Annotated in this window: 56 protein-coding genes, 2 tRNA genes and 1 pseudogene (2 of these 59 only partly in view); 51 read left to right on the forward strand and 8 right to left on the reverse strand. The window is 48.1% G+C overall.

Features of this window, described 5'->3' with window-relative positions; genetic code table 11:
* From BEA93_RS06135 to cdtC, 44 genes and pseudogenes are all read left to right on the forward strand, one after another.
* Window positions 1–634 carry the 3' portion of an ATP-binding protein gene (locus tag BEA93_RS06135; RefSeq protein WP_000788766.1) on the forward strand. The gene continues 113 nt to the left of window position 1, outside the view, so only the last 634 of its 747 coding nucleotides appear in the window; its start codon lies off the left edge, out of view; it ends in the stop codon at window positions 632–634.
* 22 nt (window positions 635–656) lie between these two features.
* The gene (locus BEA93_RS06140) at window positions 657–1,418 is read left to right on the forward strand and encodes a DUF1627 domain-containing protein (RefSeq protein WP_000450696.1); all 762 of its coding nucleotides are present in this window, start codon (window positions 657–659) and stop codon (window positions 1,416–1,418) included.
* Between the two features lie 15 nt (window positions 1,419–1,433).
* Complete coding sequence (locus BEA93_RS06145) at window positions 1,434–1,850, forward strand: DUF977 family protein (protein WP_001151236.1); 417 nt, start codon at window positions 1,434–1,436, stop codon at window positions 1,848–1,850.
* Window positions 1,851–2,034: 184 nt separating this feature from the next.
* The gene (locus BEA93_RS06150) at window positions 2,035–2,700 is read left to right on the forward strand and encodes an epoxyqueuosine reductase QueH (protein WP_021554705.1); all 666 of its coding nucleotides are present in this window, start codon (window positions 2,035–2,037) and stop codon (window positions 2,698–2,700) included.
* Between the two features lie 237 nt (window positions 2,701–2,937).
* On the forward strand, window positions 2,938–3,093 hold the full coding sequence (gene hokD / locus BEA93_RS06155) for a type I toxin-antitoxin system toxin HokD (protein ID WP_000813254.1): 156 nt from the start codon (window positions 2,938–2,940) through the stop codon (window positions 3,091–3,093).
* Window positions 3,094–3,559: 466 nt separating this feature from the next.
* Complete coding sequence (locus BEA93_RS06165) at window positions 3,560–4,159, forward strand: DUF1367 family protein (protein ID WP_000940322.1); 600 nt, start codon at window positions 3,560–3,562, stop codon at window positions 4,157–4,159.
* The gene (locus BEA93_RS06170) at window positions 4,159–4,449 is read left to right on the forward strand and encodes a DUF1364 domain-containing protein (protein WP_000228021.1); all 291 of its coding nucleotides are present in this window, start codon (window positions 4,159–4,161) and stop codon (window positions 4,447–4,449) included. The genes BEA93_RS06165 and BEA93_RS06170 overlap by 1 nt, the downstream gene beginning before the upstream one ends.
* Window positions 4,446–4,982, forward strand: coding sequence for a DUF1133 family protein (locus tag BEA93_RS06175; RefSeq protein ID WP_000640127.1), 537 nt, complete (start codon window positions 4,446–4,448; stop codon window positions 4,980–4,982). Before BEA93_RS06170 ends, BEA93_RS06175 begins: the two co-directional genes overlap by 4 nt.
* 362 nt (window positions 4,983–5,344) lie before the next feature.
* A tRNA-Thr gene (locus BEA93_RS06180) sits at window positions 5,345–5,420 on the forward strand.
* A gap of 3 nt (window positions 5,421–5,423) precedes the next feature.
* A tRNA-Gly gene (locus tag BEA93_RS06185) sits at window positions 5,424–5,498 on the forward strand.
* A 776-nt stretch (window positions 5,499–6,274) separates the two neighbouring features.
* Entirely contained in the window at window positions 6,275–6,490 is a 216-nt protein-coding gene (essD, locus tag BEA93_RS06190; protein WP_000839596.1) for a phage lysis protein EssD, read from the forward strand.
* The gene (gene rrrD / locus BEA93_RS06195; RefSeq protein WP_001135280.1) at window positions 6,490–6,987 is read left to right on the forward strand and encodes a lysozyme RrrD; all 498 of its coding nucleotides are present in this window, start codon (window positions 6,490–6,492) and stop codon (window positions 6,985–6,987) included. The genes essD and rrrD overlap by 1 nt, the downstream gene beginning before the upstream one ends.
* The gene (locus BEA93_RS26320) at window positions 6,984–7,448 is read left to right on the forward strand and encodes a lysis protein (RefSeq protein WP_001516461.1); all 465 of its coding nucleotides are present in this window, start codon (window positions 6,984–6,986) and stop codon (window positions 7,446–7,448) included. Before rrrD ends, BEA93_RS26320 begins: the two co-directional genes overlap by 4 nt.
* A 137-nt stretch (window positions 7,449–7,585) precedes the next feature.
* The gene (gene trkG, locus BEA93_RS06210; RefSeq protein ID WP_001097899.1) at window positions 7,586–9,043 is read left to right on the forward strand and encodes a Trk system potassium transporter TrkG; all 1,458 of its coding nucleotides are present in this window, start codon (window positions 7,586–7,588) and stop codon (window positions 9,041–9,043) included.
* A gap of 137 nt (window positions 9,044–9,180) precedes the next feature.
* Window positions 9,181–9,438 (forward strand): annotated as a pseudogene (locus BEA93_RS26325) (ParB/Srx family N-terminal domain-containing protein); the annotation flags it as partial.
* 526 nt (window positions 9,439–9,964) lie between these two features.
* Window positions 9,965–10,897, forward strand: a complete 933-nt coding sequence (locus tag BEA93_RS06225) for a hypothetical protein (RefSeq protein WP_001204030.1) — start codon at window positions 9,965–9,967, stop codon at window positions 10,895–10,897.
* Complete coding sequence (locus BEA93_RS06230) at window positions 10,875–11,084, forward strand: hypothetical protein (protein WP_000126788.1); 210 nt, start codon at window positions 10,875–10,877, stop codon at window positions 11,082–11,084. The genes BEA93_RS06225 and BEA93_RS06230 overlap by 23 nt, the downstream gene beginning before the upstream one ends.
* 3 nt (window positions 11,085–11,087) lie before the next feature.
* A complete protein-coding gene (locus BEA93_RS06235) occupies window positions 11,088–12,182 on the forward strand; it encodes a terminase small subunit (protein ID WP_000089437.1) in 1,095 nt (364 codons plus the stop codon).
* Window positions 12,163–13,464, forward strand: coding sequence for a terminase large subunit domain-containing protein (locus BEA93_RS06240; protein WP_000625349.1), 1,302 nt, complete (start codon window positions 12,163–12,165; stop codon window positions 13,462–13,464). Before BEA93_RS06235 ends, BEA93_RS06240 begins: the two co-directional genes overlap by 20 nt.
* 2 nt (window positions 13,465–13,466) lie before the next feature.
* Window positions 13,467–14,873, forward strand: a complete 1,407-nt coding sequence (locus tag BEA93_RS06245) for a DUF4055 domain-containing protein (protein ID WP_000763705.1) — start codon at window positions 13,467–13,469, stop codon at window positions 14,871–14,873.
* Window positions 14,857–15,969, forward strand: a complete 1,113-nt coding sequence (locus BEA93_RS06250; protein WP_024165603.1) for a phage minor head protein — start codon at window positions 14,857–14,859, stop codon at window positions 15,967–15,969. The genes BEA93_RS06245 and BEA93_RS06250 overlap by 17 nt, the downstream gene beginning before the upstream one ends.
* 104 nt (window positions 15,970–16,073) lie before the next feature.
* Window positions 16,074–16,838, forward strand: a complete 765-nt coding sequence (locus BEA93_RS06255; RefSeq protein ID WP_000770040.1) for a DUF6651 domain-containing protein — start codon at window positions 16,074–16,076, stop codon at window positions 16,836–16,838.
* A gap of 98 nt (window positions 16,839–16,936) precedes the next feature.
* Window positions 16,937–18,076 carry a P22 phage major capsid protein family protein gene (locus BEA93_RS06260; RefSeq protein WP_000918489.1) on the forward strand — a complete coding sequence of 380 codons (1,140 nt, stop codon included), beginning with the start codon at window positions 16,937–16,939 and terminating at the stop codon, window positions 18,074–18,076.
* Window positions 18,077–18,118: 42 nt separating this feature from the next.
* Window positions 18,119–18,343, forward strand: coding sequence for a hypothetical protein (locus BEA93_RS06265; protein ID WP_000908083.1), 225 nt, complete (start codon window positions 18,119–18,121; stop codon window positions 18,341–18,343).
* 3 nt (window positions 18,344–18,346) lie between these two features.
* Complete coding sequence (locus BEA93_RS06270; RefSeq protein WP_000634207.1) at window positions 18,347–18,742, forward strand: hypothetical protein; 396 nt, start codon at window positions 18,347–18,349, stop codon at window positions 18,740–18,742.
* Window positions 18,742–19,125 carry a hypothetical protein gene (locus BEA93_RS06275; protein ID WP_000524258.1) on the forward strand — a complete coding sequence of 128 codons (384 nt, stop codon included), beginning with the start codon at window positions 18,742–18,744 and terminating at the stop codon, window positions 19,123–19,125. Before BEA93_RS06270 ends, BEA93_RS06275 begins: the two co-directional genes overlap by 1 nt.
* Entirely contained in the window at window positions 19,126–19,506 is a 381-nt protein-coding gene (locus BEA93_RS06280; protein WP_001029818.1) for a hypothetical protein, read from the forward strand.
* Complete coding sequence (locus BEA93_RS06285) at window positions 19,503–19,895, forward strand: phage tail terminator-like protein (protein WP_000144682.1); 393 nt, start codon at window positions 19,503–19,505, stop codon at window positions 19,893–19,895. The genes BEA93_RS06280 and BEA93_RS06285 overlap by 4 nt, the downstream gene beginning before the upstream one ends.
* 26 nt (window positions 19,896–19,921) lie before the next feature.
* A complete protein-coding gene (locus BEA93_RS06290) occupies window positions 19,922–20,884 on the forward strand; it encodes a phage tail tube protein (RefSeq protein ID WP_000094291.1) in 963 nt (320 codons plus the stop codon).
* 150 nt (window positions 20,885–21,034) lie between these two features.
* Complete coding sequence (ydaY, locus tag BEA93_RS06295; protein ID WP_122984268.1) at window positions 21,035–21,394, forward strand: protein YdaY; 360 nt, start codon at window positions 21,035–21,037, stop codon at window positions 21,392–21,394.
* A 471-nt stretch (window positions 21,395–21,865) separates the two neighbouring features.
* Window positions 21,866–25,099, forward strand: coding sequence for a phage tail tape measure protein (locus tag BEA93_RS06305; RefSeq protein WP_105224580.1), 3,234 nt, complete (start codon window positions 21,866–21,868; stop codon window positions 25,097–25,099).
* Window positions 25,092–25,430: a phage tail protein gene (locus tag BEA93_RS06310; RefSeq protein WP_000024053.1), complete on the forward strand. Its 339-nt coding sequence runs from the start codon at window positions 25,092–25,094 to the stop codon at window positions 25,428–25,430. The genes BEA93_RS06305 and BEA93_RS06310 overlap by 8 nt, the downstream gene beginning before the upstream one ends.
* Complete coding sequence (locus BEA93_RS06315; RefSeq protein ID WP_001152480.1) at window positions 25,430–26,128, forward strand: phage minor tail protein L; 699 nt, start codon at window positions 25,430–25,432, stop codon at window positions 26,126–26,128. Before BEA93_RS06310 ends, BEA93_RS06315 begins: the two co-directional genes overlap by 1 nt.
* Before the next feature lie 4 nt (window positions 26,129–26,132).
* A complete protein-coding gene (locus BEA93_RS06320) occupies window positions 26,133–26,876 on the forward strand; it encodes a C40 family peptidase (protein ID WP_000194743.1) in 744 nt (247 codons plus the stop codon).
* Window positions 26,774–27,421: a tail assembly protein gene (locus BEA93_RS06325; RefSeq protein ID WP_011703559.1), complete on the forward strand. Its 648-nt coding sequence runs from the start codon at window positions 26,774–26,776 to the stop codon at window positions 27,419–27,421. The genes BEA93_RS06320 and BEA93_RS06325 overlap by 103 nt, the downstream gene beginning before the upstream one ends.
* Before the next feature lie 60 nt (window positions 27,422–27,481).
* Window positions 27,482–30,880 carry a phage attachment tail tip protein J gene (gene gpJ, locus BEA93_RS06330; protein WP_105224579.1) on the forward strand — a complete coding sequence of 1,133 codons (3,399 nt, stop codon included), beginning with the start codon at window positions 27,482–27,484 and terminating at the stop codon, window positions 30,878–30,880.
* Window positions 30,881–30,947: 67 nt separating this feature from the next.
* The gene (locus BEA93_RS06335; protein ID WP_105224578.1) at window positions 30,948–31,547 is read left to right on the forward strand and encodes an Ail/Lom family outer membrane beta-barrel protein; all 600 of its coding nucleotides are present in this window, start codon (window positions 30,948–30,950) and stop codon (window positions 31,545–31,547) included.
* Between the two features lie 64 nt (window positions 31,548–31,611).
* Window positions 31,612–33,987 carry a prophage tail fiber N-terminal domain-containing protein gene (locus tag BEA93_RS06340; RefSeq protein ID WP_105224577.1) on the forward strand — a complete coding sequence of 792 codons (2,376 nt, stop codon included), beginning with the start codon at window positions 31,612–31,614 and terminating at the stop codon, window positions 33,985–33,987.
* Window positions 33,987–34,268, forward strand: a complete 282-nt coding sequence (locus BEA93_RS06345; RefSeq protein WP_000654144.1) for a hypothetical protein — start codon at window positions 33,987–33,989, stop codon at window positions 34,266–34,268. Before BEA93_RS06340 ends, BEA93_RS06345 begins: the two co-directional genes overlap by 1 nt.
* Before the next feature lie 9 nt (window positions 34,269–34,277).
* Complete coding sequence (locus BEA93_RS06350) at window positions 34,278–34,982, forward strand: tail fiber domain-containing protein (RefSeq protein ID WP_000235972.1); 705 nt, start codon at window positions 34,278–34,280, stop codon at window positions 34,980–34,982.
* A gap of 10 nt (window positions 34,983–34,992) precedes the next feature.
* Complete coding sequence (locus BEA93_RS06355; protein WP_000355611.1) at window positions 34,993–35,283, forward strand: hypothetical protein; 291 nt, start codon at window positions 34,993–34,995, stop codon at window positions 35,281–35,283.
* A 512-nt stretch (window positions 35,284–35,795) separates the two neighbouring features.
* Window positions 35,796–36,509, forward strand: a complete 714-nt coding sequence (cdtA, locus tag BEA93_RS06360) for a cytolethal distending toxin type IV subunit CdtA (RefSeq protein ID WP_000358617.1) — start codon at window positions 35,796–35,798, stop codon at window positions 36,507–36,509.
* Window positions 36,506–37,327: a cytolethal distending toxin type IV nuclease subunit CdtB gene (gene cdtB / locus BEA93_RS06365; protein WP_000734594.1), complete on the forward strand. Its 822-nt coding sequence runs from the start codon at window positions 36,506–36,508 to the stop codon at window positions 37,325–37,327. The genes cdtA and cdtB overlap by 4 nt, the downstream gene beginning before the upstream one ends.
* Window positions 37,324–37,896, forward strand: coding sequence for a cytolethal distending toxin type IV subunit CdtC (cdtC, locus tag BEA93_RS06370; protein WP_001220161.1), 573 nt, complete (start codon window positions 37,324–37,326; stop codon window positions 37,894–37,896). Before cdtB ends, cdtC begins: the two co-directional genes overlap by 4 nt.
* A 69-nt stretch (window positions 37,897–37,965) precedes the next feature.
* Here the strand turns inward: cdtC and BEA93_RS06375 are convergent, their stop codons facing one another.
* Complete coding sequence (locus BEA93_RS06375; protein WP_001226090.1) at window positions 37,966–39,450, reverse strand: alpha/beta hydrolase; 1,485 nt, start codon at window positions 39,448–39,450, stop codon at window positions 37,966–37,968.
* 184 nt (window positions 39,451–39,634) lie between these two features.
* Window positions 39,635–40,585 (reverse strand): omptin family outer membrane protease, encoded by a 951-nt coding sequence (locus BEA93_RS06380; RefSeq protein ID WP_001201817.1) that lies wholly within the window; start codon window positions 40,583–40,585, stop codon window positions 39,635–39,637.
* Between the two features lie 547 nt (window positions 40,586–41,132).
* Between BEA93_RS06380 and BEA93_RS24995 the strand changes: the two genes are divergently transcribed.
* Window positions 41,133–41,315 (forward strand): hypothetical protein, encoded by a 183-nt coding sequence (locus tag BEA93_RS24995; protein ID WP_123057413.1) that lies wholly within the window; start codon window positions 41,133–41,135, stop codon window positions 41,313–41,315.
* Window positions 41,316–41,599: 284 nt separating this feature from the next.
* Here the strand turns inward: BEA93_RS24995 and uspF are convergent, their stop codons facing one another.
* From uspF to nifJ, 3 genes are all read right to left on the reverse strand, one after another.
* On the reverse strand, window positions 41,600–42,034 hold the full coding sequence (uspF, locus tag BEA93_RS06385; protein ID WP_010376343.1) for a universal stress protein UspF: 435 nt from the start codon (window positions 42,032–42,034) through the stop codon (window positions 41,600–41,602).
* 140 nt (window positions 42,035–42,174) lie between these two features.
* Window positions 42,175–43,308, reverse strand: a complete 1,134-nt coding sequence (gene ompN / locus BEA93_RS06390) for a porin OmpN (protein ID WP_000837952.1) — start codon at window positions 43,306–43,308, stop codon at window positions 42,175–42,177.
* A gap of 365 nt (window positions 43,309–43,673) precedes the next feature.
* A complete protein-coding gene (gene nifJ / locus BEA93_RS06395; protein ID WP_105224576.1) occupies window positions 43,674–47,198 on the reverse strand; it encodes a pyruvate:ferredoxin (flavodoxin) oxidoreductase in 3,525 nt (1,174 codons plus the stop codon).
* A gap of 272 nt (window positions 47,199–47,470) precedes the next feature.
* On the opposite strand from nifJ, the gene BEA93_RS06400 reads away from it, so the two are divergent.
* Window positions 47,471–47,737, forward strand: a complete 267-nt coding sequence (locus BEA93_RS06400; protein WP_001200698.1) for a putative hemolysin — start codon at window positions 47,471–47,473, stop codon at window positions 47,735–47,737.
* Here BEA93_RS06400 and hslJ read toward each other — a convergent pair.
* A complete protein-coding gene (gene hslJ / locus BEA93_RS06405; protein ID WP_001516437.1) occupies window positions 47,734–48,156 on the reverse strand; it encodes a heat shock protein HslJ in 423 nt (140 codons plus the stop codon). The genes BEA93_RS06400 and hslJ overlap by 4 nt on opposite strands.
* Window positions 48,157–48,313: 157 nt before the next feature.
* On the reverse strand, window positions 48,314–49,303 hold the full coding sequence (gene ldhA / locus BEA93_RS06410) for a D-lactate dehydrogenase (RefSeq protein WP_000762228.1): 990 nt from the start codon (window positions 49,301–49,303) through the stop codon (window positions 48,314–48,316).
* Window positions 49,304–49,510: 207 nt separating this feature from the next.
* On the opposite strand from ldhA, the gene BEA93_RS06415 reads away from it, so the two are divergent.
* The 4 genes from BEA93_RS06415 to BEA93_RS06435 all read left to right on the forward strand — a co-directional run bounded on the left by BEA93_RS06415 (window position 49,511) and on the right by BEA93_RS06435 (window position 53,750).
* Window positions 49,511–52,147: a YdbH family protein gene (locus BEA93_RS06415; protein ID WP_105224575.1), complete on the forward strand. Its 2,637-nt coding sequence runs from the start codon at window positions 49,511–49,513 to the stop codon at window positions 52,145–52,147.
* On the forward strand, window positions 52,147–52,332 hold the full coding sequence (locus tag BEA93_RS06420) for a YnbE family lipoprotein (RefSeq protein ID WP_000699961.1): 186 nt from the start codon (window positions 52,147–52,149) through the stop codon (window positions 52,330–52,332). The genes BEA93_RS06415 and BEA93_RS06420 overlap by 1 nt, the downstream gene beginning before the upstream one ends.
* 7 nt (window positions 52,333–52,339) lie before the next feature.
* Window positions 52,340–52,663 carry a YdbL family protein gene (locus tag BEA93_RS06425; RefSeq protein ID WP_001516435.1) on the forward strand — a complete coding sequence of 108 codons (324 nt, stop codon included), beginning with the start codon at window positions 52,340–52,342 and terminating at the stop codon, window positions 52,661–52,663.
* Between the two features lie 220 nt (window positions 52,664–52,883).
* Entirely contained in the window at window positions 52,884–53,750 is an 867-nt protein-coding gene (locus BEA93_RS06435; protein WP_105224574.1) for an aldo/keto reductase family oxidoreductase, read from the forward strand.
* Between the two features lie 40 nt (window positions 53,751–53,790).
* On the opposite strand, the gene azoR is transcribed toward BEA93_RS06435, so the two are convergent.
* Window positions 53,791–54,396, reverse strand: a complete 606-nt coding sequence (gene azoR, locus BEA93_RS06440) for an FMN-dependent NADH-azoreductase (protein ID WP_105224573.1) — start codon at window positions 54,394–54,396, stop codon at window positions 53,791–53,793.
* 200 nt (window positions 54,397–54,596) lie between these two features.
* On the opposite strand from azoR, the gene hrpA reads away from it, so the two are divergent.
* A protein-coding gene (gene hrpA, locus BEA93_RS06445; protein ID WP_105224572.1) for an ATP-dependent RNA helicase HrpA crosses the window boundary here: on the forward strand, window positions 54,597–57,671 show its 5' portion. The gene runs 828 nt beyond the window's last position; 3,075 of the gene's 3,903 nt are visible here — the first part of the coding sequence; its start codon is at window positions 54,597–54,599; its stop codon lies beyond the right edge, outside the window.

The raw sequence follows: 57,671 nt of genomic DNA on the forward strand, positions 1-57,671 counted from the left end.
AGGCCAGAAACGTTGTGAGGAGATCAACCGTCAGAATCGTCAGTTGCGGGTGGAAAAAATTCTGAATCGCTCTGGCATCCAGCCATTGCACCGCAAATGCTCGTTTGCGAATTACCAGGTGCAGAACGACGGTCAGCGATACGCGTTGAACCAGGCGAAATCTATCGCTGATGAACTGATGACCGGGTGTACAAATTTTGCGTTCAGCGGAAAACCTGGTACCGGAAAAAACCATCTGGCGGCGGCTATCGGGAATCGCCTGCTGAAAGATGGCCAGACAGTGATTGTGGTTACCGTGGCTGATGTCATGAGTGCTCTACACGCCAGCTATGACGACGGGCAATCAGGCGAAAAATTTTTGCGGGAACTGTGCCAAGTGGATCTGCTGGTTCTTGATGAAATTGGCATTCAGCGCGAGACAAAAAACGAGCAGGTGGTGCTGCACCAGATTGTTGATCGCCGGACAGCGTCGATGCGCAGCGTGGGGATGCTGACAAACCTGAACTATGAGGCCATGAAAACATTGCTCGGCGAGCGGATTATGGATCGCATGACCATGAACGGCGGGCGATGGGTGAATTTTAACTGGGAGAGCTGGCGTCCGAATGTCGTCCAGCCAGGAATTGCGAAGTGATTTTTACCGGGAGGAAATTTTAATGGAAACCGTTTTTGATGCACTGAAAGCAATGGGAAAAGCCACGTCGGTAGAACTGGCTGCGCGACTTGATATCAGTCGTGAAGAAGTGCTGAACGAGCTGTGGGAACTTAAAAAGGCTGGCTTCGTTGATAAAAGCGTATACACCTGGCGTGTGGCTGATAACAACGTTCAGCAGGAACAGCCAGAGCAGGCAGAACTGCCGGAAGAAACCACCACGGCAACAGTAGCGAAAATCTCAGAGTGCGATTTAACCGCGACGATTGAACAACGTGGCCCACAAACGGCGGATGAACTGGCTACGTTTTTCGGCACCACATCACGCAAAGTGGCTTCAACGCTGGCAATGGCAATCAGCAAAGGCCGTCTGATTCGCGTTAATCAGAACGGTAAATTTCGTTACTGCATGCCGGGCGATGATTTACCAGCAGAGCCGAAAGCTGCATCGGTAACGGAAACTGATGGTAAAGCCTTTCCTCAACCAGCAGGTGTTGCGTTACCGGGACAGGAAGCTGCAACACAGGAAGATATTAAAACAGAAACTGTGGCGGACATTGTGCAGTCGTTGCCATCGTTTACCGAAACGCGAGCGGATGACCTCGTTCTGCCATCGCTGCATATGGCAAACCGCGAACTGCGTCGGGCGAAAAATCATGTCCAGAAGTGGGAACGTGTCTGCGCCGCGCTGCGGGAGCTGAACAAGCACCGGGATATTGTTCGACAGATTACTGATTCTTCTCGCTGTGTTGCATCGGAAAAGTGATTGCCGGAGGCGCTTATGGCAAAAGTATTTACACAAGAAGAGCGGGAAAAAATCAAGGGACAGGTTGTTGAGCTAGTACGCCGGAGTGGGCGCGAGACGTTACGGCAACTGGAAGCCAAGACAGGTGCGACAAGATATCTGATGAGCGTTCTCGCCAGAGAGCTGGTTGCCAGTGGCGATGTATACAACTCTGGCTACGGGTTATTCCCGTCTGAACAGGCTCGTAAGGACTGGCAAAATGCCCGCAAAAAACTATCTAGGGCAAAGGTGAAGAAACCATCTGTGGTTGATCCGGACCTTATCTGGTCATTACCTGACGGAGAAATACGTCGTTATGACAGGCACCAAAACATAATTTGCTGTGAGTGCCGGAAGAGCGAAGTTATGCAGCGCATACTGGCATTTTATCAGAGAAATTTTCGTTATTTATAGACGTTACTCGATTAAAGAGCATTAGTTCAGATGTGAATTGACATTTTCACGGCACAGGATTGAGCTAGCGTGGTTGTCTGCTTTGTGTCAAAAGCAGATATTACCAGATTTAGACATCTATTCCCGATAGCCCTGCTCTGATGCTACACTCTGTGCTATTTTCATGACCCCAATAAAAATATTTATGACTATTGCTGATTTCAAACGGCCTAAATTGGAGCTCCCAAACGGGGCAAACAAACTACTACTGCACTCTTGCTGTGCTCCATGTTCCGGTGAAGTGATGGAGGCGCTTCAGGCCTCGGGAATCGACTATACCATCTTTTTCTACAACCCGAACATTCATCCTCAGAAAGAGTATTTAATTCGTAAGGATGAGAATATTCGCTTTGCTGAACAACACGGCGTGCCATTTATTGATGCTGATTACGACACAGACAACTGGTTTGAACGTGCCAAAGGAATGGAATGGGAGCCCGAGAGGGGGATCCGTTGTACCATGTGTTTTGACATGCGTTTTGAGCGGACAGCGCTGTACGCTGCTGAAAATGGTTTCAGTGTGATCAGCAGTTCACTGGGCATTTCACGCTGGAAAAATATGCAGCAGGTTAACGACTGTGGGCGGCGAGCCGTCGCGCATTATCCGGGCATGGTGTACTGGGATTATAACTGGCGCAAGCAGGGCGGCTCGTCCCGCATGATTGAAATCAGCAAGCGCGAAAAATTCTATCAGCAGGAATATTGTGGCTGTGTGTATTCTCTGCGCGATACCAATCTACACCGCAAATCTCAGGGACGCCCTCTTATCAAAATTGGTCAACTCCACTACGGTAAAGAAGAGAAGGAGTGATTTTATGGAGCACCTTTCTTATTGATTTCATATTGGCGAGGTAGCGGGAGTTAAGTAAAATTGCTGCGGGTGCTTGAGGCTATCTGCCTCAGGCATGAACACCAAAAGGCAGATAGAGAAAAGCCCCAGTTAACATTACGCGTCCTGCAAGACGCTTAACATTAATCTGAGGCTCAATCTATGCTGAACACATGTAGGTTAGCCTCTTACGTGCCGAAAGGCAAGGAGAAGCAGGCTATGAAGCAGCAAAAGGCGATGTTAATCGCCCTGATCGTCATCTGTTTAACCGTCATAGTGACGGCACTGGTAACGAGGAAAGACCTCTGCGAGGTACGAATCCGAACCGGGCAGACGGAGGTCGCTGTCTTCACAGCTTACGAACCTGAGGAGTAAGAGACCGGGCGAGGGAGAAATCCCTCGCCACCTCTGATGTATTATGCATCCTCAACGCACCCACACTTAACCAGTTTTGGCGAGTTTATTTTATCTGTAAATATTTTTATAAAAATAATGCCCACGCACAGCATAAAACAAAAAGTATTACAGATAAAAAAGGAGCGTAATGTGCAGATTTGTTGTTTTCCATATTTACTCACCTTAATATGATTGATCTTGATAGGATTGTTATTTCAGTGGTTTTCAAATGAGATATTATGGTGATCTGGTAGATTTGCATAACATTAAAATTTAATTTGTTTAACCGCTTTTAATAATAAGCGTTGTTTTTATCCCGGCAATCTGTTGTTTGGTTTTTATTCCATTAAGGTGGGGACTTTACACTGGAGCCAGTTTATTTATACTTCATACGTCAGCCTGAACAACTGGCATCTGCTGCACTGCGCCATCGAGAGATTGAGAAATGGCGCATATACAACTGGTCAAACAAACTTCTTCTGGTTTACTTCTCCCGGCGACGCCGGAGAGTTGCGATTTTCTGCATCAAATCAAAATAGGTGAGTGGATACACGCAGACTTTAAGCGTGTGCGTAACTACGCATTCCACAAGCGTTTTTTCAAACTCCTGCAACTGGGATTCGATTACTGGACTCCGGTCGGTGGGGCGATCACACCTCGCGAACGAGAAATGGTGTTCGGCTTCGTTGATTACCTGTGTGAATCAGTAGGCAGGGAACATACGCCAGCTCTGAGTGATGCCGCGGAACAATATCTGAATACCGTTGCGACACGCAGAACCCGGGATATGGCATTGCTCAAATCATTTGACGCTTTCCGCGAGTGGGTAACCATTCAGGCCGGATTTTACACCGAGCATTTTTATCCTGATGGTAGTCGTGGGCGTCGGGCGAAATCCATCGCGTTTGCGAATATGGACGAAACCGAGTTTCAGCAGGTTTATAAATCTGTACTGAATGTGCTGTGGAACTGGATTCTGTTCCGTAAATTTTCCTCTCCGGAACAAGTCGAAAATGTGGCCGCGCAGCTACTGGAGTTTGCGTAATGGTGGATTTACGTAAAGCGGCGCGGGGCCAGATGTGCCAGGTCAGAATCCCTGGCTACTGCAATCACAATCCCGAAACTTCTGTGCTGGCGCATTACAGGTTGGCAGGGACGTGCGGAACAGCGACAAAACCACACGATATGCAGGCAGCGATTGCCTGTAACTCATGCCACGATTTAATCGACGGGCGGGTAAAAACCAGCGATTACACCAAAGAAGAATTACGCCTGATGCATGCAGAAGGTGTTTTTCGCACGCAAGAAATCTGGAGAAAGGAAGGTTATTTATGATTTACCCAACAAATACAGGCAAAAGCGGGGAACACCTTCGTCTCACCACGCTGGAAAGTGTCTGGATTCAGGGAAAACTGCGCATGTGGGGGCGCTGGTCGTATATTGGCGGCGGTAAGACGGGGAATATGTTTAACCAGTTGCTGGCGTCAAAAAAATTGACGAAAACAGCCATCAATGAAGCCCTGCGCAGAATGAAAAAAGCGGGAATAGAGAAAGCTGAGCTGGAAGCGTTTTTGCGAGAGATGATCAACGGCAAGCAAAAGAGCTGGCTGGCGCATTGTACTGATGCAGAGGCACTAAAAATTGATAGTGTTATAGGTGAAGTTCTGGCGGATCATCCAGGACTACTAAATGTCCTGAGTCAGCGTTATGTGGGGCGAGGGATGAGTAAGAGAAGGATGGCCGAGTTATTAAACGAACAGTACCCAGAGTGGGCGTTGATTACATGCCGACGTCGTGTTGATCAGTGGTTGCGTGTTGCTGAGTTCATTTTGTATTCACCTATGAGAGAAGCGTTCGATTATGCTTAAAAAATCATTGCAAAATGAGCCACAAACTGCTTCAATTTCGGTACGCTTCGCATAGCTGTATCGCGAGGCAAATTAAGCGCATGAACTTTAATACAACCCGCCATTGAGCGGGTTTTGTTGTTTCTGTGGCGTGATATCAGAAACGACATTTAATAATCGCCTTCAAAATAAATTTGTTTATACATTGTCATGTATATTTTAAGTGAAAGTGAATTATTCACATAAAATAAAAACACATAAATAAATTTACATAACTTGACGCAAAGTGTTGTTGCGATTGGAATATTAAATCGTATCATCGAAAACGGTTCTGAGGGGGAACTCTTCTTTGCTCGGTGATATCGCTCCCCTGAAGAACCAATGCCGACTTAGCTCAGTAGGTAGAGCAACTGACTTGTAATCAGTAGGTCACCAGTTCGATTCCGGTAGTCGGCACCATATGCGGGTATCGTATAATGGCTATTACCTCAGCCTTCCAAGCTGATGATGCGGGTTCGATTCCCGCTACCCGCTCCAGCATTTGAAACAAGCCTTATTGTATTGCGGCACTGGCGTATTTTTTTATTACGTGGGAGCAGGTTGTTTTGAAAAAGCATTCTGTTCTCTGGCTATGATTTGAGGCCGGGTGTAGCCTCAGTGCTGATTTTTTACGGCAGCAGAATGGTGCATTATCGGTGGAGATTTTGTATTTCCTGGCAGGGTCGGTGATGCATCATTCTGGTGTTGTAAAAGCACCGCAGAGGCGTTCCTCAGGGCGAGGGTGGTTTAAAGAGTCGGTTTAGCGGGAAACCACAGTATCCATACGGCACGGAATACTTCGGGAGGCACCCGACGCCTCGGTTTTATAACAATTAAATAATTCATCCCTTAATTGACCAACCGCCGTATCAGGCGGTTTTTTTTATTCCTTTCTCAGGACAAAAAAATACACGAGCATCCAGGAATACTCGTGGGACAACGTCCTTTGGATAGCAATTTGCGAGAGGGTGAAAAGTAGCGCGGTCGTCGGATTAAGACCGCGGGACAAAGTCCATGAAGAAGAATAAGTATCGGTCTCCTTCCGGAGACGAGTTGATATTACTAAGCTTTAAAAATGGTTTAAATCCTCAGATCAACCTTAATTTCAGATAAGGTTTATTTCATTTTCTCCGCGTCACATCCGACGCACATCACATCAGATAACACCACACAAAAGGCATCTGCGGGTGTCTTTGACGGGGTGTTTTTTACGGGCCGCTGGTGGCCATTTTTTGTTTCCATTACACAGCGCCCGCATCTGCGAGGTGGGGGTTATGAAATCCATGGATAAGTTAACAACGGGTGTCGCCTATGGCACCTCCGCAGGCAGTGCTGGCTACTGGTTTTTACAGCTGCTCGATAAAGTCACGCCCTCACAGTGGGCAGCAATAGGTGTGCTGGGTAGCTTGGTATTTGGCCTGCTGACGTACCTGACAAACCTTTATTTCAAGATTAAAGAAGATAAGCGCAAGGCTGCGAGAGGTGAATAATGCCTCCATCATTACGAAAAGCCGTTGCTGCTGCTATTGGTGGCGGAGCAATTGCTATAGCATCAGTGTTAATCACTGGCCCAAGTGGTAACGATGGTCTGGAAGGTGTCAGCTACATACCATACAAAGATATTGTTGGTGTATGGACTGTATGTCACGGGCATACAGGAAAAGACATCATGCTCGGTAAAACGTATACCAAAGCAGAATGCAAAGCCCTCCTGAATAAAGACCTTGCCACGGTCGCCAGACAAATTAACCCGTACATAAAAGTTGATATACCGGAAACAACGCGCGGCGCTCTTTACTCGTTCGTTTACAACGTGGGCGCTGGCAATTTCAGAACATCGACGCTTCTTCGCAAAATAAACCAGGGCGATATCAAAGGCGCATGTGATCAGCTACGTCGCTGGACATATGCTGGCGGTAAGCAATGGAAAGGTCTCATGACTCGTCGTGAGATTGAGCGTGAAATCTGTTTGTGGGGTCAGCAATGAACAGAGTAACCGCGATTATCTCCGCTCTGGTTATCTGCATCATCGTCTGCCTGTCATGGGCTGTTAATCATTACCGTGATAATGCCATTACCTACAAAGCGCAACGCGATAATGTGAAGGAAAAACTCAACCAGGCGACCGCAATCATTACTGACATGCAGATACGCCAGCGTGATGTTGCTGCACTCGATGCAAAATACCTGAAGGAGTTAGCTGATGCGAAAGCTGAAAATGATGCTCTGCGTGATGATGTTGCCGCTGGTCGTCGTCGGTTGCACATCAAAGCAGTCTGTCCGTCCGTGCGTGAAGCCACCATCGCCTCCAGCGTGGATAATGCAGTCTCCCCCAGACTGGCAGACACCGCTGAACGGGATTATTTCACCCTCCGGGAACGACTGGTAATGATGCAGGCCCAACTTGAAGGTGCTCAGCAATACATAACCGAACAGTGTTTAAAGTAAAATCTTAACTACAATATGATTCATTTTGATGATTGTTTCATAAGGAACAGTGAAGTAAGATCTAAGATGAGTTAAATTTTATACAGTATAATCATAATGTTGCAGCAAGGTGGTTATAATTGAAAGAATATTTAGATATGAATACATCTCATGTAAGAGTTGTTACTCATATGTGTGGGTTCCTGGTTTGGCTCTATAGTCTTTCAATGTTGCCACCAATGGTTGTAGCATTGTTTTATAAAGAAAAAAGCCTGTTCGTTTTCTTTATAACTTTCGTTATATTTTTTTGCATTGGTGGCGGAGCGTGGTATACAACTAAGAAATCTGGTATTCAATTACGTACCCGTGATGGGTTTATTATAATTGTAATGTTTTGGATTTTGTTTTCTGTTATTAGTGCATTCCCTTTATGGATTGACTCAGAACTTAATTTAACGTTTATTGATGCTCTATTTGAAGGGGTTTCTGGAATAACAACAACAGGAGCAACTGTAATTGATGATGTTAGTTCATTACCTCGGGCATATTTGTACTATCGGTCACAGTTAAATTTTATAGGTGGCTTAGGAGTTATTGTTCTGGCGGTTGCTGTATTGCCATTATTGGGTATTGGTGGTGCAAAGCTTTATCAGTCAGAAATGCCAGGGCCATTTAAGGATGACAAACTTACTCCCCGCCTGGCCGATACGTCACGGACACTTTGGATAACTTATTCTTTATTAGGTATTGCTTGTATTGTCTGTTATAGACTTGCAGGAATGCCTTTGTTTGATGCTATTTGTCACGGGATATCCACAGTTTCGCTTGGTGGTTTCTCAACTCATAGCGAGAGTATCGGATATTTTAATAACTATTTGGTTGAGCTGGTGGCTGGTTCTTTTTCCCTGCTATCGGCTTTCAACTTCACCCTTTGGTATATTGTTATTAGCAGGAAAACGTTAAAACCTTTAATCAGAGATATTGAACTTCGTTTCTTTCTGTTAATAGCCTTAGGGGTGATCATTGTTACCTCTTTCCAGGTCTGGCATATAGGTATGTATGACTTGCCTGGAAGTTTTATTCATTCGTTTTTTCTTGCCAGCTCCATGCTCACTGATAATGGTTTAGCTACGCAGGATTATGCAAACTGGCCCACGCACACGATAGTGTTTTTGCTGTTGTCAAGTTTCTTTGGGGGATGTATAGGTTCAACTTGTGGTGGAATTAAGTCACTTCGATTTCTTATACTTTTCAAACAAAGCAAACACGAGATAAACCAGCTTTCTCATCCCAGAGCGTTGTTGAGTGTAAATGTAGGAGGGAAGATAGTTACAGATCGTGTAATGAGGTCTGTATGGAGTTTCTTTTTTCTTTATACTCTCTTCACGGTGTTTTTTATACTGGTGTTAAATGGTATGGGATATGATTTTCTTACATCATTTGCAACAGTGGCTGCATGTATTAATAATATGGGATTAGGTTTTGGGGCTACTGCATCGTCATTCGGAGTGCTTAATGACATTGCAAAATATTTAATGTGCATAGCTATGATTCTTGGTCGCCTTGAAATTTATCCTGTTATTATATTGTTTTCAGGTTTTTTTTGGCGCTCCTAATATATGGCTGATTTATAATTGTGAGTTTAATATTATATTGACTCACTCATTGATCCAATACCTAACTTTACCAGCAACACCTCCGCCCCCAGTAGCACTGGCTGCTGGGGTGCGTTTTATTCATAAAGCAAGGCTGTATGAGCGAGAAATTGAAGATCGTCTATCGCCCTTTACAAGAACTGTCTCCGTATGCACACAACGCCAGGACACACAGCCCTGAGCAGGTGGCACAACTGGTAGAAAGCATTAAGCAATTCGGCTGGACTAATCCGGTGCTGATTGATGAAAAGGGCGAAATTATTGCTGGTCACGGTCGCGTTATGGCGGCTGAAGTGCTCAAAATGGATTCCATTCCGGTCATCGTTCTGTCTGGTTTGATGGATGATCAGAAAAAGGCGTACCGCCTGGCAGATAATCGCCTGCCGCTGAACGCTGGCTGGGATGAAGAACTGTTGCGGATGGAGCTGTCGGAGCTAATCAATGCTGATTTTGATATCTCCCTGACAGGATTCAGCCCGACAGAAATTGATGAACTGTTGACGGATGTTTTGCCAGGTACAGGAAATGAGGAGGAGCCGTACACGACGAAAATTGATACGCCTGTTTATGAGCCGTCGGGCGATAAACCGGACATCAGTGAGCTGTACGACGATACGAAAACTCAGGAGCTGATCAGCCGGATACGTTCGGCGTCCCTTGAGCCCGATATCGAAAAATTCCTCCTGTGCGCGGCAGAACGCCACACGGTGTTTAATTTCAGCAGAATTGCGGACTATTACGCTCACGCCCCCGCTGAAATTCAGTGTTTTTTCGAGGAGTCGGCGCTGGTGATCATTGATTATCAGCAGGCTATTGAAAATGGATTTGTCCGGATGACGCAGCGCATGGTGGAGATCATGCATGGTGGTGAGGAGGAGGAATATGCGTGATGATTTTTGCGCCTTTATTCTGACTCACGGGCGACCGGACAAAGTTCTGACTTACCGGACGTTGCGTCGTGCTGGCTATACCGGGAAAATTTTTATCGTTGTTGATGATGAAGATAAGACACGGCATCAGTACATGGCTGAATTTGGTGAACAGGTGCTGGTGTTTTCCAAAGCCGATATCGCCAGTCGTTTTGACGAAGCCGATAATTTCGGTGACCGCCGCTCAATTTTTTACGCCCGTAATGCCTGTTTCGACCTGGCAAAACTGGTCGGGTGTAAATACTTCATTCAGCTCGATGATGATTATCACGAGTTCCAGTTTCGGGTGGATCGCAACTATGACCAGGCCTATTTTCCGATAAGGAAACTGGATGCGATCCTTTCTGAAATGCTGGCGTACTACGAATCAATACCTGCTCTTTCCATCGCTATGTCGCAGGGCGGGGATTTTCTTGGTGACAATGGCGGCCATGCTTCGTGGGTGAAACGCAAGGCAATGAACAGCTTTATCTGTTCGGTTGATCGACCGTTCTCATTCATGGGGCGCATTAACGAGGATGTGAATACGTACACGAATCTCGGTCGCTGTGGTGAATTGTTTATGACGATCGGTGCTGTCCAGTTAGGGCAGAAACAGACGCAGAAAAACAGCGGCGGAATGACCGAGCTGTATCTGGATTCCGGAACCTACGTTAAAAGTTTTTACTCCGTCATGTATGCGCCGTCGTGCGTAAAAATCTCACTGATGGGTGCCAGCCATAAACGCATTCACCATCAGGTCACCTGGAACAACGCTGCAGTAAAAATCCTTCACGAAAAATACAGGAAGAAGACACCCTGCATATCAATAGGGGTGACAAATGATTCCATATTCGAAAGTCGAGTCTCTGGCAGCGTGCCGGATGACTGCACAACAAATCGCTGACGTTCTGGATGTTGATCTGAACCGACTGAAAGAAAATCGGGAAGCAATGACAGATTTTTATGCGGCCATCCGTAAGGGCAGAGCGAAAGGTGAAGCCGAGTTACGAGCGGCATTGTTTAAGCTTGCCAGAAAAGGGGATGCCTTTGCTCTGCGCGAACTACTCAGGGTGGATAAAAATCAGGACTAACTGATGAGCAGACCGGACTGGGGGGCGTTGCAGCAGGAGTATATTGCTGAATACACCCGCTCCGGTATATCTCCGGTGGCATGGTGTGAAGCAAGGGGACTGAATTACGCAACAGCCCGTCGTTACATCAAAAAACCTCCGAAAAATGCGCAGACAGAAATGCGCAAAACTGCGCAAAAAAGTGCGCAGAAAAAATCTGCGCAGACTGCACAAAAGCGGAACGAAAAATCTCAGGAAAAAAAGCCAGTATTCGATGCGGGCCTGAATGAGGGCGACGCGGAGGAATTTTCGTTCTGTCCCGATGAATTCGGCATTTCTGACCAGCAGGCTAAGTTTGCGATGCTTGTTGCTCAGGGGAAAAAGCCGACAGAGGCGTACCGACTAGCCGGTTATGAGGGGCAAGGTGCGACAGCTAACAGCAACGCCAGTCGTATGCTTAGAAATGCCAGGGTTTTTCGCGCTATCAGCTACTTCCGCAATCAGTACCAGAAACGCTATACCGCAGACCTGGATTTACTGGTGAGTCAGTTGATGGCCATTGTCCTGGCCGACCCCAATCAGCTTGCACAATTTCGCCGTGTTAACTGCCGTTATTGCTGGGGCGAGAATCATCTCTACCAGTGGCGCGATATAGCAGAATTCGACAAGGCAGCGGCGCAGGCTTCCAGAGATGGCAAACCCGAACCGGAATATGGAGGCCTCGGCTTTGTTGATAACGCCATACCCAATCCGGACTGCCCGAAGTGCTGCGGTGAGGGAACGGGACAGCTTTATATGGCTGATACCACTCTGCTTGATGGGGATGCGCGGCAATTATATGCAGGGGCAAAACTCGGAAAATTCGGCGTTGAGATCCTGCTGGAGGATAAGGCTGCCGCCCGGCGTGAATTGTTGCGTTTGCTTTCTGCTGGCGGGGCTTTATGTGCAGATAAGCGGCTACAGGAACTGGAAATTGAACGACGCAGAATGGAAAACCAGAAGCTGCGCAAAGAGATCGAAACGGTGGAAGATAATGAACATCCCCAGCCTGTGGCGATCAATATTAATGTGGTTGATGCCAGAGTAAGGAGTGATGAAGATGATCTCTCCGACGCTTAATGTGCCTCAGGCGCGATTTCTTTCAATGCCCCATAAATTTAAAGCCTATATTGCTGGTTTTGGCTCGGGCAAAACATGGGTTGGGTGTGGCGGCATATGCAAGGGGATTTGGGAGCATCCAGGTATAAATCAGGGATATTTTGCGCCAACGTATCCCCAAATTCGCGATATTTTTTACCCTACAGTGGAAGAAGTTGCTGCTGACTGGGGATTGAACGTAAAAATTAATGAGGGAAATAAAGAGGTTCACTTTTATTACGGACGCCAGTATCGGGGAACCACTATCTGCAGATCGATGGAGAAGCCACAAACGATCGTCGGTTTCAAAATTGGTAATGCGCTGGTGGATGAACTGGACATTTTGCCGAAGGAAAAAGCCAGAACGGCGTGGCGCAAGATAATTGCGCGTATGCGTTATAAGATTGATGGACTTCGCAACGGTATTGACGTTACAACCACGCCGGAAGGATTCAAATTTGTCTACGAGCAGTTTGTTAAAGCCGTGCGTGAAAAAACAGAGCTGGCCTCACTGTATGGTCTGGTGCAGGCATCTACTTTCGATAATGAAAAGAACCTGCCAGCAGATTACATTCCTTCGCTTCTTGAATCATACCCTCCAGAGCTGATTAAAGCCTATCTTCGAGGACAGTTTACTAACCTGACAAGTGGTACTGTTTACCATCAGTTTGACCGGAAACTGAATAATTGCGAAGAAGTGGAGCAGCCAGGGGAGCCGATTTATATTGGGATGGATTTTAACGTTGGAAAGATGGCGGGGATCGTCCATGTGCTGCGTTTGGGGCTTCCATGTGCGGTAACTGAAATCATCAATGCCTACGATACGCCGGATATGATCCGCATCATTAAAGAACGCTTCTGGCTGTATGACGGGAATGATTACCGGAAAGTGAGGGAGATTTATATTTATCCAGATGCTTCCGGAGATTCCAGAAAATCAAGTAACGCAAGTACGACGGATATAGCCCAGCTTAAGCAGGCTGGTTTTAACGTTGTGGTGAACAGCTCGAACCCGCCAGTAAAAGATCGCGTTAACTCAATGAATGCAATGTTCTGCAATGCCAATGGTGAGCGTCGCTATAAAGTTAATGTGAAGCGTTGTCCGGTATATGCCGAATCTCTGGAGCAACAGGTCTGGGATGATAAGGGGGAGCCTGATAAAAAATCTGGCAATGATCACCCGAATGATGCCGGAGGTTATTTCATCGTTAAGCAATTCCCTATTGTCAAACCGACCGGAAGAGTCACATCACTTCGGATTTAATTATGGCTGATATATCAACACCCAACCTCGACTATAACGATATGCTGGAGGCGTGGGATATTAACGACGCATTGATGGGCGGTACGCTTGAAATGCGCAGGCAGGGGGAAAATTATCTCCCCAAATGGCCTAATGAAGATGAAGACGCTTATAAAAAACGCCTGTCTGTGGCTACGCTACTTCCTGTGTATGAAGAAAGCATCAAACAAAATATTGGGCGCATATTTGCAGAGCCGACAGTATTGAGTGAGGAAACGCCGGAAAAAATCAGGGAATATGCAGAAAATATCGACATGGAGGGGAGCCGACTGGATGTGTGGGCGCAGCAATTTTTCAGTCTCGCATTTCAGTATGGTGTGGCACATGCGCTGGTGGACTATCCACGAACGGATATGAAAGAGATTCGGACAAAAGCCGATGAAAACGCGGCCGGTGGTCGCCCGTACGTTACGATGCTGAATCCACGCCAGGTTATTGGATGGAAATCGAAAGTTGAAAAAGGGAAAGTTGTTCTCACTGATTTGCGTATAAAAGAGGTCATCATTATTGATGGTGATGATTTCGGGCAGAAGAAGGTGGAGCAGATCCGCCATATTATGCCCCGTCGAGTTGAAATTTATCGACGCAGCGAAGGTACTAATGGCGAATCTGTCTGGACGCTTCATGAGTCATGGAATACCAGCCGTGATGATATTCCTCTGGTAACACTGTATACGAAGAAAACAGGGTTTATGCGTGGTACACCGCCATTGCTTAATCTTGGCTTGCTGAATATCAAGCACTGGCAAAGCCAGAGCGAGCAGGACAATATTCTTCATGTTGCCCGCGTTCCATTGCTGGTGGCCTACGGGCTGGACAGGAATGAAGAACTGACGGTTGGTGCATCCACCGCTACGATTTTTGAGGACAGAACAAAAAATGGCCTCGAATATGTTGAACATAGTGGCGCAGCGATAGAATCTGGCGAAACATCACTTGAGAAGCTGGAAAATCAGATGCGTCATGCCGGCGCTAAACTTCTGCGGGCTGAAAATACATCCACCAAATCTGTTGATCAGACTAATGAAGAGCGGATGCAGGAACACTCGCCGCTTTATACAATGGCGAACTCCCTCGAAGATGCCCTCGATAATATTCTCCAGATAATGGCGGAATGGAGCGGAGAGAGTTGCGGTGGCAATGTGGATGTGCGCACTGAACTGGATGTATCTGCCCAGGTGTTTGACTCATCCTCCGCGCTGGCTGTTCAGTCATTGCGTCAGGGCGGTGATATACGTCAGATTGATGCGGTTCGGGTGTTGCAGGCGTTGAAATTTATCGATCAGGATTCCCGTCCAGAGGAAGTGATCGATGAATTAAAAAATCAGAGTGTAATGCTGATGGAAATCAATGATGCAAACCGTGAATGAACGGCTGCGTGATGAATCAATTGCTCATGCAGTCTGGATATCCCGCTATAGCACTGGTGTGGCTGCCAGAATAGTGAAAATACTGAATGACAGCGATGCGGAGCTTACAGCTCGCCTGCTGGTAGCACTGGACAGCCTCGATCCTAGTAGTTTTACCGTTACGCGCCTGGAGTCACTTCTGGCGAGTGTCAGAGAGGTTAACCGCACTGCTATTAACAGCATGTTTACCAGTCTCTCCGGAGAGCTGAACGAGCTGGCAATTTATGAGGTTGGTTATCAGTTAAGTCTGTTTGATTCTCTGCTACCTGATTTTGTTGCTGATGTTCACCCTCTGGTTGGTATCTCTTCTGATGCACTTTACGCCGCTGCAATGGCGCGACCATTCCAGGGACGACTGCTCAGTGAGTGGGCCTCAGATCTTGAGGCGGATCGGCTCAGACGCATAACAAATACGGTGCGTCAGGGTTTTTTGCTGGGGGATACCAATGAGCAGATCGCAAGAAAAATTCGGGGACATGTCAGTAAGGGATTTCAGGATGGTGCATTGCAGATGAGCCGGGCTAATGCGGCCAGCATTGCAAAAACAGCGGTTGGACATCTTGCTGCTACTGCTCGTGAGAGTTTTGCACGCGCGAATAATGATTTGATTAAGGGTAAGCAATGGTTATCAACGCTTGATAATCGTACTACGCCACAATGTCGAATCAGGGATCGCCTCAAATATACGCTGGATAATAAACCTGTAGGTCACAGCGTGCCTTATTTGCAGGGGCCGGGAAAAATTCATTTCTGCTGCCGCTCAACGGAAACGTTCATTCTGAAATCAGCGAAGGAACTGGGTATTGATGTTCGTGATATTTCCCCGGCTGAGCGGGCCAGCATGGATGGCGTGGTGGCCGGAGATACAACCTACAGGGAATGGTTTTTGCGTCAGCCTTACACCAGACAAAAACAGATTGTGGGGGAAACCCGGGCAAAGCTGATTCGGGATGGTGGTATGTCGCCAGATGAATTTTACACCGATAAAGGCGAATGGCTGACGCTGAAGCAACTCCGTGAGCGTGATGCACAGGTATTCAGAAAAGCAGGGATTTAAATAAATCATTTATTACAACAGGCTACCTTCGGGTGGCCTTTTTTATTGCTGCGATCCGGATGGTGAGCAGCGTAACTGTCGGAAGACTTAAACCAGGTACTAATATGAAACTGAAAACGGTCGAGATTAACGGAAAACAATACGCAGAAATTGATACTGCTGGCCTGCCAGTTTATGTGCACGACGATGGTAAAGAAATCGGCTTCGATGCACCGCTGGCGACAAAAAAAATTACAGAACTTAATGGCGAGGCAAAAAATCATCGCCTGGCTAAAGAAGCTGCAGAGGAAAAACTGGCTAAGTTTGCCGCTATCGAAGACCCGAAGAAGGCGATCGAGGCACTGGAAATGCTGTCAAAAATCGACCAGAAAAAGCTGATCGATGCGGGACAGGTTGACCAGGTTAAGGCTGAAATTACGAAAAATTTTCAGCAGCAATTAGATGAAGAAAAGCAACGCTCTCAGATGCTGGAGAAGCAGCTTTACGATTCTATGATTGGCGGTAGTTTTGCGGGTTCAAAATATATTGCCGATAAAATTGCGATCCCGGCAGATTTATTACAAGCCCGCTTCGGACAGGCATTCAAAGTGGAAGAAGGGAAGATCGTTGCTTATGACGCTTCCGGCAACAAAATTTATTCCCGCGCGAAGCCAGGAGAACTGGCGCAGTTTGATGAGGCGCTGGAGTTCCTCGTCGAAAATTACCCTCAGAAAGACTACATCCTGAAAGCCAGTGGCAACAATGGCGGCGGTTCCCGTCCGACACAGCATGATATTGGTCAGAAAACGATGAAACGCTCTGCTTTTGATGCACTGGATGTTGCAGGTAAGCAAAACGCACTGAAAGACGGTATCACAATCGTTGATTAATACATTTGCCAGCTTCCGGATGGGAGTTGGTGTCAGGGCTGGATAGCTCACTACTCAATCCATTCACAATTACGCAAATTTTTAAGGAATATTTAATTATGGCTGGAAATACCCTGACCGGGTTGATCCCGACTATTTACACCGCCCTGGATGTTGTATCCCGTGAGCAGGTAGGTTTTATCCCTGCGGTAGCAAAAAACGCAAAAGCTGACGCCGCAGCAAAAGATCAGACGGTAACCGCGCCAGTTGCGCCTGAGGCGAAAACCGAAGATATCGTACCGGGGCCGTCAGCTCCGAATACCGGTGATCAAAATATTGGCACTGTTGATGTAAAAATTACTAAATCCAAAATGGCGCCGGTTAAATGGAATGGTGAAGAACAACTGGCTCTTGGCCCTTCAGGGACTTACAACACCATTCTGGCTGATCAGTTCAAGCAGGCTTTTCGCGCCCTTGCAAACGAGGTTGAGGCTGATCTTGGTGTGTTGTATTTCGGTGCTTCCCGCGCCGTGGGAACCGCAGGGACAACGCCGTTTGGTGTTAAAGATGATCTTTCTGATGCTGCTCTGGCTCGTCAGGTTCTGGAGGATAACGGCGCACCGACAACAGATCTGCAGATGGTGCTTGGTTCCACTGCCATTGCTAATTTGCGCGGAAAACAGTCTGTATTGTTTAAAGTGAATGAATCCGGCACTGAACAGCTACTGCGTGAGGGCGTGTTGGGGCGTCTGGAGGGATTCAATATTCACAGTTCGGCAGGTGTAAAACGAGCGCCAAAGGTTGCTGCAACTGGTTATCTCGTGAATGGCGAGAAAAAAGAAGGCGATGTTCTTATTTCCATTGATACTGGTTCGGGGAGTATTTCTGCAGGTCAGATTGTTACGTTCGCTGGCGATCCTAATCAGTATGTTGTGGCAGCAGCGACCAGCAATCTGATTACTCTTGCAGCACCGGGACTGCGTCAGGATCTGGCCGATGATACTGCAATCACAGTTGTTGGCTCCTTTACTGCAAATATGGCGTTTGATCGCAACGCGTTTCTGCTGGCATCCCGTACTCCGGCAATGCCGGAAGGTGGCGATAATGCTGATGATGTAATGAATGTTACGGACCCGATTTCAGGGATTACGTTCCAGATTGCACTGTATCGTCAGTATCGCCAGGTGCGCTATGAAGTTGGACTGGCATGGGGTGTTTCGTCAGTGAAACCGGCACATGGTTGTCTGATTCTTGGTTAAACATCCAAACGGGGCTTCGGCCCCATTTTTAATGGAGGGTATATGGCCGGATTAACTAAAGAGCAAAGAGCACAGCGTGAAGCCGCGCAAAAAAATGCAGTGGTGGAGCAAAATGTGGAGCAAATTCAGGAGCCACAAAAAACGCAAATTGAGTTAGTGGTTATGGTGACCGATTATCAGATGTTTCCCGGCGCACCAACTATCGCTAATGTTCATCCTGATGAAGTTGACAACTGGAAGGCTCTGGGCTGGAAAACTCAGGAGTAACACATGATCACTTACGTGACCTGTGATGACGTTGATAATGCGTTTGGGAACGCCTGGACGAGTGAGAACGCTAAAAATAAAGCTGTTTTAATGGCTAATGCCTGGCTTAATGGCTTCGGCCTGAAAATTAACCCATCCCGTATTCCGGAAGAGGTAAAACTTGCGGGAGCATATGCAGCCAGAATTGCCTCTGTCGGTAAGTTGTTTCAGCAGAAAAATGATTCTGGCGTTGTTATCAGTAAAGCCGTGTCGGCTGACGGGGTCAGTGTATCGAAATCATTTGCTGAATTGCCAGCAAACAGCACTGCATTGCTTGAACCCGATTTACAGCTTGCGATAGCACTGCTGAAACCGTACGGACTTAGTCGCTCACAAGTCAGGGTTGTGAGGGGGGGATGATGGGGCTTCGTGAAGAGATTCAGTCAGAGGTTGCCGCTGCTTTTGATGAGGATTTAGCAGACGCCGTGAGTGATTTTTCTGGTTCTTACGTTGCGCACCGGAACTGGAATCCAGTGACGGAAACTGGCGGCGAATCCACAGCAACCTATACCGGGCGAGGCGTGTTGACGCGTTATAAGCTGGGCAGAATTGATGGGATTAATATTTTGCATGGTGACCTTAAATTAACAGCTCTGGTATGCGAGGTTACGGATAAAACCGCTGTCGGCCATATTATTGAGATTTATGATCCTGTATCAAGGCAGTTGCAACGATACGAGGTAATTACAGCGAGTGTAGATCCTTCCGCATCAGTTTACTCAATCCAGTTAAGGAGAGCGTAAATGGCAAAGGCATGGGATATCGAACCGTCAATATTTGCCGGGATGATTGAGGAAGATGTGGGGCTGAAAATTCGCTACATCGCTATTCAGATTCTTACTGCTATCGATATTGCTGCTCCGGTTGATACCGGGCGTTTCAGAAATAACAACATGGTGTCGTTACAGCATCCCGATTTTGGTATATCTGATAACGTGGATCCGAACGGTACGATTGCGGTTCAGCGTGGGATCGGGGTTATTTCGAAAGCTGCAAATTACGGAATTATTTATATCCAGAATAACCTTCCTTATGCAGAGGCTCTTGAAAACGGTCATTCACAACAAGCGCCAACTGGCGTGTATGCCAACGCTTTTCATGGTGTTTTACAGGCTTACAAATGACGTTTACTGAAATCAGAAATACGGTCATTTCCAGAATGACGGCACAGACGGTTATTAATGGAAAAGACGTATTGTATCCGAACGGGCCAACGTTCGATCCTTCCGGTAAGTTAATCTGGGCGCGGTTAAGTAATATTCCCGGGCAGGCTGGAGTTAATGAAATTGGTGCGGGGCCGGTTGTTTATCGCACGGGGATAATCATTATTCAGTTATTTGTCCCCGCAGGTTCTGGTTCAAAACTCATTACTGAGACAGCCGATAAATTGCGGGAACTGTTTGAGTTTCAGGATGACGACCGTCTCAGTTACCAGGCTGTTTCCTCAATAACCGTTGGCGAAAAGAATGGCTGGTTCCAGCTTAATCTTCAAATTCCATATCGCGCGCTCTAGCGCAATTAATGACATAGGAGGCTCCTGTGAGTTCAGGTGCAAAGGTTATCTCGGCATTTATCCGGGAGACAGTTGCAGGCACCACACCAGCAAGTGGTGACTGGAGTTTATTAAAACGCACAAGCTGGGGAGTAAAACCCACCCAGAATAAAGGCGAAAATAATGAGATTGGTGGCTCCCGGATGGCTCAGGGGGCGACGCCTGGCACTGTGGATGTTGGCGGTGATGTTGGTACCAAATTTCGCTGGGGTCAACATGATGATTTTCTTGCATCCTGTTTCGGCGCGGAATGGTCAGGTGATTCTCTGACAATGGGGAATGAGCGAATAACATTTTCTCTGGCGACCTATGCGTCCGATGTCGGAATTGCCTCTGTTGTCAGAGGAGCGCAGGTTGGCTCATGGAAAATGCAGATCCCTAACGACGGCGATATTACGGCGACCGTAACCTTTGCCGGGCTGGACTGGGAATCAAAGGCCGATGATACGAATTTTATCAAAGGCGAACCTGTGGATAGTGCAGGAAAGCTACGTTATTCGTTTAAGGAGGTTTCAGCAGTAAGCCTGAATGGTGTTGCCGGAGGTAACGGTTTTTGTATCGACAGTTTTGATATTCAGTTCGATAACAAACTCCAGACACAGCGTTGTATCGGGACTGGCTCGCCTTATGCAGGAGCAAATATTCCGACTACTTTTACACCGTCCGGTACGGTGACGCTTTCATGGTCTAAAGCCGCGTGGGAAATCTGGAGTAAAACACTGACTGGAGAAACAGTTCCGTTCAGCTTCACGCTTTCGAATGGAGAGGGGGCATACACTTTCAGTTTCCCGAAGGTTCAGATGTCAGGTGAATGGCCTGATGGGGGTAATACCGACATTATCCAGGTTCAATTGAGCATTACCGCAGCAGATGAAGCACCTACGATAACCAGAAAAAAAGCCTCCCCGGCTGCCGTGATCGCAAAAGCCAGTGCTGAGGCGATTAGTTGATTTTCCGTTATTCCCCCTGTGGTACTGCACTACAGGGGGGCGCATTGAATGAGGTTATGGATGTTTATTCTTAATCAGAAAATTATCATCGGTGGTGAACGCTGGTTTACCCCAATGAAGGACTTAAAACCTGTAGACGGGTTAAAACTGTTGGTGGCAAGCAGCGATAACGATCAGTATCGCTCCCGTAATGCATTAATCCGTCGCCACATTGAGAAAATGGATGCCAGTTTGCACGTCGGAACGAAGGAGTTTGATATTGCAAAGGTTTCCGAGGTGGATTCTGTTGATGATTTACTCATTGATAATGCTGCTCGTTATCTGCTGAAAGACTGGAAAGGGGTTGGTGAACTGGTTGATGGTGTTGAGGTTGCACTGGAATATACGCCAGAACGAGGGATCGCGCTGCTTAAGCAGAATCCGGAGTTGTACTGGCAGATCCTTGCAGAAGCAGCCAGCATCGCCCAGGGTAAAGAGCAGCAGAAGCAGGATACGATAAAAAAGCCATAGCCGCCCAGCGGTGGTTATCGGAGTTCGGGGGAGAAAAGGGTGAAAAGGCAAGATGGAAGCGAGAAAAACTCAGGTTGCCACCGATACCGGAACCAGAAATAGACCCGGTGCTTAAGGAATTGTTGTACGCCTATTCGGTAATATCCCGTGCCCGACGTTATGCTGGAATGACTGGGGTGCCTTTGCCTTTATCTCTGACAGAGATAAATGAATATTTAGCCACTCATCCGGTATTGATTGAGCGCGATGAATTTGAAGCAGTGATCTTTGCACTGGATGACCAGTATTTTCAGGAGCAGTGTGTGTAGTTGTTAATTACGTACACTCTGTTACAGAGATGTGATGGTGTCTTTAATTAAATCGATGATGCTCCTGGAGAAAAGCATTGCGTGGCCTCGTAATCGCTATATCTACTATTATGTCGCCTGAAACCCACTTCGGTGGGTTTTTTGTTGTCAGGAGTTTTAATGAATGGCAGAGCAAACCTCGCGTCTCGCAATAATTATTGATAGCACTGGAGCGAAAAATAATGCTGACAATCTGGCCTCCTCATTAGTCAAAATGACGCAGGCTGGGGAAACTGCTGCAAATAGCGCAGGGAAAGTGACTAAGGCAACAGAAGATGAGAAGAACGCGCTCGCAAAATTAAAAGCAGCTATTGATCCAGTTGGTGCCGCAATTGATACTGTCGGTCGACGCTATTCTGAATTAAAGAAATTTTTCGATAAAGGGCTTATTGATAAAGAAGAATATGAATTTCTTGTCCGTAAACTTAATGAAACCACAGAGGAATTGAGCGGGGTTGCGCAAGCGCAGAGAGAAGCCGAGAAGGCCGGAAAACTTGCTGCCGCCCAGCAGGAAGCGCAGGCTCAGGTCTTTCAAAGAATGCTGGACAAGATCGACCCTCTGGCTGCGGCGCTAAGAAATCTTGAACAACAGCAGGATGAACTTAATGCTGCGTTTGCATCCGGGAAAATAAATGGTTCTCAGTTTGAGAATTATAGCCGAAAAATACAGGAAACACGGCGAGAGCTTACCGGAGAGGCTCAGGCAGAGCGAGAAGCAGCAAAAGCACATGATGAACAGGTTGCTGCTTTGCAACGTCTGATTGCTCAACTTGATCCTGTCGGAACTGCTTTTAATCGTCTGGTAGAACAACAGAAACAGCTCAATGAAGCAAAAGCTAAGGGGATGCTTTCTCCTGAAATGTATGAGGAGCTTTCTGGAAAACTTCGTGCTATGCGGAGTGAGCTTGAGGTTACTCAATCGCAATTAAGCAAAACCGGAATGTCGGCAAAACAAACGGCTTTTGCTATGCGCATGTTGCCTGCACAAATGACGGATATTGTTGTTGGGTTGTCCACTGGTCAGTCGCCATTTATGGTGTTAATGCAGCAGGGCGGCCAGCTAAAAGATATGTTCGGTGGGATTGGCCCGGCGATCAAAGGTGTAGGTTCTTATGTGCTGGGATTAATTAATCCTTTTACCCTGGCCGCAGCAGCCGTTGGCGTCTTAGGGCTGGCTTACTATAAAGGCTCTCAGGAGCAGGACGAATTTAATAAATCTCTTATTCTTACCGGAAATCAGTTGGGGACAACCAGCGGGCAATTGGCCGATATAGCTCAACGTGCCGGGAATGCGGCTGATTCGACAACTGGCGCTGCGGCGGCAGTATTAAACCAGCTTGTGCGTTCGGGAAAGGTAGCGAGCAGTTCGCTGGAGCAAGTGACGACAGCGATAGTAAAAACGAGCGAAGTAACAGGAATATCAACCGAACAACTGGTTAATGACTTCAATGAAATTGCAAAGGATCCTGTCAGTGCTATATCAAAACTTAATGATCAGTACCATTTTCTGACACTTGCGACTTATAACCAGATTAAGGCGCTACAGGATGAAGGGAGCCAGCAGGAGGCCGCCCGCATTGCGACAGAAGCATACTCATCCTCAATGATCCAGCGCACCAACCAGATTAAAGAAAATCTTGGTTATCTTGAGACTGCATGGAAAGCTGTCGCAGACTCCGCAAAATGGGCATGGGATTCCATGCTGGATATTGGCCGTGAGGCCTCCCTTGATCAAAAAATCTCAGATGTTCTCCGTCAAATTGATGAAATAGAAAAAAATACCCGACCCGGAGTTTTCGGGTTAGGTGGCATTGGAGATGGCGGAGCTCAAAATAAAAAGCTGGCACGATTAAAGCAGCAATTGGGCGTACTTCAAGCAGAAAAAATTGCTCAGGACGTACTAAATTCATCAATAAACGATTACAACAAGCGACAACAGGAAGGAATTGAACTCAGACAGAGAGCAGATGCTTTTTCAAAACAATATCAGACCCGGGAGCAGCAGAGAGCTAGTGAACTTGCAAAACTGGAAAAGCTAAAGAATCAGTATTCAAAGGAAGAATATAATAATCTTATCGCTCAAATAAATGAGCGTTATAAAGATCCAAAGCAACCAAAGGCGAAAGGTTATTCGGATGATGCTGCCCAACGAATGATTGATCATCTGAATCAACAGAATGCGTTACTAAGTTCACAAGCTGAATTGACCGTTAAATTAAGTTCCTCTGAACAGGAACTGGTTAAGTGGCGTCAGCAGATTGCCGACCTGGAGTCACGACCGTCATCGAAATTAACCCAGGATCAGAAATCGCTTCTCTTACACCGGGAAGAAATAACCGCGTTGATGGAGAAAAATGTTGCGATTGAAAAAAATAACAGGCTAATCAAAGAATCCGCCGAAATAGCCGCATGGCGTGATTCATTGCAGGCTTCGATTGATAATCGTCAGCAGGGGTATGATATTCAGATTGCTGGTTATGGGGTTGGCGATAAAAATCAGCAACGCCAGCAGGAATTACTGCGGATTGAACGTGAATATAACAATCAGCGTCTGCAACTTGAACGTGACTATGCAGATAAATCCCGTGGAATGTCAAATCATGTTTTTCAGGAGAAAATGCAGGCTCTGAATGATGCTCTGGAGCGAGAAAAAGAAATTGTCAGCCAGAAAAACGAGCAGCTCGATATTCAGGCAGGAGACTGGATTAGTGGTGCCTCCCAGGGATTCAATAACTGGCTGGATGACACTAAGGATATCGGTGCGCAAATAAAATCAACCACGACTCAGATGTTTGATGGGATGACCGATGCGCTAGGTGATTTTGTCACGACAGGCAAGGCAAATTTTCGTTCTTTCGCTACTTCCGTGATTTCAGATCTTAGTCGAATTGCATTAAAGGCTTCAATTACTGGGATTTTCGACAGCATTAGTAACAGTTCTTCTGGGGGTATTTTAGGAACTATCGGGAGTGCTATTAGTAAATTTATTCCGAATGCAAAGGGCGGTGTTTATGAGTCTCCGTCATTGAGTACATATTCGAACGGTATTTATGACTCCCCGCAATTTTTTGCTTTTGCAAAAGGAGCTGGTGTTTTTGGTGAGGCTGGACCGGAAGCTATTATGCCATTAACGCGAACTTCCGATGGTTCTCTTGGTGTCAGAGCTATTAATAGTAAAAGTGGTAATGGAGGCAGAGATATTACTTATGCCCCTGTATACCAAATCACTATTCAAAATGACGGCCAGAATGGAGAGATTGGTCCTCAGGCAATAAAAGCACTTATGGGGATGGTTGATCAGCGGGTGCAGGGCGCTCTGTTAAATATGCGACGTGATGGAGGAATGTTAAGTGGCTAATACGGAAGAATTTTACTGGTTACCAGAGGATGGAATGAAAACAGAAAATAAGCCATCGATAAAAACTGTAAGATTTGGCGATGGTTATGAACAACGAAGCCCAAACGGACTTAATCATTCTCTGCGTGTTTTTACCTGTGATTTCAGGGTTGAGGCGAATGAACGTAATTCATTTGAACTGTTTCTGGCTCGGCATGGAGGCTATAAATCTTTTTTTTGGCGCCCGCCGGGTATTAACAGAAAAATCAGAGTGGTGTGTCGAACGTGGTCAGCGACAGAACATATCACCTATACCGATTTTTCGTGTCAGTTTGACGAAGTGGTGATCTGATGCAGGACATACGACAGGAAACACATCATGAGACGACACGCCTTACTCAGTCAGCCCAGGTGGTGCTCTGGGAAATCGATCTGACAGAGGTCGGTGGTGAACGTTATTTTTTCTGTAATGAGCAGAACGAAAAAGGTGAGCCGGTCACCTGGCAGGGGCGGCAGTATCAGGTATACCCTATTCAGGGGACGGGATTTGAACTGAACGGTAAGGGTAGTGCTACCCGTCCGACACTGACGGTCTCTAACCTGCACGGCATGGTCACCGGGATGGCGGAAGACCTGCAGAGTCTGGTCGGCGGAACGGTGGTCAGGCGTAAGGTTTACGCCCGTTTTCTGGATGCGGTGAACTTCGTCAACGGAAACAGCGACGCCGATCCGGAGCAGGAGGTGATCAGCCGCTGGCGCATCGAGCAGTGCAGCGAACTGAGTGCGGTCAGTGCCTCCTTTGTGCTCTCCACACCGACGGAAACGGACGGTGCTGTTTTTCCGGGGCGCATCATGCTGGCCAACACCTGCACCTGGACCTATCGCGGTGATGAGTGCGGTTATCATGGTCCGGCTGTCGCGGATGAATATGACCAGCCGACGTCCGATATCACGAAGGATAAATGCAGCAAATGCCTGAGCGGCTGTAAGTTTCGCAATAACGTCGGCAACTTTGGCGGCTTCCTTTCCATTAACAAACTTTCGCAGTAATCCCATGACACAGACAGAATCAGCGATTCTGGCGCACGCCCGGCGATGTGCGCCAGCGGAGTCGTGCGGCTTCGTGGTGAGAACGCCGGAAGGGGAAAGATATTTTCCCTGCGTGAATATCTCCGGTGAGCCGGAGGCGTATTTCCGGATGTCGCCGGAGGACTGGCTGCGGGCAGAGATGCAGGGTGAGATTGTGGCGCTGGTCCACAGCCACCCCGGTGGTCTGCCCTGGCTGAGTGAGGCTGACAGGCGGCTGCAGGTGCAGAGCGATTTGCCTTGGTGGCTGGTCTGCCGGGGTGAGATTCATAAATTCCGCTGTGTGCCGCATCTTACCGGGCGGCGCTTTGAGCACGGGGCGACGGACTGTTACACGCTGTTCCGGGATGCTTATCATCTGGCGGGGATTGAGATGCCGGACTTTCATCGTGAGGATGACTGGTGGTGTAACGGCCAGAATCTCTATCTGGATAATCTGGAGGCCACAGGGCTGTATCAGGTGCCGTTGTCAGCGGCGCAGCCGGGCGATGTGCTGCTGTGCTGTTTTGGTTCATCGGTGCCGAATCATGCCGCCATTTACTGCGGTGACGGCGAGCTGCTGCACCATATTCCTGAACAACTGAGCAAACGAGAGAGGTATACCGACAAATGGCAGCGACGCACACACTCCCTCTGGCGTCACCGGGCATGGCACGCATCTGCCTTTACGGGGATTTACAACGATTTGGCCGCCGCATCGACCTTCGTGTAAAAACGGGGGCTGAAGCCATCCGGGCGTTGTCCACACAGCTCCCGGCGTTTCGTCAGAAACTGAATGAGGGCTGGTATCAGGTGCGCATTGCCGGGCGTGATGCAGGCGAAAATGAATTATCTGCCCGTCTTAATGAGTCGCTGGCAAATGGTGCCGTGATCCACATTGTGCCGCGTCTGGCGGGAGCTAAAAGTGGCGGTGTTTTTCAGGCAGTGCTGGGTGCGGCGCTGATTGCGGTGGCATGGTGGAACCCTGTGGGCTGGCTGGGTGCCGCGGCTGTATCGGGCATGTATGCGGCAGGGGCCAGTATGATCCTGGGTGGTGTGGCCCAGATGCTGGCACCGAAAGCCCGGACGCCCACAGCGACCAGCACGGATAACGGTAAGCAGAACACCTATTTCTCATCACTGGATAACATGGTTGCCCAGGGCAATGTTCTGCCTGTTCTGTACGGTGAAATGCGCGTGGGGTCTCGTGTGGTTTCTCAGGAGATCAGCACGGCAGACGAAGGGGACGGTGGTCAGGTTGTGGTGATTGGTCGCTGATGCAAAATGTTTTATGTGAAACCGCCTCCGGGCGGTTTTGTCGTTTATGGAGCATGACGAATGGGTAAAGGCAGCAGTAAGGGGCATACCCCGCGCGAAGCGAAGGATAACCTGAAATCCACGCAGTTACTGAGTGTGATCGATGCCATCAGCGAAGGGCCGGTTGAAGGTCCGGTGGATGGATTAAAAAGCGTGCTGCTGAACAGTACACCGGTGCTGGACAGTGAGGGGAATACCAACATCTCCGGTGTCACGGTGGTGTTCCGGGCAGGTGAGCAGGAGCAGACACCGCCGGAGGGATTTGAATCCTCCGGTTCCGAGACGGTGCTGGGTACGGAAGTGAAATACGACACGCCGATCACCCGGACCATCACGTCTGCAAACATCGACCGTCTGCGCTTTACCTTCGGTGTGCAGGCACTGGTGGAAACCACCTCAAAGGGTGACCGGAATCCGTCGGAAGTCCGCCTGCTGGTTCAGATACAACGTAACGGTGGCTGGGTGACAGAAAAAGACATCACCATTAAGGGCAAAACCACGTCGCAGTATCTGGCCTCGGTGGTGGTGGATAACCTGCCGCCGCGACCGTTCAATATCCGGATGCGCAGGATGACACCGGACAGCACCACAGACCAGCTGCAGAACAAAACGCTCTGGTCGTCATACACCGAAATCATCGATGTGAAACAGTGCTACCCGAACACGGCACTGGTCGGCGTGCAGGTGGACTCGGAACAGTTCGGCAGCCAGCAGGTGAGCCGTAATTATCATCTTCGCGGGCGCATTCTGCAGGTGCCGTCGAACTATAACCCGCAGACGCGGCAATACAGCGGTATCTGGGACGGAACGTTTAAGCCAGCATACAGCAACAACATGGCCTGGTGTCTGTGGGATATGCTGACCCATCCGCGCTACGGCATGGGGAAGCGTCTCGGTGCGGCGGATGTGGACAAATGGGCGCTGTATGTCATCGGCCAGAATTGCGACCAGTCGGTGCCGGACGGCTTTGGCGGCACGGAGCCGCGCATCACCTGTAATGCGTACCTGACCACACAGCGCAAGGCGTGGGATGTGCTCAGTGATTTCTGCTCGGCGATGCGCTGTATGCCAGTATGGAACGGGCAGACGCTGACGTTCGTGCAGGACCGACCGTCGGATAAGGTGTGGACCTATAACCGCAGTAATGTGGTGATGCCGGATGATGGCGCACCGTTCCGCTACAGCTTCAGCGCCCTGAAAGACCGCCATAATGCCGTTGAGGTGAACTGGATTGACCCGAACAACGGCTGGGAGACGGCGACAGAGCTTGTGGAGGATACGCAGGCCATTGCCCGTTACGGTCGTAACGTCACGAAGATGGATGCTTTTGGCTGTACCAGCCGGGGGCAGGCACACCGCGCCGGGCTGTGGCTGATTAAAACAGAACTGCTGGAAACGCAGACCGTGGACTTCAGCGTGGGGGCGGAAGGGCTTCGCCATGTACCGGGCGATGTCATTGAAATCTGCGATGATGACTATGCTGGTATCAGCACCGGCGGGCGCGTGCTTGCGGTAAACAGCCAGACCCGGACGCTGACGCTCGACCGTGAAATCACGCTGCCATCCTCCGGTACCACGCTGATAAGCCTGGTTGACGGAAGTGGCAATCCGGTCAGCGTGGAGGTTCAGTCCGTCACCGACGGCGTGAAGGTAAAAGTGAGCCGTGTTCCTGACGGTGTTGCTGAATACAGCGTATGGGGGCTGAAGCTGCCGACGCTGCGCCAGCGTCTGTTCCGCTGTGTGAGTATCCGTGAGAACGATGACGGTACGTATGCCATCACTGCCGTGCAGCATGTACCGGAGAAAGAAGCCATCGTGGATAACGGGGCGCACTTTGACGGCGACCAGAGTGGCACGGTGAATGGTGTCACGCCGCCAGCGGTGCAGCACCTGACTGCCGAAGTCACCGCAGACAGCGGGGAATATCAGGTACTGGCGCGATGGGACACGCCGAAGGTGGTGAAGGGGGTGAGCTTTATGCTTCGCCTGACCGTGGCAGCGGATGACGGCAGTGAGCGGCTTGTCAGCACGGCCAGGACGACGGAAACCACATACCGATTCACGCAACTGGCGCAGGGAAACTACAGGCTGACAGTCCGGGCGGTAAATGCGTGGGGACAGCAGGGCGATCCGGCGTCGGTATCGTTCCGGATTGCCGCACCGTCAGCGCCGTCGCGGATTGAGCTGACTCCGGGCTATTTTCAGATAACCGCCACGCCGCATCTTGCCGTTTATGACCCGACGGTACAGTTTGAGTTCTGGTTCTCGGAAAAGCGGATTGCGGATATCAGGCAGGTTGAAACCACAGCCCGCTATCTTGGCACGGCGCTGTACTGGATAGCCGCCAGTAGCAATATTAAGCCGGGTTATGATTATTACTTTTATATCCGCAGCGTGAACACCGTTGGTAAATCGGCATTTGTGGAGGCCGTCGGTCGGGCGAGCGATGATGCGGAAGGTTATCTGAATTTTTATAAAGGGTTGATCAATAAAACGCATCTCGGCAAGGAGCTACTGGAAAACTTTGAGCTGACGGAAGATAACGCCAGCAAACTGGAGGAGTTTTCGAAAGAGTGGAAAGACGCCAACGATAAATGGAATGCCATGTGGGGCGTCAAAATTGAGCAGACCGAAGACGGCAGGCATTATGTCGCGGGGCTTGGCCTCAGCATGGAGGATACGGAGGAAGGCAAACTGAGCCAGTTCCTGGTTGCCGCTAACCGTATCGCGTTTATTGACCCGGCAAACGGGAATGAAACGCCGATGTTTGTGGCGCAGGGCAACCAGATATTCATGAACGAAGTGTTCCTGAAGTATCTGACGGCTCCCACCATTACCAGCGGCGGCAATCCGCCGGTATTTTCCCTGACACCGGACGGGCGGCTGACGGCGAAAAATGCCGATATCAGCGGTAACGTGAATGCGAACTCCGGGACGCTCAATAATGTCACGATTAACCAGAACTGCCGGATTATGGGAAAACTGTCTGCCAACCAGATTGAAGGTGATATTGTCAAAACGGTGGGAAAAGCCTTTCCGAGAAATGGCAGTTATGCCAGCGGTACAATAACGGTCACTGTGTACGATGACCAGGCTTTTGACCGTCAGATAGTAATCCCACCCGTTCTGTTTCGCGGTGGTAAGCATGAAAACTTCAACAGCAACAACCAACAGTCATACTGGTATTCAACCTGTAAGCTGCAGGTACTGAAGAACGGACAGGAAATCTTTCAGCAACCCGCGACGGATGTCAGCAGGGTATTTTCATCCGTCATTGATATGCCTGCCGGACACGGTCATGTCACCCTGACTTTCAATGTTTCTTCATATGGTGCTAATAACTGGACGCCAACGACCAGTATCAGCGACCTTCTTGTTGTCGTGATGAAGAAATCAACAGCCGGTATCAGTATCAGTTGAATTTTATAACCCAAATACGGGCGCCAGAAATGGCGCCTTTTTTATTGCAGAAAAGCGAGAGGTAATTATGCGTAAATTATGTGCTGTTATTCTGTCTGCAGTAGTCTGGCTGGTCGCCGCTGGTACGCCAGCGAGTGCAGCAGAGCATCAGTCCACACTAAGCGCCGGGTATCTTCAGTCCCATACAGATATGCCCGGCAACGATGACCTGAAGGGCATTAACGTGAAATACCGTTATGAATTTACGGACACGCTGGGGCTGGTGACGTCATTCAGCTATGCAGGAGACAAGAATCGCCAGCTTACCCGTTACAGCGATACCCGCTGGCATGAGGATTCCGTACGTAACCGCTGGTTCAGCGTGATGGCGGGGCCGTCTGTACGCGTGAATGAATGGTTCAGTGCTTATGCGATGGCGGGTGTGGCTTACAGCCGTGTTTCGACGTTCTCCGGAGATTATCTCCGCGTAACTGATAACAAGGGGAAAACGCACGATGTGCTGACCGGAAGTGATGACGGTCGCCACAGCAACACGTCTCTGGCGTGGGGGGCTGGCGTGCAGTTTAACCCGACCGAATCCGTGGCCATTGATATTGCTTATGAAGGTTCCGGCAGTGGCGACTGGCGCACTGACGGTTTCATCGTTGGTGTCGGTTATAAATTCTGATTAGCCAGGTAACACAGTGTTATGACAGCCCGCCGGTTCAGGCGGGCTTTTTTGTGGAGTGGATATGGCAGCAGTAAAAATCTCAGGTGTGCTGAAAGATGGTGCGGGAAAACCAATACAGAACTGCACTATTCAACTGAAGGCAAAGCGTAACAGCACCACGGTACTGGTGAACACGGTGGCCTCTGAAAATCCGGATGAAGCCGGGCGTTACAGCATGGATGTTGAGTATGGCCAGTACAGCGTCATCCTGCTGGTTGAAGGTTTTCCGCCTTCACATGCCGGGACCATTACCGTCTATGAAGGCTCCAGACCAGGTACGCTGAATGATTTTCTCGGCGCCATGACGGAAGATGATGTCATGCCGGAGGCATTGCGTCGTTTTGAGGAAATGGTGGAAGAAGCGGCACGCAACGCTGAAGCCGCCTCTCAGAGCGCAGCGGCGGCAAAGAAATCCGAAACTGCAGCGGCATCATCGAAGAACGCGGCGAAAACCTCAGAAACGAATGCAGCTAACAGCGCACAGGCGGCAGCGGCCTCGCAGACTGCATCGGCAAATTCCGCGACAGCAGCTAAAAAATCAGAAACCAACGCGAAAAATAGCGAGACAGCAGCAAAGACGAGCGAAACCAACGCAAAGTCCAGCCAGACGGCAGCGAAAACCAGCGAAACGAATGCTAAAGCCAGTGAAACTGCGGCGAAAAATAGCCAGAATGCAGCCGCCGAAAGCGAGAGCGCGGCAGCCGGTTCTGCGACTTCAGCAGCTGGATCAGCAACTGCTGCGGCTAACAGCCAGAAAGCAGCGAAGACGAGCGAAACTAACGCAAAGTCCAGCCAGACGGCAGCGAAGACCAGCGAAACGAATGCTAAAGCCAGCGAAACTGCGGCGAAAAACAGTCAGGATGCAGCGGCCCAAAGCGAGAGTGCCGCAGCTGGTTCTGCAAGTGCGGCGGCTTCTTCTGCCACTGCATCAGCCAACAGTCAAAAAGCTGCAAAAACCAGTGAAACCAACGCAAAGGCGAGCGAGACTGCGGCGGCTAACTCGGCGAAAGCATCCGCTGCAAGCCAGACGGCTGCAAAAGCAAGTGAAGACGCAGCCAGAGAGTATGCAAGCCAGGCTGCGGAGCCGTATAAACAAGTTTTGCAGCCGCTTCCCGATGTGTGGATACCGTTTAACGATTCACTGGATATGATTACGGGCTTTTCGCCGTCATATAAAAAGATTGTTATTGGTGATGATGAAATAACGATGCCTGGCGATAAGGTTGTAAAGTTTAAACGCGCATCGAAAGCAACCTATATTAATAAATCTGGTGTGCTGACAGAGGCTGCCATTGACGAGCCACGATTTGAACGTGATGGCCTGCTTATTGAGGGGCAAAGAACAAACTACATGCTCAATTCGGAAAACCCTGCCAGTTGGGGGCGATCGTCAAATATGGATGTTCCCGAAACCGGGACGGATAGTTTTGGTTTTACCTATGGAAAGTTTGTCTGTAACGATTCTCTGATTGGGCAAACCTCAGCCATTAATATGGCATCAATTGCTGCAACAAAGTCAGTTGATGTCTCAGGCGATAATAAATACGTGACAACCTCATGTCGTTTTAAAACAGAACTGCAGGTAAGGTTGCGTATCCGGTTTGATAAATATGACGGTAGCGCAACAACTTTTCTTGGTGATGCGTATATTGATACACAAACGCTTGAAATTACTATGACAGGCGGTGCTGCCTCAAGGATTACTGCGAGAGTCAGAAAGGACGAAGCTACCGGATGGATTTTTGCAGAGGCAACAATTCAGGCAATTGATGGGGAGTTAAAAATAGGTTCTCAGATACAGTATTCTCCTAAGCAGGGCGGGGCAACCGTATCTGGTGACTATATTTATCTGGCCACCCCACAAGTAGAAAATGGGCCTTGTGTATCATCTTTTATTATATCAGGAACGACGGCGGCGACCCGCGCAAGCGATATAGTTACAGTTCCCATTAAGAATAATCTTTATAATCTTCCTTTTACGGTTCTTTGTGAGGTACATAAGAACTGGTATAAAACGCCAAATGCAGCGCCGCGTGTTTTTGACACCGGCGGTCATCAAACCGGAGCGGCTATTATTCTTGGCTTCGGTCGTTCAACAGATTACGACGGATTTCCTTATTGCGATATTGGAGGAGCTAACAGACGGGTAAACGAAAACGCATCGCTTGAAAAAATGGTTATGGGGATGCGTGTAAAGTCAGATCAGTCTACGTGCTCAGTAAGTAACGGGCGTATATCCAGCGAAACAAAAACCACATGGTTCTATATTCAGAACACCGCAATTATCCGTATTGGAGGCCAGACTACAGCCGGGTTACGTCATTTATTTGGTCATGTCAGGAATTTCAGAATATGGCACAAGGCATTGACTGATGCTCAGGTGGGGGAGTCAATCTAATGAAAGATTTAACACTCAAATTTGCCGACAGGGCCGACTTTTCGGCCTTTATGGAGAGTGCTGGCTATTATGATGACGAGTCGATGCAGGATGATATTCTTATTGACGTGATAGGTAACGTGTACAAAGAAACCGGAGAGCTGACTGAAGATGGCGAACCGATATGTGTTAAGGAAGATGGATATTTTGTAAACGTGCGCATCATTAATGATGCAAAAAAATCGTCAATATTCGATAAATACGCGGTTGTTGTTGAGCATCAACTTCGTGGCTGGATGTGAGGCAGAAAAATGGCTACATCGACAGTAATTCCAGGAGATATCACCAAGCTAAAGGGAGATGTCAGTAAAGCTAAGGAAGATATTTCATCAATTAGCGGAAAAGTATCAACGCTTCAGACTGATATGGACAGTGCAAAGCAGGATATCAGTACCAGATACACGAAAACTGAAGTGGATAATAAGCTGAAAAACAAAGTGGAAGTGAACGATCTGGAAAGCGGTCGTTATGGCGGAGATTTTTATCCACTGACAGGTCGTGAAGCGTTTTATTTATGGAATTTGGCCACGACTACAGCTGCGGCAAACCTTTATCTTAATCCTGACCCCGCAATTTCGTCTGTGCTGCGGTCAACATCGTCTATCCGCTATAAACATTCAGTAGAGACGATAGATTCAGAGCACGCCGATCTCATTTTCAAGATGCGCCCTGTGTGGTACAGGTCGCAATGCGAAAATGACAGGCGCGATTGGGGATTCTACGGATTGATTGCCGAGGAAGTAGGAGAAATTGCCCCTCAGTTTGTACACTGGCGACCAGCTAACGAAGATGATGCTCCTGAAGCTATTTCCAGCAATGGCCTTGTTGCCGAAGGCGTAATGTACGAACGTCTGGTTGTTCCACTGATTCACCATATCCAGAAGCTGACTGAAAGAGTTGATGAACTTGAGTCAGAATTAAAGTTGTTATTAACTTCCCGAAGCGATATTGGATAAAGGAGGAGTAATGGATATAACACCTTTCCTTCACGCGCTTTGTGCTGTGGCTGCGCAGGTACTGGTTGGTCTTTTTACCGGGAACTGGGCTTACGGAGCGATAGCCGGTTGTACGTTCTTCATTGCGCGTGAACATACCCAGGCAGAATATCGCTGGATTGGAATGTTCGGGCATGGCAAGCGGATTAACATGCCGTGGTGGGGCGGTTTTGATCCACGTGCATGGGATATGGCAAGCATGATGGATTTTGCTGTGCCGGTGGTGGCGTGTCTGCTGATCTGGCTGTTGGTTAATCGCTAACGTCATCATGTCAGGGGAACATGGCAGGGGCTGGTTTTACATAAAAAAGCCCACCAGTGAGGTGGGCAACAGGAATGATTAATTATCTCAAAGAGAAACATCATGTTTCTCTTTGCAACTTCTAACATGAAAATGTGGAGAAATAATGGAGTTTATATTAACTGGTGATTATGCAACCAACTTCTTATGCAAAACAATATAGTTATTTATACCTGACTGGTCTTATGCATACACCTAAACAGGTGTATTACGTAATGAAACAGACTGGCGAATATGTTTGAGCAAACTCCACTGAACCGCAGACGTTATGGTCATGTTGCATAGTGTTTTGGAATATAAAGAATTATATATGAGCTCGCTGTTTGTAACCTGAAAAACAATAACGAATGTTATAATAAACTTGTTTGTTGTGCTGCTTTCACATTTTCTCATTAATCTTACCAGTAATATTTTTGTTGCTTTGTTGTTTCTGTTTTTTTATAAAAAAGAGGTGGTGCAGAGGAGGAAATATAGTGGATAAAAAACTAATTGCATTTTTGTGCACACTTATAATTACTGGTTGCTCGGATGGGATCGGTGATTCACCTTCGCCACCGGGAAAGAATGTAGAATTAGTCGGAATTCCAGGGCAAGGTGTCGCTGTTGCTTCAAATGGCACATCTCCAACATTTGGGAGCAACAGTACTGACTTTCCTGATGTTTCAATAATGAGCACAGGGGGAGCGATGCTTACTGTTTGGGCCAGACCTGTCCGTAACTGGCTTTGGGGATATACTCCGTTTGATTCAGTAAGTTTTGGAGAGAATCGGAACTGGAAGGTTGTGGATGGTAAAGATGCCGGTACAGTGAAATTTGTTAATGTTGCCCAGGGGACTTGCATGGAGGCCTTTAAAAACGGGGTGATACATAATACCTGTGATGATAATTCGTTATCTCAGGAGTTTCAGTTACTGCCTTCTACTAATGGTAATGTGCTTATAAGAAGTAGCGCCTTGCAGACGTGTATAAGAGCAGACTATTTAAGCAGAACTATACTGTCACCGTTTGCTTTTACAATCACCCTTGAGAAGTGTCCTGGTGCAAAAGAAGAAACGCAAGAAATGCTATGGGCAATAAGTCCACCTGTCAGAGCGGCAAAACCAAATCTGATTAAACCAGAATTAAGACCATTCAGACCATTGCCAATTCCACCTCATGACAAACCTGATGGAATGGAGGGAGTATGAAAAAATTATTATTCCTGTTAATGATTTTGCCGGGTATTTCTTTTGCAGATTTAAGCGACTTTAAAGTTGCAACCTGGAATTTGCAGGGCTCAAATGCACCGACAGAAAATAAATGGAACACACATGTTCGACAACTTGTCACGGGAAGTGGTGCTGTTGATATCCTGATGGTTCAGGAAGCTGGTTCAATACCATCTTCAGCTACACTAACGGAACGTGAATTTCGTACACCAGGTATCCCAATGAATGAGTATATCTGGAATACTGGAACGAATAGCCGTCCACAGCAGCTTTTTATTTATTTTTCGCGAACTGATGCTCTTTCTAATAGAGTAAATTTAGCGATAGTATCTAACAGAAGAGCTGATGAGGTGATTGTATTATCACCTCCAACAGTGGCATCGCGTCCGATCATTGGAATAAGAATAGGTAATGATGTTTTCTTCTCAACTCATGCATTGGCAAACCGAGGTATAGATTCTGGAGCAATTGTTAACAGTGTTTTTGAGTTTTTCAACAGACAAACAGATCCTATAAGACAGGCCGCTAACTGGATGATTGCAGGAGATTTCAACCGTTCACCTGCTATGTTATTTTCAACACTTGAGCCGGGAATCCGTAATCACGTGAATATTATTGCACCACCAGATCCAACGCAGGCCAGTGGTGGAGTGCTTGATTATGCTGTAGTTGGAAACTCAGTGAGTTTTGTGCTTCCCCTGTTGAGGGCTTCGCTGTTATTTGGGTTGTTAAGAGGGCAAATTGCCTCTGATCACTTTCCGGTTGGCTTCATTCCCGGAAGAGGAGCTAGAAGATGAGAATAATTATTACGATTTTGGTTTTATTGCTGACGGGATGTACTTCTGATGCGGTAAATCAACGAGGGCTTCTCACTCAGTTTGCTGGCAACAATGCTTCTGGAGATCCTGAACCCAGACCTGTGTTGGTTAATATTAGAAACGTTCTTACTGGTGGGATACTCAGAAACCCTGTAGGTCGTGACTTCAATGTAAATAATTGGGTTATATCAGAAGTAAAGACTAATGATTTGGATTTGATATCGGCACCGGGGGGGCATGTTCAGATAAAAAACCCTGATGGTAATGAATGCCTTGCAATTCTAAATGGGCAATTAGCAGTGGCTAAACAATGCACTGAAAGCAATCGCAATGCATTATTTACATTTATAACCAGTGAAACTGGAGCTGTGCAAATCAAGTCGATTGGAAATGGTCAATGTTTGGGGAATGGAGAAAGTGTTACAGATTTCAAGTTAACAAAATGTGTTAATGATCTGAGCCGTCCTTTTGATACGGTGTCGCCGGGATTACTCTGGATGCTGAATCCACCATTATCTCCGGCAATAATGTCTCCATTGACGATCTAATCCGGAATTATCAATAAAACCGCAGCACGTCGTAAGCAAGAGCGTGCTGTGGTTGGATGCTATTTTTTATTATTGTATCTCTACTTCAGCATTTCCTGGACAGGATATATCTTCTGTTTTCTGTGGAGTGAGCAGGTGATGTACAACTGCTTTATCCACACATAAATTGACTCCGGTAAGAGCTAATGTATGCCCATCACCATTTATTGTCAGTAACGGGCTGGAAAATTTCTCTGCCATCTTGCGAGCATTAATCCAGGGCGTTGTTGGGTCGTATTTGTGTGCAACAAACAGTAAACCCGAGGGCAGAACTGTATTTTTCAGGCGAGTTTTGTTCAGGTCGCTATGTATTGGCCACAATTCACAAAAATCAGGTGAATCAGAGCGTCCATTGTCAAAGTTAATAGCTGGGAAGGCATTCGCAAGAGCGTCTTTTCGGGATTTTCTCTCTTCTGGTGTTAATTTCTCATCTCCCTGATCAACACAAAGGATTACCCCCAAAGCATCGCTTGACTCTTCTGAGGCTATTGGAGCACTGAGCGCAGTTTCAATTTCATTACTGACAATCCCCTGTGAGAACTGGCGTATGGCAGTTGCAAGGGTTGGCCATGATGAACGCCATAATAGAAGGTCTGTTGTTAATGATATGAGTTCATCTGAAGATATATTTTCTCCCTTGCTGTCGATTAAAGGTCTGTGATGCAATTTTAATAACAGTTCGTGGAACTGAGTTATTGCCTTATCTCTGTCTGAAGAAAGCGGGCAACTTTTTGTACGCGCACACCAGGATGCAAAGCGATCAAACGTTTCCTGATAACTTTGTGCCTGTTTGAGTTGCCATGTGAAGTTGTCCTCCAGGTCATCAATATCGACGACTCCATCCAGAACGATAGATCTGACGTTGTAAGGAAAACGTTCTGCATATAAGGCTGCAATTTGTGTTCCATACGAATACGCCACGGCTGTCAGTTGTTTATCACCCAAGGCTTGCCTAATACGATCAATATCATATACAGCCTCATTAGAGCCGATATGGCGAATGACTTCGGCTCCGGTATTATGGATACAGGCATTAATTTTATTTAGTACTCGTTGCTTTTCGGTTATGTTTTCCTGAATCTCTGTATCTGATTGCTGGCAGTTTATTGTCGGAGTGGACTGTCCGACGCCTCGAGGATCAAATCCAATAATATCCCATGACTCACGCAGATTTGTGACTGGCCAGTCAAAGTTAATATAAGGATTTATGCCTGGTAACCCGGGCCCACCACTTATTATCAGGATGCTTCCTTTATGCTTGCTTTTTGCCGGCAATTTTGTCAACGCTAGTTTGACTTGTGATTTTTTTTCATAAGAAGCATCTCCGCCTATATTTGTATATTTTAATGGAACAGACAAATAACCACATAGTAAGTCAGGAGACGGTTTTTCCTCAGCAAACCAGTGGTTGAATTGACTGGTCATACAGGATTGCCACTCGATCTGCTGGGCAGATACGGTTACGGGTAGAAGTAAGGTTAAAACAATCTTGAAATGAGCAATTATCTTTCGCATTGTGCCTCTGAATATCAGTATAAAGATAAAATTTGAATATATTGACCCCTGTGTTGCGGTAGGGGGCTACACGTTACGGATATTGGTCAAATGAGTACAAAATTAGAGAATGTTGTTTACTTTGAATAGCAGATAAACTCCCCGGGGCTATGCATTACCACCGGGGAGATTTTAGTTAACGGTGTTAAAAGGTGTACTTAAGACCAGCAGTAGTGATGAAATTATAGTTTTCTATGCCTGCACCATTTTTGCTGTATTCAGAAGTATTATCATTATGGTCATAAAGTGAAGTATCACCTTTCTTATTCGTAACCCGATTCCATGCGCCTTCAACATAAACTTTTGCGTTAGGTGTTACGTAATAACCTGCATTGACTGCAATAGAATAGTAATTTTGGTCTTTGACCTTACTGCGATAAGTGATTCTTTTTACACGGGCATAGTGTTCATCGTTATCAGATGCTTCCACCCAGCCACTGTATTTAAATGTGCCACCAAACTCAAAATCTTCATAACGGTAACTACCCGTCAGGCCAATATAGGGCATTTTAAAACGTTGTTTATAGCCTATTACTCTTTCTCCATTCGGGATGGAGCCGATATCATCTCTGAATCCCTCGTCAGAGTATATATAGGAACCACCTCTGGCTGTAAAGCTATAACGGCTTTCCTGATATCCGGCCATAAGCCCCAAGCGGTAATTGGATTCGTTGAGGAGCCAGCCTTTGATATTCAGATCAAATTCGTTGGCAAAATTAAGGCGGGTATCGGGATGTCTGCTTTCATCTGTCCAGATGCCAGGTTTATCTGGGTCCTGCCAGTCACGGTCAATCATATTACCCCCTTTCTGACCGAGAGTAGTCCAGCCAGCAGCCCCGACCGATACCTGGGGCATCAAATCCCAATTAATTGCACCTTTAATAATTGCAGCGTTATTGAATTTCCAGTCGAGTTGACTGACTTTTTGGCCTCCTTCTTCGGCTAGATAAACACGCTCTTTTGTTTTTCCGCTCAGAGTTCCAAGACTAATGTCCGCATTTATGTTGTCAGGTGTAAACGATAAAGTCTCGGTAGAGGCAAAAGAGCAGATCGCAATAGGGGTTGTCAGAACTATTCCCAGAAGTTTCGCCCGCATAAAGGTCTCCATTCAATCGTTTTAATGATTTAACATGTATTTTTTATATCTAACTTGATGAGTCAATTGTATATTGTTTAACTGTTTATGGTTTGTTTAGGTTTGAATTATTATTTGGTTGCATTAATACTCTGTGGTTAAATTACCTGATAAGGTTTTGTTTTGCGGTTTAAAGCTTTGGGGTTTTTCTTCTTACTGGTATTTTTATCTATACATTGTTATTCATTTAGACGCATATTAACAAAAATATCATTGTTGTAGGTATTGCTACAGTACTCTTGTTCAGTTTTTTCTGGTTGTGGCCGCTCATGTATCGGTGAAAAGGGGGCGGTGAGTCTGGCGGGGGCGTATCGCCAGACTCACAGATATGGGCTTCGACCCAGCAAAAATAGATGGAAAAAAGCAAAACAGGCACCACACGTCATGCATAGATTCAGATTGCTTATAATTCACCAATACAGATAAAAATCGTAAAGAGACCCGCGATACGTCACATGCAAGGACGTTCCACAACAGGCTGGATAACTTTCGATAGCGTGAGTATTGAATGATTTCCAGCCGAAACAGATTCTCTTGGAAAGAACTCATGGGCGCAATTTGCAGACTACAGATTGATAAATTCTCGCATTTTTCGGTGGCAAAAATGGGGCAAAACACTGCAAAAGGGGCAAAAATGGGGCAAAAAAAGAGTGGGTTATCGTGGCTTATTGTAGTTGCCGATAATGTTTAACATATTGAAAAATAAATAAAATACTTATGGGTCAGATAGTTGTGATTTTTGCCCTTACTTGTTCAGGTTGTATTGTTCTTTCTTACTAATTTCTTGATTTTGCAACATTTAATAGTAGCTCAATTCATTATATGGCATCAGAAGAGTATGCATCATGCCGGGATATCCGACAGCAGAAGTCTGATATAAAAACAGTGGCGTGTATGGTACGGATTAGAGGGGAAAATGTCAGCACATTTGCGAAATGAATCAAAAAGCCCGCAGCGACGTGCGGGCGTTAGTTATTAGCGCACGACCAGCACTGAACACTCTGCATGACGTACTACGGCAGCGGCGTTAGAGCCGAGCAGGTAGGTGGTAATATCCGGTCGATGGGAGGCAATGATGATCATATGAGCAGGGATCTTTTTCGCCATTTCCAGAATGCGGTCTTTTGGCGAACCTTCTTCAACATGGATATGCACTCTGTCAGTCGGCAGTTTGAATTTTTTAATGACTTCTTCCAGTTGCGATTTGGCTTCCGCTTTCAGGTCATCCATTGCCGGTAACTCTGCGGAATACGCTAAACCCAGAGAGGCATAGTAGGGTAGCGAAGGTATTACCGTCAGGAAATGAACCTCTGCATCATCAATTTTTGCCTCGGCTTCAACGTGACTAATCACGCGTTGAGTTAATTCTGAGTCGGAAATATCGATAGGGACAAGAATCGTTCTGTTCATAAAACCTCCTGTTTTAGTATCCGCATAAAGTGTAACGCCAGATGACACTTTTTGTGTAATGACGGAGTTCACATTTTTAATTTAGATTAAGCAGGATTCAATAAGTAGAAAAAGCCCGCCAGAGAGGCGGGCAGGCAGGATTAGAACTGATAAACCAGACCTAAAGCGACAATATCATCGGTAGAGATACCGTTGGCAGCGTAGAAGCTGTCATCTTCATCCAACAGGTTAATTTTATAGTCAACATAGGTTGACATATTTTTGTTGAAATAATATGTCGCGCCAACATCTGCGTATTTGACCAGATCTTTATCGTCAACACCGGCTGGATTATCAACACCACCAGCAGCGTTCAGGTCACGCCCTTTAGACATCAGGAAAGACACTGCCGGACGCAGGCCAAAGTCAAACTGATATTGGGCGGTGACTTCAAAGTTCTGGGTCTTGTTCGCAACGGCGTAATCACTGTTGCCAAATGGCGTCATATTACGTGTTTCGGAATACATGGTTGCCAGGTAGATGTTGTTAGCATCATATTTTAACCCGGCAGTCCACGCATCGGCTTTATCGCCACCCGCCACAGTATGATTAACCTGATCATTGGTGCGGTCTGAGGAGGTGTATGCTGCACCCGCACTAAAGCCCATACCTAAATCGTAGGTTGTGGAAAGACCCCAGCCGTCGCCATTTTCATGACGAACATCACGTCCGTTATTAGTACCTTCCTGACCATTGCTCGCGCCTTCGTTGTTACCCTGATATTGCAAAGCGAAGTTCAGTCCATTAACCAGACCGAAGAAATCAGAATTACGATAAGTTGCTACGCCATTAGCACGACCGGTCATAAAGTTGTCCGCATTCGTGTAGGAGTCACCGCCAAATTCTGGCAGCATATCGGTCCAGCCTTCTATATCGTACATTACGCCGTAATTACGTCCGTAATCGAAAGAACCGTAATCAGCAAATTTCAACCCGGCGAATGCCAGACGAGTCCAGGATTGATTTTTTGAGGATTCAGTATTGTTTGCCTGAATATTGTATTCCCACTGACCATAACCAGTGAGTTGATCGTTAATTTGTGTTTCGCCTTTAAAACCAAGACGTGCATAGCTCTGATCGCCATCTTTCGCTGAACTATCAGAAAAATAATGTAGACCATCAACTTTGCCATAAAGATCCAATTTATTGCCGTCTTTATTATAAATTTCTGCCGCATGAGCAGCTCCTGCGGAGAGCAGGGCAGGAATTAAGAGTGCCAGTACTTTGCTTTTCATTGAAAAAATCCTTTAGTTATTTTATTTGCCTTTCTTTCCCTGTTCGGGAAGTGAAAACATCCTAAAGGAAAAGTTCCATTAGCCGATAAGTATCATTTGTTACGTCTTAAGTAAAACCTTAATCAAATAATTCTTGAGAAATGACAATAAGTTTGATGAATGTTTTAGCGGTGATATATATAAAATAAAAATTATACATTTAAAAAGTGATGCGTTATTCTGCGCAGGTTATATGCCTTTATTGTCACAGATATTATTTTCTGTTGGGGCATTGCTACGATTACTTATTTCCCAACAAATAAAAAGACAAGCCCGAACTTTCATTCGGGCTTTTTTTTGTTCAGGATAATCCTTACCCTGTTACTCTACTCGGTGCCACTTTTATCCGTTTTCCCCGCCATTTGCGCGAGGAAATCATAGCGTTTTTGCAGATCGGCTGCGGCATCTTTCCATAACTGTTCCGCCACTTCTGGCTGTTGCGAATTCAGACGGCGGAAACGTTGTTCATGGAGCAATGTTTCTTCCAGAGCCTCTGATGGTGGACGTGAATCCAGCGCCAGTGGCAGTTTGCCTTCATCGGCGCGACGTGGATCAAAGCGATACAGCGGCCAGAAGCCGGTGGCGGTGAGTTGGCGCATCTGGTCGTGACTCAATGCCAGGTCATAACCGTGCTCTTCACATGGACTGTAAGCAATGATCAGTGACGGCCCTGGATACGCTTCCGCTTCCTGAATCGCTTTCACTGTCTGGTTCAGTTGCGCACCGAGAGAAATCTGCGCCACATAAACATGACCGTACATCATCATACTGACGCCGAGGTCTTTACGCGCTTTGCGTTTGCCGTGTTCACCAAACTTCGTTACTGCACCAAGAGGGGTTGCTTTCGACGCCTGACCGCCGGTATTGGAATAGCATTGCGTATCCAGTACCAGAATGTTGACGTTTTCCGTCAGACTTAATACATGATCCAAACCACCGAAGCCGATATCGTAAGCCCAGCCGTCGCCACCAATCAGCCATATTGATTTTTCCACCAGCGCATCAGCGTCGCGCAGCAGTTCATGAGCTTCAGCGATATCCTTTAGTTGCTGGCGCAACGCGGCAACCTGTTCGCGACGAACCTCTGGCGTGGCATCTGATTTCAACGCTGCCAGTAACTCCGCCGGGATTTTATCGGCAAACTGATCCAGCAGACGCAAAACACGGACACGATGCTGATCGACCGTCAGGCGGAAGCCCAGGCCAAATTCGGCATTATCTTCAAACAGTGAGTTCGCCCAGGCCGGACCACGACCGTTTGCATCAGTGGTATACGGTGTGGATGGCAGGTTACCGCCATAAATCGACGAACATCCGGTGGCGTTAGCGATCAACATTCGATCGCCATAGAGCTGAGTAAGCAATTTGATATACGGCGTCTCGCCACAACCGGAACAAGCACCAGAATATTCAAACAGCGGTGTGATCAATTGCGATGTACGAATATCAATACGTTCCAGTTTACTGCGGTCGATTTCTGGTAAGTTGAGGAAGAAGTCATAATTGATTTTCTCTTCTTCCACATGCTCCAGACGCGACATCATATTGATGGCTTTGATATCAGGATCCTGACGGTCTTTCGCCGGGCAAACTTCAACGCACAGATTACAGCCGGTGCAATCTTCCGGTGCGACCTGCAACACATACTTCTGCCCGCGCATATCGCGCGATTTCACATCCAGCGAATGCAGGCTGGCGGGGGCGTTTTCCATTGCTTCCGGCGGAACCACTTTTGCGCGAATAGCGGAGTGTGGGCAGGCGGCGACACAGTGGTTACATTGGGTACAGAGTTCCTCTTTCCAGATGGGGATCTCTTCGGCAATATTGCGTTTTTCCCAACGCGTTGTGCCCATTGGCCATGTGCCGTCTGGTGGTAGCGCCGAAACGGGGAGGGCATCGCCAAGTCCGGCGAGCATTGCAGCGGTGACGGTTTTAACGAAATCAGGCGCTGCATCGGAAACCACCGGTGGCCGATTCGCACTGTGCGGATTTACCGGTTGCAACGGGACTTCTTCCACGGATTCACGCGCCAGCGCCAGTGCCTGCCAGTTGCGTTCCACCAGATCCTGACCTTTGCTGCTGTAGCTTTTGGCAATTGCGCCCTGCAATTCAGCCAGGGCACTGTCGCCAGGCAGAATTTGCGTCAGGTGGAAAAAGGCCATCTGCATTACGGTGTTAATGCGCGCTGCCAGTCCACATTCACGGGCAATTTTCGCTGCATTAATCACATAAAAGCGAGCTTTCTTCTGATTCAACACCGCCTGAACTTCTTGCGGCAGCCGCGACCAGACTTCTTCGGCACTGTACGGAGTATTAAGCAGGAAAATACCGCCAGGTTTCAGGCGTTCTGCCATCTGATATTTGTCGATAAACTGCAACTGGTGGCAGCCAACAAAGTCAGCTTGTGAAATCAGATACGCGGATCGAATTGGATGCTCGCTCACACGCAGGTGAGAAACTGTCAGACCACCGGCCTTTTTGGAATCGTATACAAAATACCCCTGTGCATACCACGGGGTGGAATTACCGATAATCTTGATATTGTTTTTGGTCGCGGAAACGCTGCCGTCACTGCCCAGACCGTAAAACAGGGCTTCCAGCTTCGCGGAGTTTGGCAGGGTATTTTCTGGCAATGGCAGTGACAGATTGGTCACATCATCATAAATACCCACGGTAAATCGTGGTTTTGGTTTGGCTGTGTTAAGTTCGGCAAATACTGCCAGCACACAGTCCGGGCCAAACTCTTTGGAAGACAGACCATAGCGCCCACCAATGACGCGAGGCAATGCCTCACGCTCGCCATTATTAAAGGCTTCTGCCAGCGCGGTCATCACATCCAAATAGAGTGGTTCTGCCTGGGCACCCGGCTCTTTGGTGCGATCCAACACCGCTACGCTGCGTACGGACTCCGGTAGTGCTTGTAGTAAGTGTTTGGCGGAAAACGGACGATATAGTCGAACTTTCAGCACCCCAACTTTTTCGCCACGAGTCAGCAATTCGTCTACCACTTCTTCACAGGTGCCAATAGCAGAACCCATCAGGATTATCACCCGTTCTGCCTGTGGATGACCGTAATACTCAAAAGGCTGATACTGACGACCCGTAGCGGCGGCGAAATCATTCATTGCCTGTTCAACATGGTCGTAAACTGCGTTGTACCATGGGTTAGTTGCTTCACGAGACTGGAAGTAAGTGTCAGGATTGGCGGATGTACCGCGGATCACCGGATGTTCCGGATTCAGCGCACGGGCGCGATGAGCATCAATTTCTGCCTGCGGTATCAGTTCAAGAATAGTGTCGTCGGCCAGTGGAATGATTTTGTTGATCTCGTGGGAAGTACGGAAACCATCAAAGAAATGAATAAATGGCACACGGCTTTTTAGTGTCGCGATTTGCGAAATGAGGGCGAAATCTTGCGCTTCCTGAACGTTTGCCGCACACAACATGGCGCAACCGGTCTGGCGCACCGCCATCACATCTGAATGATCGCCAAAAATAGAGAGCGCATGAGTAGCGACGGTTCGCGCCGCCACATGCAGTACAAACGGTGTCAGTTCGCCCGCCAGTTTGTACAATGTCGGAATCATCAGCAACAAACCCTGCGATGATGTAAACGATGTAGAGAGTGCGCCCGTTTGCAAAGCGCCATGCACAGTCGCGATAGCGCCAGCTTCGGACTGCATTTCAACTACGCGAGGTGTATCTCCCCACACGTTTTTCAAGCCGTTTCCGGCCCAGGCATCAGCCTGTTCTGCCATCGTGGAACTCGGGGTAATAGGGTAGATGGCGATAACTTCACTGGTGCGAAATGCCACCGAAGCTACCGCGCCATTACCGTCAATTGTGATCATACGACACCCTTACATTGCGCAAATGAGGGGCACACGAAAAAGCTGCGCGCCCAGTAGTTATCTCTCAATTTTAGCAAATGGCTTTCTGTTGCATTTTCGCTTTTGTGTCCCCCATATCCGCATAATGAATGTTTCGATCAAGCACCGGGCAAAAAATAGCGATAAAAAAGTAACAATGCGTTGCAACACACATAGTAGTTCTCGACGTAACCGCCTGGGCTGCCTATTATTTAGGGCGGTGTCGTTTGGCTTAAAGATTAGAGGAAGTAAAGATGCGAGCAGCGTTGTGGGTAGGGTGTGCCGCTTTATTGTTGTCTGCGTGTAGTAGTGAACCTGTTCAGCAGGCAACCGCGGCGCATGTGGCGCCTGGTTTAAAAGCGTCCATGTCCAGTAGCGGTGAAGCAAATTGCGCAATGATTGGTGGTTCGCTATCCGTTGCCCGTCAACTTGACGGAACGGCTATTGGGATGTGTGCATTACCTAACGGCAAACGCTGCAGCGAACAGTCGCTTGCCGCCGGAAGCTGTGGCAGCTACTAATTGACCAAATCTGCCAGTTTATAAGTTAATGTCTGTTTCGCGGTTGCCAGCGTCAACTGGTTGGCGGTCAGATCTACCTGCGCACCTTCTTTCAGCATTTCGCTGATGGTGTGATCGAGTTCGTTAAGCTGTGGGTTGGCACACATCATGCGGGTCATTGCCAGTCCTTTAACTTTCAGTTCTCCGCCCGAAAGTTTACCCTCTCCGCTAAAGCGGTTACACATGTTGCCGGAAATCATCATCTTTTCCCCAAAGCTGATTTCTGGCGGGTTTTTATCGCTGGCAACAGGTTGACCGTTAACACTTTCCAGTACAAACCGGTGATGCTGTAACTGTTCTGGCGTTACAGCAATTTTGTCATTACTTACACATCCCGCCATCAGCAGGCTTAGTGCGACTAGCGCGGCAACTTTCTTCATTTTAGTTCTCAACTTAAGGTATAAATCAGGTGCTGATTGCCGGATGCAACGCTGGGGCGTCTTATCCGTTCAACAGAACTTATTGTAAGAATAGCGGATGAAAGATCTTTGGGGATTATCTGAATAAGCTCCCCTGATTTGCAGGGGAGCTGCATGTTTAAACCAGTTCGTTCGGGCAGGATTCGCCTTTTTCCAGATTGCTCAAGTTTTGCAGCGTAGTCTGGGAAATACTGGTCAGAGCTTCTGCCGTCAGGAAAGCCTGGTGCCCGGTAAACAGTACGTTATGGCAGGCAGACAGACGACGGAACACGTCATCCTGAATCACATCGTTGGATTTATCTTCAAAGAACAGATCGCGTTCGTTCTCATACACGTCCATCCCCAGCGAGCCAATTTTCTGGTTTTTCAGCGCTTCAATTGCCGCCTGGGAATCAATCAATGCGCCACGACTGGTGTTGACGATCATTACGCCGTTTTTCATCTGATCAAACGCCGCCTCATTCAGCAGGTGGTAGTTCTCCGGCGTCAGCGGGCAGTGCAGGGAGATAACGTCTGATTCAGAGAACAGGGTCGGCAGATCGACATATTCCACGCCGAGCTCCAGCGCCGCCGCACTTGGGTATGGATCGAACGCCAGCAGACGCATACCGAAACCTTTCAGAATACGCAGCATCGCTACGCCGATTTTACCGGTGCCGATAACACCTGCCGTTTTGCCATACATGGTAAAGCCAGTCAGGCCTTCCAGAGAGAAGTTGGCGTCACGGGTACGCTGATACGCGCGGTGAATACGGCGGTTCAACGTCATCATCATACCAATAGCGTGTTCAGCGACGGCTTCCGGATCGTAGGCTGGAACACGGACTACTTTCAGCCCCAGCTCTTTTGCCGCGTCGAGGTCAACGTTGTTGAAACCGGCACAGCGCAGGGCGATATATTTAACGCCGTGCTTTTTCAGTTCTTCCAGCACCGGGCGACTGCCGTCATCATTTACGAAAATACATACCGCTTCGCAGCCATTGGCGGTTTTGGCGGTTTTTTCTGTCAGCAGAAAGTCAAAAAATTCCAGCTCAAAGCCAAAGGACTCGTTCACCTGTTGCAGGTACTTCTTGTCGTACTGTTTTGTGCTATATACGGCGAGTTTCATAAGACTTTCTCCAGTGATGTTGAATCACGTTTAAGCTACTAAAAATATTTTACAAAAATTAAAATATAATTGAAAGCTGTGGTGATATTGAAAAATCCATCAACAACTATGCTTAGTGTAGGCGCAACCTTCAACTGAACGGTTAAACATGCCACAATACCGGTATTGAATGCTTAATTTTTCGCTAAATCAGGATATTAACTACCCATGTTGGGTAAATATAAAGCCGTTCTCGCGCTGTTATTACTGATTATTCTTGTGCCCTTAACGCTGCTGATGACGCTCGGGCTGTGGGTTCCTACGCTGGCGGGTATCTGGCTGCCGCTCGGTACACGCATTGCATTAGATGAAAGCCCGCGCATCACGCGTAAAGGTTTAATTATTCCCGATCTCCGTTATCTGGTGGCGGATTGCCAGTTGGCGCATATCACCAATGCCAGCCTTTCACATCCCAGCCGCTGGTTATTGAACGTTGGCACAGTGGAGCTTGACTCTGCTTGCCTGGCAAAATTGCCACAGGAAGAGCCCTCTCCGGCAGCGCCGAAAACCCTTGCGCAGTGGCAATCCATGCTGCCTAACACCTGGATCAATATTGATAAACTGATCCTTTCGCCCTGGCAGGAATGGCAGGGAAAACTCTCTCTCTCGTTGACCTCTGATATCCAGCAACTGCGTTATCAGGGCGAAAAAGTTAAATTTCAAGGCCAGCTTAAAGGGCAACAACTTACAGTCAGCGAACTGGATGTCGCCGCGTTTGAAAATCAGCCGCCGGTAAAACTGGTAGGGGAATTTACCATGCCGCTGGTGCCGGATGGGCTTCCTGTCAGTGGCCATGCTACCGCGACCTTGAACTTGCCACAGGAACCGTCACTGGTGGATGCTGAACTGGAGTGGCAGGAAAATAGCGGGCAATTGCTTGTGATGACACGGGATAACGGCGATCCATTGCTCGATTTGCCGTGGCAAATTACCCGTCAGCAATTGACGGTCAGCGATGGTCGCTGGAGCTGGCCGTATGAAGGTTTTCCCCTGAGTGGGCGATTGGGTGTTAAAGTCGAGAACTGGCAGGCCGGGCTTGAGAACGCGTTGGTCAGTGGACGCCTGAGTGTGCTGACTCAGGGGCAAGCAGGGAAAGGCAATGCGGTGCTTAATTTTGGCCCAGGAAAATTGAGCATGGATAACAGTCAGATGCCACTGCAACTGACCGGTGAAGCAAAACAGGCTGATCTCATTCTGTATGCCCGCTTACCGGCACAGCTAAGCGGAAGTCTGACTGACCCAACGCTGGCCTTTGAACCAGGCGCGTTATTACGTTCAAAGGGAAGAATCATCGATTCACTGGACATCGATGAAATTCGCTGGCCTTTAGCGGGGGTAAAAGTCACTCAACGTGGTGTTGACGGTCGCTTGCAGGCCATTTTGCAGGCCCATGAAAATGAACTGGGCGACTTTGTGCTGCATATGGATGGTCAGGCGAATGATTTTCTCCCGGATGCAGGGCGTTGGCAGTGGCGTTACTGGGGCAAAGGCAGTTTTACCCCGATGAATGCCACCTGGGATGTCGCAGGAAAAGGTGAGTGGCATGACAGCACGATTACGCTTACCGACCTCTCGACCGGGTTCGATCAGTTGCAATATGGCACGATGACAGTAGAAACGCCGCGCTTAATTCTTGATAAACCCGTTATCTGGGTGCGTGACGCCCAGAATCCGTCTTTTAGTGGTGCGCTTTCGCTGGATGCAGGACAAACGCTTTTCACAGGCGGTAGTGTGTTACCGCCATCAACCTTAAAATTTAGTGTCGATGGACGCGATCCGACGTATTTCCTCTTCAAAGGGGATTTACATGCTGGTGAGATTGGCCCGGTACGGGTGAATGGCCGCTGGGACGGTATTCGCCTGCGCGGCAATGCCTGGTGGCCTAAACAATCGCTGACCGTATTCCAGCCGCTGATCCCGCCAGACTGGAAGATGAATCTACGCGATGGTGAATTGTATGCCCAGGTGGCGTTTTCTGCCGCGCCTGAGCAGGGCTTCCGTGCAGGGGGGCATGGCGTGTTGAAAGGTGGCAGCGCGTGGATGCCAGATAACCAGGTCAACGGTGTCGACTTTGTACTACCGTTCCGTTTTGCCGACGGTGCGTGGCACCTGGGAACGCGGCGACCTGTGTCATTACGTATTGCTGAAGTGGTTAACCTGGTGACGGCAAAAAATATTACTGCCGATCTTCAGGGGCGTTATCCGTGGACCGAAGACGAACCCTTGCTACTGACTGATGTGAGTGTTGATGTTTTAGGTGGTAACGTGCTGATGAAACAATTACGTATGCCGCAGCACGATCCGGCGCTGTTACGGCTGAATAATCTCTCTTCCAGTGAACTGGTTAGCGCCATCAATCCAAAGCAATTCGCTATGTCAGGGGCATTCAGTGGGGCATTGCCGCTATGGCTTAATAATGAAAAATGGATTGTGAAAGATGGCTGGCTGGCAAACGCAGGCCCCATGACCTTGCGCCTGGATAAAGACACGGCGGATGCAGTAGCAAAAGACAATATGACCGCAGGGACTGCAATCAACTGGTTGCGCTATATGGAAATTAGCCGTTCATCGACAAAAATTAATCTGGATAATCTCGGTGTGTTAACCATGCAGGCAACGATCAGCGGTAATAGCCGGGTTGATGGTAAAACGGGCACGGTGAATCTTAATTACAGCCACGAAGAGAATATTTTTACGTTATGGCGCAGCTTACGCTTTGGCGATAATCTCCAGGCGTGGCTGGAACAGAATGCCCGACTCCCGAAAACGGGTTGCCCATCAGGAAATGAGTGTGAGGAAAAATAATGAAAATAATGATAACCGCGTTCGCGTCCTCTTTTATGTTGCTTGGTTGCACGCCGCGCATTGAAGTGGCTGCGCCGAAAGAGCCAATCACCATTAATATGAACGTTAAAATTGAGCATGAGATCATCATAAAAGCAGATAAGGACGTTGAAGACTTGCTCAAAACCCGTAGCGATCTTTTTTGAGGTAATGATGAAAAGAGCATTACTGATAATGGTGTGGACTGTTTGCCTGATGAGCAGCAGTGCGATGGCGTTAACCCTGAATGAAGCCAGAAGTCAGGGGCGGGTAGGCGAAACATTTAATGGTTATCTGATGGCACTGAAAACGGATGACGAAACGCAGGCATTGGTAAACGATATTAATAAAGCTCGTGCGCTGAGTTATCAGCAACTGGCCAGACAAAATAATGTCTCAACTGAGGAGATTGCAAAACTGGCAGGGCAGAAACTGGTCGCTCGCGCTAAACCGGGAGAATATGTGCAGGGGATTAATGGGAAATGGCTGCAAAAATAAAAAACGTAAAGCAGCGGTAATTAATTTCGTATTCAGAAAGATCAGTTACCGTTCAAAACGGTACAAATTATACCTACAGACCTCCGCCAGACTGATTGCGGCGCTGTTTTTGCTTGTTGGCGCTCGTTTTTACGCATCCGCATTCAATAGTCATTTATTCACTTTCCGTTCATTTCTATACTGATTTTTCTTAATCCGCTTTATTACAGGGCAGGGTGTTATGAGCAGCAACACATTTACTCTCGGTACAAAATCCGTTAACCGTCTCGGTTACGGCGCGATGCAACTGGCAGGACCTGGTGTATTCGGCCCACCGAAAGATCGCCATGTCGCGATTACCGTGCTGCGTGAGGCACTGGCATTGGGCGTCAATCACATTGATACCAGCGACTTTTATGGTCCACACGTTACCAATCAGATTATCCGCGAAGCGTTACATCCTTATTCCGATGACCTGACTATCGTCACCAAAATTGGCGCTCGCCGCGGTGAGGACGCCTCCTGGTTGCCGGCATTCTCTCCAGCAGAACTGAAAAAAGCGGTGCACGATAACCTGCGAAATCTGGGGGTGGACGTGCTGGATGTGGTGAACCTGCGGGTGATGCCTGACGATGGACATGGCCCGGCGGAAGGGGCGATTGAAGCCAGCCTGACCGTGCTGGCTGAGATGCAACAACAAGGGCTGGTAAAACATATTGGCCTGAGCAACGTAACACCAACGCAGGTTGCAGAGGCGCGCAAGATTACAGAAATTGTTTGCGTGCAAAACGAATACAACATTGCCCATCGTGCGGATGACGAATTAATTGATTCTTTGGCCCGCGATGGCATTGCATATGTGCCGTTCTTCCCGCTCGGGGGCTTTACGCCACTGCAATCCTCCACGCTCTCTGATGTCGCAGCAAGTCTTAATGCGACACCGATGCAGGTGGCGCTGGCGTGGCTGTTGCAACGTTCACCGAATATTTTGCTGATCCCGGGGACGTCTTCCGTTGCGCATTTACGGGAGAATATGGCAGTAGGGGAATTAGCGCTACCTGATGATGTGTTGGCAACGCTGGACAGTATTGCGAAAAAGGCGAGTTAAGTAAAAAAGCCTCCCGCACTCGCGGTAGGCTTCTTAAAACTTATGCTGCAACAATTGCGTCAATTGCCGCTTTAGCGTCTGTCTGCGCTTTTGCTGCCATTTCCGGCCCGTAAGCGATACCTTCAGCAAAGACAAAGTTCACGTCAGTAATGCCGATAAAGCCAAGGAACGTAGAAAGATACGGGGTCACCAGGTCTGTAGGCCCATCCTTATGGATACCGCCACGGCTGGTAATAACAATGGCTTTTTTACCGGTTACCAGACCTTCAGGACCGTTCTCGGTGTAGCGGAAAGTAACGCCTGCACGCGCAACCAGGTCAAAATAGTTTTTCAACTGAGTAGAGATGTTGAAGTTGTACATCGGTGCGGCAATCACGATAACGTCATGCGCTTTCAACTCGGCAATCAGTTCATCAGACAGTGCCAGGGCTTCCTGCTGGCGCGGAGTCAGCGGCGCGTCACTCGGACGCAGAGCACCAACCAGTTCGCCATCCAGCACCGGAACCGGATTTGCAGCCAGGTCGCGGACGGTGATTTCATCAGCAGTGTGCTTTTCACGCCACTGTTCAACAAAATAATCAGACAACTGACCAGACTGAGAGTACCCTGCCAGGATGCTGGATTTAAGAACTAATACCTTGCTCATGGTGTTTCCTTATAGATGTTTGAATGGGCGATGCCCTGTTGCTTGTTGACACTTTATTCACAATCCTGCCACAGAGATAGCGCAATATATCGAAGTCTATGTTCGAATTTATTGAACAACACATAAAAAGCCGCGATGTGGTACTCTATATCTATCATTTAAAAGAAAATTAATCAGGCACAACGCTGCCCTTTAACGTTATGACAGAACAACAAAAATTGACCTTTAACGCCTTACAGCAGCGGTTGGATTCGTTAATGCTGCGTGACAGACTGCGTTTTTCCCGCCGTCTGCATGGGGTGAAGAAGGTTAAAAATCCTGATGCACAACAGGCCATTTTCCAGGAGATGGCAAAAGAAATTGACCAGGCGGCAGGGAAAGTCCTGCTACGTGAAGCGGCGCGTCCGGAGATTACTTATCCGGACAATTTGCCGGTTAGCCAGAAAAAACAGGACATTCTCGAAGCGATCCGTGACCACCAGGTGGTGATTGTCGCCGGAGAAACAGGTTCCGGTAAAACGACTCAGTTGCCGAAAATCTGTATGGAACTGGGGCGCGGGATTAAAGGGCTGATTGGCCATACCCAGCCTCGTCGACTGGCAGCCCGTACCGTGGCGAACCGTATTGCGGAAGAGTTGCAGACCGAACCGGGTGGCTGCATCGGTTATAAAGTCCGTTTCAGCGATCACGTCAGTGATAACACGATGGTCAAGCTGATGACCGACGGTATTCTGCTGGCGGAAATCCAGCAGGATCGCCTGCTGATGCAGTACGACACCATCATCATTGACGAAGCGCACGAACGCAGCCTGAACATTGATTTCCTGCTCGGTTATTTGAAAGAGCTGTTGCCACGTCGCCCGGATCTGAAAGTCATCATCACTTCCGCGACCATCGATCCGGAACGCTTCTCTCGCCACTTTAACAATGCGCCGATTATCGAAGTCTCGGGTCGAACTTATCCGGTAGAAGTGCGTTATCGACCAATAGTTGAAGAAGCGGATGATACCGAGCGCGACCAGTTACAGGCGATTTTCGATGCCGTAGACGAATTGAGCCAGGAAAGCCCCGGCGACATTTTGATCTTTATGAGCGGCGAGCGGGAAATTCGCGATACCGCCGATGCGCTGAACAAGCTGAACTTACGCCATACGGAAATATTGCCGCTTTATGCGCGGCTTTCAAACAGCGAACAAAATCGCGTCTTCCAGTCACACAGCGGGCGGCGCATTGTGCTGGCGACTAACGTCGCGGAAACCTCGCTGACTGTGCCGGGTATTAAATACGTGATCGACCCAGGTACGGCGCGCATCAGCCGCTACAGCTATCGCACCAAAGTGCAGCGTCTACCGATTGAGCCAATTTCGCAGGCTTCAGCCAATCAGCGTAAAGGCCGTTGCGGACGCGTATCAGAAGGGATCTGTATTCGTCTTTATTCGGAAGATGATTTCCTTTCTCGTCCGGAGTTTACCGATCCGGAAATTCTGCGTACCAACCTGGCGTCGGTTATCTTACAGATGACCGCACTGGGGCTGGGCGATATCGCTGCGTTTCCGTTTGTTGAAGCGCCGGATAAACGCAATATTCAGGATGGTGTGCGCCTGCTGGAGGAGTTAGGTGCAATCACCACCGACGAACAACAAACCGCATATAAACTGACACCACTTGGTCGTCAGTTATCACAGTTACCGGTTGACCCGCGTCTGGCACGCATGGTGCTGGAAGCGCAGAAACATGGCTGTGTAAGGGAAGCGATGATTATCACTTCCGCGCTCTCCATTCAGGACCCTCGTGAACGCCCGATGGACAAACAACAGGCATCGGATGAAAAACATCGTCGTTTCCACGATAAAGAGTCCGACTTCCTGGCGTTTGTGAATTTGTGGAATTATCTCGGTGAGCAGCAAAAGGCGCTCTCTTCAAACGCCTTCCGTCGCTTGTGCCGCACTGAATATCTCAACTATCTGCGCGTGCGCGAATGGCAGGACATCTACACTCAGTTGCGCCAGGTGGTGAAAGAACTCGGCATTCCGGTAAACAGTGAACCGGCGGAGTATCGCGAAATTCATATCGCATTACTGACCGGTTTGCTTTCACATATCGGCATGAAAGATGCGGATAAACAGGAATATACCGGCGCACGTAACGCGCGTTTCTCTATCTTCCCTGGTTCTGGTTTATTCAAAAAGCCGCCAAAGTGGGTGATGGTGGCGGAACTGGTAGAAACCAGCCGCCTGTGGGGGCGCATTGCGGCACGCATCGATCCGGAATGGGTAGAGCCGGTTGCCCAACATTTGATCAAACGCACCTACAGTGAACCGCACTGGGAACGGGCGCAGGGCGCAGTGATGGCGACGGAAAAAGTCACCGTTTATGGGTTGCCGATTGTCGCCGCGCGTAAGGTTAACTACAGCCAGATTGATCCTGCGTTGTGCCGTGAACTCTTTATCCGCCATGCACTTGTAGAAGGTGACTGGCAGACACGTCACGCTTTCTTCCGTGAAAACCTGAAACTGCGGGCAGAAGTGGAAGAGCTGGAACACAAATCACGTCGTCGCGATATTCTGGTAGATGACGAGACGCTGTTTGAATTTTACGACCAGCGCATTAGCCATGATGTGATCTCTTCGCGCCACTTCGACAACTGGTGGAAAAAGGTTAGCCGCGAAACGCCTGATTTGCTCAACTTTGAAAAGAGCATGTTGATCAAAGAAGGTGCGGAAAAAATCAGCAAGCTGGATTACCCGAACTTCTGGCATCAGGGCAATCTCAAGCTGCGTTTAAGTTATCAGTTTGAGCCAGGTGCGGACGCTGATGGCGTGACCGTGCATATTCCGCTGCCGTTGCTCAACCAGGTGGAAGAGCGCGGCTTTGAATGGCAAATTCCTGGATTACGTCGTGAACTGGTGATTGCGCTGATTAAATCGCTGCCAAAACCGGTACGTCGTAATTTTGTGCCTGCGCCAAACTACGCCGAAGCGTTTTTAGGCCGCGTGACGCCACTGGAACTACCGTTGCTCGACAGTCTTGAACGTGAATTGCGCCGCATGACCGGCGTTACCGTTGACCGCGAAGACTGGCACTGGGATCAGGTGCCCGATCACCTGAAAATTACTTTCCGCGTGGTGGACGACAAAAACAAGAAGTTGAAAGAAGGGCGCTCATTACAGGAACTGAAAGAGGCGCTGAAAGGCAAAGTGCAGGAAACACTGTCTGCGGTCGCTGATGACGGTATCGAGCAGAGCGGCCTGCATATCTGGAGCTTTGGTCAATTG

The organism is Escherichia sp. MOD1-EC5950 (assembly GCF_002965345.1).
Lineage (GTDB): Bacteria > Pseudomonadota > Gammaproteobacteria > Enterobacterales > Enterobacteriaceae > Escherichia > Escherichia marmotae.

Excerpts from the sequence above, each read along its gene's own strand:
- hslJ (WP_001516437.1), bottom strand. The coding sequence starts at position 48,156 with ATGAAGAAAGTTGCCGCGCTAGTCGCACTAAGCCTGCTGATGGCGGGA.
- BEA93_RS06275 (WP_000524258.1), top strand. The coding sequence starts at position 18,742 with ATGGGGCTTCGTGAAGAGATTCAGTCAGAGGTTGCCGCTGCTTTTGAT.
- BEA93_RS06350 (WP_000235972.1), top strand. The coding sequence starts at position 34,278 with ATGGCTACATCGACAGTAATTCCAGGAGATATCACCAAGCTAAAGGGA.
- BEA93_RS06250 (WP_024165603.1), top strand. The coding sequence starts at position 14,857 with ATGCAAACCGTGAATGAACGGCTGCGTGATGAATCAATTGCTCATGCA.
- uspF (WP_010376343.1), bottom strand. The coding sequence starts at position 42,034 with ATGAACAGAACGATTCTTGTCCCTATCGATATTTCCGACTCAGAATTA.
- BEA93_RS06355 (WP_000355611.1), top strand. The coding sequence starts at position 34,993 with ATGGATATAACACCTTTCCTTCACGCGCTTTGTGCTGTGGCTGCGCAG.
- cdtB (WP_000734594.1), top strand. The coding sequence starts at position 36,506 with ATGAAAAAATTATTATTCCTGTTAATGATTTTGCCGGGTATTTCTTTT.
- BEA93_RS06340 (WP_105224577.1), top strand. The coding sequence starts at position 31,612 with ATGGCAGCAGTAAAAATCTCAGGTGTGCTGAAAGATGGTGCGGGAAAA.
- ldhA (WP_000762228.1), bottom strand. The coding sequence starts at position 49,303 with ATGAAACTCGCCGTATATAGCACAAAACAGTACGACAAGAAGTACCTG.
- gpJ (WP_105224579.1), top strand. The coding sequence starts at position 27,482 with ATGGGTAAAGGCAGCAGTAAGGGGCATACCCCGCGCGAAGCGAAGGAT.
- trkG (WP_001097899.1), top strand. The coding sequence starts at position 7,586 with ATGAATACATCTCATGTAAGAGTTGTTACTCATATGTGTGGGTTCCTG.
- BEA93_RS26320 (WP_001516461.1), top strand. The coding sequence starts at position 6,984 with ATGAACAGAGTAACCGCGATTATCTCCGCTCTGGTTATCTGCATCATC.
- BEA93_RS06325 (WP_011703559.1), top strand. The coding sequence starts at position 26,774 with ATGGCAGCGACGCACACACTCCCTCTGGCGTCACCGGGCATGGCACGC.
- BEA93_RS06245 (WP_000763705.1), top strand. The coding sequence starts at position 13,467 with ATGGCTGATATATCAACACCCAACCTCGACTATAACGATATGCTGGAG.
- BEA93_RS06225 (WP_001204030.1), top strand. The coding sequence starts at position 9,965 with ATGCGTGATGATTTTTGCGCCTTTATTCTGACTCACGGGCGACCGGAC.
- hokD (WP_000813254.1), top strand. The coding sequence starts at position 2,938 with ATGAAGCAGCAAAAGGCGATGTTAATCGCCCTGATCGTCATCTGTTTA.
- nifJ (WP_105224576.1), bottom strand. The coding sequence starts at position 47,198 with ATGATCACAATTGACGGTAATGGCGCGGTAGCTTCGGTGGCATTTCGC.
- BEA93_RS06380 (WP_001201817.1), bottom strand. The coding sequence starts at position 40,585 with ATGCGGGCGAAACTTCTGGGAATAGTTCTGACAACCCCTATTGCGATC.
- essD (WP_000839596.1), top strand. The coding sequence starts at position 6,275 with ATGAAATCCATGGATAAGTTAACAACGGGTGTCGCCTATGGCACCTCC.
- BEA93_RS06175 (WP_000640127.1), top strand. The coding sequence starts at position 4,446 with ATGATTTACCCAACAAATACAGGCAAAAGCGGGGAACACCTTCGTCTC.
- BEA93_RS06170 (WP_000228021.1), top strand. The coding sequence starts at position 4,159 with ATGGTGGATTTACGTAAAGCGGCGCGGGGCCAGATGTGCCAGGTCAGA.
- BEA93_RS06415 (WP_105224575.1), top strand. The coding sequence starts at position 49,511 with ATGTTGGGTAAATATAAAGCCGTTCTCGCGCTGTTATTACTGATTATT.
- BEA93_RS06345 (WP_000654144.1), top strand. The coding sequence starts at position 33,987 with ATGAAAGATTTAACACTCAAATTTGCCGACAGGGCCGACTTTTCGGCC.
- BEA93_RS06165 (WP_000940322.1), top strand. The coding sequence starts at position 3,560 with ATGGCGCATATACAACTGGTCAAACAAACTTCTTCTGGTTTACTTCTC.
- BEA93_RS06335 (WP_105224578.1), top strand. The coding sequence starts at position 30,948 with ATGCGTAAATTATGTGCTGTTATTCTGTCTGCAGTAGTCTGGCTGGTC.
- rrrD (WP_001135280.1), top strand. The coding sequence starts at position 6,490 with ATGCCTCCATCATTACGAAAAGCCGTTGCTGCTGCTATTGGTGGCGGA.
- BEA93_RS06145 (WP_001151236.1), top strand. The coding sequence starts at position 1,434 with ATGGCAAAAGTATTTACACAAGAAGAGCGGGAAAAAATCAAGGGACAG.
- BEA93_RS06375 (WP_001226090.1), bottom strand. The coding sequence starts at position 39,450 with ATGCGAAAGATAATTGCTCATTTCAAGATTGTTTTAACCTTACTTCTA.
- BEA93_RS06240 (WP_000625349.1), top strand. The coding sequence starts at position 12,163 with ATGATCTCTCCGACGCTTAATGTGCCTCAGGCGCGATTTCTTTCAATG.
- ompN (WP_000837952.1), bottom strand. The coding sequence starts at position 43,308 with ATGAAAAGCAAAGTACTGGCACTCTTAATTCCTGCCCTGCTCTCCGCA.
- BEA93_RS06260 (WP_000918489.1), top strand. The coding sequence starts at position 16,937 with ATGGCTGGAAATACCCTGACCGGGTTGATCCCGACTATTTACACCGCC.
- BEA93_RS06320 (WP_000194743.1), top strand. The coding sequence starts at position 26,133 with ATGACACAGACAGAATCAGCGATTCTGGCGCACGCCCGGCGATGTGCG.
- BEA93_RS06315 (WP_001152480.1), top strand. The coding sequence starts at position 25,430 with ATGCAGGACATACGACAGGAAACACATCATGAGACGACACGCCTTACT.
- azoR (WP_105224573.1), bottom strand. The coding sequence starts at position 54,396 with ATGAGCAAGGTATTAGTTCTTAAATCCAGCATCCTGGCAGGGTACTCT.
- BEA93_RS06265 (WP_000908083.1), top strand. The coding sequence starts at position 18,119 with ATGGCCGGATTAACTAAAGAGCAAAGAGCACAGCGTGAAGCCGCGCAA.
- BEA93_RS06420 (WP_000699961.1), top strand. The coding sequence starts at position 52,147 with ATGAAAATAATGATAACCGCGTTCGCGTCCTCTTTTATGTTGCTTGGT.
- BEA93_RS24995 (WP_123057413.1), top strand. The coding sequence starts at position 41,133 with ATGATTTCCAGCCGAAACAGATTCTCTTGGAAAGAACTCATGGGCGCA.
- BEA93_RS06400 (WP_001200698.1), top strand. The coding sequence starts at position 47,471 with ATGCGAGCAGCGTTGTGGGTAGGGTGTGCCGCTTTATTGTTGTCTGCG.
- BEA93_RS06255 (WP_000770040.1), top strand. The coding sequence starts at position 16,074 with ATGAAACTGAAAACGGTCGAGATTAACGGAAAACAATACGCAGAAATT.
- BEA93_RS06140 (WP_000450696.1), top strand. The coding sequence starts at position 657 with ATGGAAACCGTTTTTGATGCACTGAAAGCAATGGGAAAAGCCACGTCG.
- BEA93_RS06435 (WP_105224574.1), top strand. The coding sequence starts at position 52,884 with ATGAGCAGCAACACATTTACTCTCGGTACAAAATCCGTTAACCGTCTC.
- BEA93_RS06235 (WP_000089437.1), top strand. The coding sequence starts at position 11,088 with ATGAGCAGACCGGACTGGGGGGCGTTGCAGCAGGAGTATATTGCTGAA.
- BEA93_RS06280 (WP_001029818.1), top strand. The coding sequence starts at position 19,126 with ATGGCAAAGGCATGGGATATCGAACCGTCAATATTTGCCGGGATGATT.
- BEA93_RS06270 (WP_000634207.1), top strand. The coding sequence starts at position 18,347 with ATGATCACTTACGTGACCTGTGATGACGTTGATAATGCGTTTGGGAAC.
- BEA93_RS06285 (WP_000144682.1), top strand. The coding sequence starts at position 19,503 with ATGACGTTTACTGAAATCAGAAATACGGTCATTTCCAGAATGACGGCA.
- BEA93_RS06425 (WP_001516435.1), top strand. The coding sequence starts at position 52,340 with ATGAAAAGAGCATTACTGATAATGGTGTGGACTGTTTGCCTGATGAGC.
- BEA93_RS06230 (WP_000126788.1), top strand. The coding sequence starts at position 10,875 with ATGACTGCACAACAAATCGCTGACGTTCTGGATGTTGATCTGAACCGA.
- cdtC (WP_001220161.1), top strand. The coding sequence starts at position 37,324 with ATGAGAATAATTATTACGATTTTGGTTTTATTGCTGACGGGATGTACT.
- BEA93_RS06150 (WP_021554705.1), top strand. The coding sequence starts at position 2,035 with ATGACTATTGCTGATTTCAAACGGCCTAAATTGGAGCTCCCAAACGGG.
- BEA93_RS06305 (WP_105224580.1), top strand. The coding sequence starts at position 21,866 with ATGGCAGAGCAAACCTCGCGTCTCGCAATAATTATTGATAGCACTGGA.